This is a genomic window from Lysobacter auxotrophicus (assembly GCF_027924565.1).
Taxonomy (GTDB): domain Bacteria; phylum Pseudomonadota; class Gammaproteobacteria; order Xanthomonadales; family Xanthomonadaceae; genus Lysobacter_J; species Lysobacter_J auxotrophicus.
This window is the reverse complement of sequence record NZ_AP027041.1, coordinates 851,185-907,769: the sequence shown is the minus strand read 5'-3', so window position 1 is coordinate 907,769 and position 56,585 is coordinate 851,185. Positions and strand designations below refer to the sequence as shown.

Below are 56,585 nucleotides of genomic sequence, written 5' to 3'. Positions count from 1 at the left end.
TCCAGCAGCACCAGCGCCTGCGCGTGCACGAAGGTGCAGCGCCCGTCGGCGGCGACGTCGATGACGCCGATGCCGGTGCGCTGGGAGCCGGGATCGATGCCCAGGATGCGGATCACGTTGTCAGCCTATACCCGGACGCAAGGTCAGGCGTAGGCGCCCTCGTCGAGATCGGCGTTGGAATAGACGTTCTGCACGTCGTCCATGTCTTCCAGCCAGCGCAGCAGCTTCACGACCTGCTGCGCGGTTTCGCCCGCGACGGCGATGTCGTTGTCGGCGCGCATCGTCACCTCGGCGATGTCGGCCGTCATCCCGGCCGCTTCCATCGCCGACTTCACGCCGGCGAAGGCGTCCGGCGCGGTCACCACGTCGATGGCGCCGTCGTCGTAGACCACCACGTCGTCGGCGCCGGCCTCGATGGCGATCTCGGTGATCTTCTCTTCGTTCGCGCCAGCGGCGAAGGACAGCACGCCCAGGTTCTTGAACATGAACGACACCGAGCCGTCGGTGCCCAGGTTGCCGCCGAACTTGCCGAACGCGTGGCGCACGTCGGCGACGGTACGGACCTTGTTGTCGGTGAGGCAGTCCACGATCACCGCGACGCCCCCGGGCGCGTAGCCCTCGTAGCGGATCTCCTCGTACTCCACGCCTTCCAGTTCGCCGGTGGCCTTCTTGATGGCGCGCTCGATCACGTCCTTGGACATGTTGACCGACAACGCCTTGTCGACCGCCGCGCGCAGGCGCGGGTTGCCGTTCGGATCGCCGCCGCCGCTGCGCGCGGCCACGCCGATCTCCCGGATGATCTTGGTGAAGATCTTGCCGCGTTGCGCGTCGACCGCGTTCTTGCGCGCCTCGATGGAGGGACCTCTGCCCATGGAACCGTCCAGCCTGAATCGTTCGAAGCGGGGAATTTTACTCGATCGGACCGGCGCTGCCGCGCGCGGGGAAACGCCCGTCGCGGAAGAACCCCACGGCCAACCGGGCCGCATCGGGCGAGAACAGCAGGCCGGTATGGCTGGTCGGGATCACGACGTGGTCGGCGAGTCCCGGCAGGCGGGTTTCCTCGACCGAGACCGTGCCGTCGTTGTCGCCGTCGAAGCGCCCGAAATAGCGCCCCAGCCCCAGAGGCGTGCTGCCCGCGACCACGCCGACGTCGGCCTGGCCGCGCCACGGCTGGCATCCGCTGCGAAGCAGGCGGGCGCTGCGGCCGAGATAGGGCCGGCTCCAGGCCTGTTGTGCCAGCGTCTGCGCGGCGGCGCTTCCGCGCAGGGGCGAGCCAAGGCAGACCACGCGGCGGACCGGCAGGTCCGGTTCGAATTCGAGTGCGCTCAGCGTCACCAGGCCGCCGAGACTGTGGGCGAGCACGTGGCCGGGGCGATCGCGCAGCCGTTTGGCGAGGATCGGCAGCGCGGCCCCGGGCCCGCCGGCGATGGTCGGGTAGCCGAACAGTTCCGTCGCGAACCCCGCCTCGCGCAGGCGCCCGGCCAGCCAGAGCATCGACAGCTTCGGCATCCACAGGCCGTGGATAAGAAGGACCCGGGCGTCGGCGCGTTCGGTCATGGAGACGTGGGTGTGGGCGTCGCGCCGGAAATCAAACCGTAGCCGTCCCGCTGCCGCCCGGCGTTCCGACGCGGGACAGCCGCCGCTACGCCTTCCTTCGCAGGATGAACTCATGGTCGCGCGTGTTGCCGACCACGAAGTCGTAATCCCCCACGCGTTCGAACCCGTGCCGCGCGTAGAACCGCTGCGCGCCGTGGTTCTCGCTCCACACGCCGATCCACAGCGTGCGCGGCCCCTCGCGCAGCAGCCAGTCCATCGCCGCGTCGAACAGGCGCGAGCCCCGCCCGCCGCCCTGGTGTTCCTGCAGGACGTACAGGCGCTTGAGTTCGCCGTCGCCCGGCGCGATGTCCGCGTGCGGGAGCGTGCACGCGCCGGCTGTGGCATAGCCGATGGCGACGCCGTCCAGCTCCAGCAGCCACGTCGCGTACGCCGGATCGGAAAGCAACGAGGCCCACGCCGTCGCGGCGTAGGCCTCGTCGAGGAAGTGCGACAGATCCTCCGGCGGATACAGGTGGCCGAAGGTCTGGGTGAAGCACGCAGACGACAGCGCCGACAGCGCCTGGGCGTCGGTTGCGGTGGCGCGGCGCAGCTCCATCGTTACTGGTCGTCCTCTTCTTCCTCGTCGGACTCCTCGTCCTCGTCTTCCTCGTCTTCCTCGGCGTCTTCGTCTTCCTCGTACTCGTCGCCGAAATCCTCACCGTCCCAGCGGAACTGGTCGTCCGGAACGAACGCCAGCGACACGACGCCGGCGCCGACGCGCGTGCGCACCAGCCAGCCGCCGAACACCTGCGCGCGCTCGGTCACCAGACCCGCGCCTGCCGCCGAACCGGCTTCGCCGAGGGCTTCCCACTCAAGATCAAACGGAACTTCGCTCATCGTTACTTCCCTTCCTTCTTTTCACGAATCTGGATGTGCACTTCCGCCAGCTGCGCGTCCGGCACCGGCGACGGCGCACCGGTCATCAGGCACTGCGCGGTGGTGGTCTTGGGGAACGCGATCACGTCGCGGATCGACTCGGTGCCGGCCATGAGCGCGGCGATGCGGTCGATGCCGAACGCGATGCCGCCGTGCGGCGGCGCGCCGAACTTCAGCGCGTCCAGCAGGAAGCCGAACTTGCCCTCGGCCTCTTCGGCGCCGATGCCCAGCAGTTCGAACACCGCGCTCTGCATCTGCGGGCGGTGGATACGGATCGAACCGCCGCCGATCTCGTTACCGTTGAGCACCATGTCGTAACCGCGCGACACGGCGGTCTTCGCGTTCGCGCGCAGGTCGTCGATCGAATCGACCGCCGGCGCGGTGAACGGATGGTGGAGCGCAACGTAGCGGTTCTCTTCGTCGTCCCACTCGAACATCGGGAAGTCGGTGACCCACAGCGGCGCCCAGCCTTCGGCGACGAGGCCGAGGTCCTTGCCGAGCTTGAGCCGCAGCGCGCCCATGAAGTCCGACGCCGACTTGTACGTCGCCGCGCCGAAGAAGATCGCGTCGCCCGTCGCCGCGCCGGTGGCCTGCACGATGGCGGCGAGCGTGGCGTCGTCGAGGAACTTCGCGATGGGCGAGTTGATGCCTTCGCGGCCCTTCGACGCGTCTTCCACCTTCATCCACGCCAGCCCCTTGGCGCCGTACTTGCCGGCGTAGGCGGCGTAGTCGTCGATCTGCTTGCGGCTCAGCGTGGCGGCGCCCGGCACGCGCAGCGCGATCACGCGGCCGTCCTCATGGCTCGCCCAGTCGGTGAAGACCTTGAACTCGCACGACTTCACCAGCTCGGCCACGTCGGTCAATTCCAGCGCGATGCGCAGATCCGGCTTGTCCGAACCGTAGCGGCGCATCGCCTCGGCGTAGGTCATGCGCGGGAACTGCGCCGCGAGTTCGACGTTCATCACCTCGCGGAACACGACGCGGATCATCTCCTCCACCATGTCCTGCACGTCGCGCTCGGACACCCACGCGAATTCCATGTCGAGCTGGGTGAATTCCAGCTGGCGGTCGGCACGCAGCGCTTCGTCGCGGAAGCAGCGGGCGATCTGATAGTAGCGGTCGAAACCGGCCATCATCAGGATCTGCTTGAACAGCTGCGGCGACTGCGGCAGCGCGTAGAACTCGCCCGGGTGCATGCGCGCCGGCACGAGGAAGTCGCGCGCGCCTTCCGGCGTGGCCTTGGTCAGGATCGGCGTTTCGATGTCCTGGAAACCGCGCTCGTCGAGGTAGCGGCGCAGCGCCTGCACCAGCTTGATGCGCGTGCGCATCATCTTCTGCATCTCGGGACGGCGCAGGTCGAGATAGCGGTACTTCAGGCGGATGTCCTCGCCCGCGTTCTCGTGCGCGTGGAACGGCAGCGGCTCGGCCTTGTTCAGCACTTCGATCCGGGTCGCGACGACTTCGACCTGGCCGGTTCTGATCTTGTTGTTCACCGATTCGCGCTTGCGCACGACGCCGGTGACGCGCAGGCAGTCCTCGTAACCGACGTTCGCGGCGGTGGCGATGACGGCCGCGTTGGCCTCGCCCGCACCCAGCGCCGCGTCCGTGGTCGGCTCGGCCACGATCTGCACGATGCCCTCGTGGTCGCGCAGGTCGATGAAGCACAGGCCGCCAAGGTTACGGGCGACATCGGCCCAGCCGCACAAGGTGACGGTCTGGCCGATCAGGGCCTCATCGACGAGGCCGCAGAAATGGGTACGCATGGGGGCTCCAGGTTTCGCGATCCGGCCGCGTGGCCGGAGAACTGCGCATTTTAGCGGCAGCGGCGCACCTTGGAGCGAGGCCGGCGATGGCGCGGCCTCCGCGACCTCAGCTGGCGGGCTTCGAGGCGGGGGCGTCCGCCTTCTTCTCCGCCGGCTTGTTCTCGGCGGGCTTGGCCTCGGACTTGGAGGCCGAGCCGGCATCGCCGGCCAGGTTGCGCTTCTTGTCGCCGTCCTTCTTGAAGTCGGTCTCGTACCAGCCGCCACCGGCGAGGCGGAACTGCGGCGCGGTCAGCTGCCGGCGCACCTGGGGCTCGCCACAGGACGGGCATTCGACGGGGTCGGCGTCGGACATCTTCTGCAGGCGGTCGAAGGAGTGGCCGCAGGCGGCGCATTCGAAGGCATAGATCGGCATGGCACGACGGGCGTTGCGAGGTCAGGCGGGCATTCTGGCGGCGAATGCGCAGGTTTCAAGGCTTTGGGGCGCTTGAGGGGCCTTCGGGGGGTGAAAACGGCCGGGCGTGACGACCCCCGGGTGCGCTTCGCTTACCCGGGCTACAAGGGCCGGCTCACGAAAATTGGGCGGCGATGCGCTCTGGGCGTAGCCCTAGACTGGCCCACCCCATCCAAGGAACACGGAATGTCCCCGCTGCGCATCTACCGGATCGACGCCTTCACCACCGTCCGCGGCGAGGGCAATCCCGCCGGCGTGGTCACCGACGCGCGCGGGTTGAGCGCGGCCCAGATGCAGGCGATCGCCGCCGAACTCGGGCATTCGGAAACCGCCTTCGTCCTGCCGCCGCGCGGCGACGACCACGACGTGCACGTGCGGTTCTTCTCGCCGACCACCGAAGTGCCCGTCTGCGGCCATGCCACGGTCGGCGCGCACTTCGCGCTGGCGCTGGAAGGCGGCGCGCGCGGCATGCGGCGCCAGCTCACCGGCGCGGGCGTGCAGCAGGTCGAAACGCGCGAGGACGCCGATGGCATCGTCGTGCGCATCCGGCAGAACGCGCCGACCTTCGACGCCCCGCTGGGCGACGAACTCGTGCGCGAACTCGCCGACGCGCTCGGCCTCGCCTTCGACGAACTGGATCCGCGCGGGCCGGTGCAGTTCGTCAGCACCGGGCACGGCAAGCTGATGGTGCCGATCCGCAGCCGCGAGCGCCTGCTCGCGCTGCGCCCCGACATGACGCGACTGGCCGCGCTCGGCGAACGCAGCGGTGGCCGGGGCTATTTCGTGTTCACGCTCGATGCGCAGGCCGGCGACGACGCACTGACGCATGGCCGCATGTTCGCGCCGGGCATCGGCATCGAGGAAGACCCGGTGACCGGCAACGCGAACGGCCCGATGGGCGCGTGGCTGGTGAAGCATGGCCTGCTGGCGGCGCGCGATGCTGAAGCGCGCTTCCGCGCCCGGCAACGCAACGGCGCGGGGCGCGGCGGGTTCGTCGACGTCGCGGTAACCGTGGAGGATGGCGAGCCGACCGCGGTGGCGATCGAGGGGCGCGCGGTGCTGGGGGAGAGGGTCGAGCGCTGATGGGGAACGCGATCCGCCCAGAAGGCGCGTCAATCGCGAGACAACGTCATCCCGGCGGAGGCCGGGACCCAGGCCGTCACGCCGGCCGCAGCCGATGCGTTGCAACCGATACACCGTCATTCCAGCGAAAGCTGGAACCCAATTTGATCTTGCCGGGGTGGCCCCATCCAGCGTGACGCGCCGGACGGATGGATTCCCGCCTTCGCGGGAATGACAGCTGAGAAGGCCGCTAGCGACGGCTACAAGAAGTTACGCGTCGTAAAACCCCAGCAACGCCTCTTCCGCCGCGGCCAGTTCGGCCGCCACCTGGTCGCGCTGCTTCGCCAATGCAGCCGCGTCGGTGCCGCCACCGGCGTAGCGATCCGGATCGGCGAGGTCCAGGTCCAGCGTATGCAGCTTCGATTCCAGCTCCGCCACGCGCGCCTCGGCCTGGGCGAGCTTGTGCGCGTTCACCTTCGGGCCCTTCGACGCGGTCTTCGGTGCGGGCGCGGCGGCGATCGGCGCCTTGGGCTTTTCCGCAGCGGAATCGCGCGTGCGCAGCCACACGGCGTAGGCGTCGAGGTCGCCGTCGAACGGCTGCGCGACGCCGTCGGCCACGCGCCAGAACGTCTCGCACACCAGACCGATGAGGTGACGATCGTGCGACACCAGCACGATCGCGCCGTCGAAACCCGCCAGCGCTTCAGCCAGCGCTTCGCGCATGTCGAGGTCGAGATGGTTGGTCGGTTCGTCCAGCAGCAGCACGTTCGGCCGGCGCCACGCGATCAGCGCCAACGCCAGTCGCGCGCGCTCGCCGCCGGAGAATCCATCGACCGATTCGAACGCGCGATCGCCCGGGAAATTCCACTTGCCCAGGAAGTCGCGCAGCTGCTGCGTCGACACGCCCGGCGCGATCTCGCCGAGGTGATCGATCGGGCTGGTGCCCTCGCGCAGCGATTCCACCGTGTGCTGCGCGAAGTAACCGATGCGCAGGTCCGGATGGCCGCCGCGCTCGCCCGACAGCAGCGGGATCTCGCCGACCAGCGACTTCACCAGCGTCGACTTGCCCGCGCCGTTCGGGCCCAGCAGCGCGACGCGGTCGCCGGCTTCGAGCACGAAACGGATGTTGTCGAGCACGACGTGGTTGCCGTACCCGCAATCGGCATCGGAAATGCGCAGCAATGCGTGCGGGAGCTTCGCCGGTGCCGGAAACTCGATGCGCAACGCGCGCTCCACGCGCACCGCTTCGGTGTTCTGCATCTTCGCCAGGCGCTTGACGCGCGACTGCGCCTGCTTGGCCTTCGCCGCGCTCGCGCTGAAGCGGTCGATGAAGCTCTGCAGGTGCGCGCGTTCGGCCTGCACCTTCTCGTGCGTGATCTGCTGCAGGCGCAGGTGTTCGGCGCGCTGGCGTTCGAACGCGGTGTAGTCGCCGGTGTAGAGCTTGCCCTTGCCGTCGTGCAGGTGGAGCGTGTGCGTGGTGACCTCGTCGAGGAACTCGCGATCGTGCGAGATCAGCAGCAGCGTGCCGGGATATTTCAGCAGCCACTGCTCCAGCCACAGCACCGCGTCGAGATCGAGGTGGTTGGTCGGTTCGTCGAGCAGCAGCAGGTCCGACGGCGTCATCAGCGCGCGCGCGAGGTTCAGGCGCACGCGCCAGCCGCCGGAGAACTCCTTCACCGCGCGCTCGTGCGTGTCGGGCGTGAAGCCCAGCCCGTGCAGCAGCTTGCCGGCGCGCGCGGTGGCGTCGTAGCCGCCGAGCTCTTCCAGCTTGTGATGCGCCTCGGCGACCGCTTCCCAGTCCTCGCGCGCCATCGCGTCGCGCTCCATCGCGATGGCCGCGTAGACGGCCGAATCGCCGGACAGCACGAAATCCAGCGCCGGATCGTCCAGCGCCGGCGTTTCCTGCGCGACGCTGGCGATGCGCACGCGCGCGGGGATGTCGATGTCGCCCTGGTCGGCCTCGACCTCGCCCTGCAGCGCGGCGAACAGCGACGACTTGCCGGTGCCGTTGCGGCCGATCACGCCCACGCGCCAGCCGGCGTGCATGGACAGGTCGACGTTGGACAGCAGCAGGCGCTCGCCCCGGCGAAGGGCGAAATTGCGGAAGGAAATCACGGGCGGGCTGACGCGGGATCGGATGCAATCCGGGCCGCGTAGTCTAAAGGCTCGGCCCGCTGCCCGTGCGCCGCCCTGCCCCGACGACCCACGATTGACGCGTCTTGACGCAATCTGCTGGCTCGGTGACGGCGTGCGGAATCGCGGGTTGCATCGACCCGGTCCCACCTACATCCTGAACGGGATCCCTCATCGGAGAGCCGATGCACCACACGTCCCTCATTGCGATCCTCGTGGCCGGCTTCGTGCTGGCGTTCGTTTTCGGCGCGGTGGCGCAGAAACTGCGCCTGTCGCCGCTGGTCGGTTACCTGCTCGCCGGTGTCGTCGCCGGCCCGTTCACGCCCGGCTTCGTCGGCGACCAGACGCTGGCGCCGCAGCTGGCCGAGATCGGCGTGATCCTGCTGATGTTCGGCGTGGGGCTGCATTTCTCGCTGCGCGACCTGCTCGACGTGAAGGCGATCGCGCTGCCCGGCGCGCTGGCGCAGATCGCGCTGGCCACGGGCCTGGGCTGGGGCATGGCCCTGCTGCTGGGCTGGTCGCACGGCGCGGGACTGGTGTTCGGCCTGTCGCTGTCGGTCGCAAGCACCGTGGTGCTGCTGCGTGCGCTGGAAGAACGACGCCTGGTCGAAACCAGCCGCGGCCGCATCGCGGTGGGCTGGCTGATCGTCGAGGACCTGGCGATGGTGCTGGCGCTGGTGCTGCTTCCCGCGCTCGCGGGCCTGCTCAAGGGCGGCGCGGAAACCAGCGCCGCCGACGTGTGGGAAGCGCTGTTCAAGACGCTCGCCAAAGTCGGCGGCTTCATCGCGGTGATGCTCATCGTCGGCCGGCGCGTGATTCCGTGGGTGCTCGAACGCGTCGCCGGCACCGGCTCGCGCGAGCTGTTCACGCTGTGCGTGCTCGCCATCGCGCTCGGCGTAGCGTTCGGCTCGGCCGGCTTGTTTGGCGTGTCCTTCGCGCTGGGCGCGTTCTTCGCCGGCATGGTGCTCAACGAATCCGAATTCAGCCACCAGGCCGCCAACGAAACGCTGCCGCTGCGCGATGCATTCGCAGTGCTGTTCTTCGTGTCGGTCGGCATGCTGTTCGACCCGATGATCCTGATCGACCGGCCGCTGCAGGTGCTGGCGACGTTCCTGATCATCGTCGTCGGCAAGTCCATCGCGGCGTATGCGATCGTCCGCGCCTTCGGCAAGCCCAATGGCACCGCGCTGCTGATTTCCACCAGCCTGGCGCAGATCGGCGAGTTCTCCTTCATCCTCGCGGGCCTCGGCCTGCAGCTGGAAGTGCTGCCGAAGGAGGGCCAGGACCTCATCCTCGCCGGCGCGCTGCTGTCGATCATCGTCAACCCGATCCTGTTCACCTGGCTCGACCGCCGCGAAGCACGCGAGGAAGCGTTGCGCGAGGCCGTGGTCGAGGAGCATGTCTATCCGCCGATCCCGCCCGATCTGCACGACCACGTGATCCAGATCGGCTACGGCCGCGTCGGCAGCGAACTGGGGCGCCTGCTGACCGACCAGGGCGTCGGGCTCGTCGTCATCGACGGCGAGCAGGATCTTGTCGAACGCGCCCGCGCGGCCGGCATTCCCGCGATTCGCGGCAACGCGGCGAACGAACGCGTGCTGCGCGAGGCCGCGCCCGAACGCGCGCATACGGTGATGGTCGCGATTCCCAACGCGCTGGAAGCGGGCGAGATCATCGCGCGACTTCGGGAGATCAATCCGGCGCTGACCATCGTCGCGCGCGCGCACAGCGATGCGGAAGTGAAACACCTGCTCCAGCACGGCGCCGACGGCGCGGTGATGGCCGAACGCGAGCTCGCGCACAGCCTGGCCGAGATGGTGATGGCCACTCCGCTCTATCGCGGCTCGCGCCACCTGCCGCCGGCCACGGCCTGAGGAATTCCACATGAGTGAAGAAACCGCACCGCTGTTGTCGCCCGTCGACGCCCGCATCCTCGCATCGCTGTTCGAGAAGGAGGCGACGACGCCCGACGCGTATCCGCTCACGCTCAACGCGATCGTGCTCGCCTGCAACCAGAAGACCGCGCGCGAGCCGGTGATGGAGCTGGAACCGGGCGACGTCGCCAACGCGCTGCGCCGGCTGGAAACGCGCGCATTCGTGAAATCGCAGCACACCGCACGCGCGGAGCGCTACGCGCACCGGCTCGAAGCCGTGCTCAGCCTGACGAAACCGCAGACGGCGCTGCTCGCGTTGTTGATGCTGCGCGGCCCGCAGACCGCGCACGAACTGCTCTCGCGCACCGATCGCCTCGCGCGCTTCGAAGGCATCGAGGACGTGCAGCACGCGCTCGAACGCCTGTCGCGCCGCACGCCGGCACTCGTGGTCGCGTTGCCGAGGCAGTCTGGCCAGCGTGGCGAGCGTTACGCGCACTTGCTGTGCGGCGAGCCCGATGCGAGCGCGATGGCGGTGTCGGCTGCGAACGCCGGTGCGTCGTCGCCGATGTCCGAACGCGTCGCGGAACTGGAGCAACGCGTGGCCGAACTCGAAGCGCGGCTGGCCGCACTCGAAGGCGCACGCGCCGCGGGCTGAACTCAGGCGGGCGGAAACAGCGCCACGCCCACCAGCACCGCCGTTTCGACCAGTTCCACCAAAGCGCCGGCGGTGTCGCCGGTGATACCCCCGAGCCGGCGCATGCATGCGCGCCGCCATAGCAGGAAAACGATCGCCGCGATCGCCACCGCCACCGCGCCACGCGCACCGGCCCACGCACACGCGGCGACGCCGAGCGACAACGCGATCGTGCAGGCGATGCGCGATGCGCCCGCAATCTCGGTGCCAAGGCCGCCGGCGCGCACGTAAGGCGTGCCGACGAACGCCGTGGTCGCGGCCATCCTCGCCAGCAACGGCGGCAGCCACAGCCATCGCCACGCATCGGGACCGAGGCTCGCCAGCGCGGCGAACTTCGCCAGCAACACCAGCACGAGCGCGGTGACGCCGGCCGGCCCGCAGCGCGGATCCTTCATGATGTCCAGCGTGCGCGTGCGGCGTTCGTCCCAGCTGCCGCCCATGCCACCGACCCACGCATCGGCGCTGTCGGCGAGACCGTCCAGGTGCAGCGCGCCGGTAATCGACACCCACGCGACCAGCGGCATCGCCGCAACGAGCAACGGCTTGTCGCCCGGTGCGAGCCACAGCAACGCGCACAACATCGCACCGATCAACGCGCCGACCAACGGATACCACGCAAGCGATTGCGATCGCGCCCGCGCGTCGGCATACACGCACGACGGCACCGGAATGCGCGTGAGGAAACCGACCGCCACGAGCAGGCCGCGCATCACGCGGCCGGCCAGCGGATGCGATGCAGCGACGCGTGCGGCACGTCGATGCCGGCCATATCGCCGAAGCCGCGCGCCTCGGCGATGCAGCGCAGCAGCCGGATCGCGCCGCCGTGCGTGACCACCAGGACGCGGCCGCGTCCCGCACTGGCCGCGACATCGTCCATCGCCGCGCAAAGGCGCGCGCGGAACTGCGCGAACGTCTCGCCGCCCGGCGGTGGATGCGCCACCGGGTCCGCCCAGAACCGGCCGAGCGCCTCGCCCTGTTCTTCCGCCAGCGTTTCGATCGGCACGCCTTGCCAATGGCCGAAGTGGTACTCGGCCAGGCGCGCGTCCAGATGCAGCGGTACGCCTCGCGTACTCGCCAACTCATGCGCGAATCGCGCGCAACGCTGCAACGTCGAGGACACGATCATCGACCATTCCTGCCCGACCACCGCGCCACGAAGCTGCGACCAGCCCAGCTCGCTGAGTGCATCGTCGAGTTGCCCGCGGTAGCTGCGCTGACCGGTGTCGCCATGTCGCAGCAGATCGATCGTCGCCGTCGTCATGCGCGCGTAACGCCGGCCTGTTCGAACGTCGCCATCTCCCGATGCAGCGCGCATGCCAGCCGCAGCAGCGGAACAGCGACGGCGGCGCCGCTTGCTTCGCCCAGGCGCATGCGCAGGTCCAGCAATGGCTGCGCCTGCAATGCATCGAGCACGCGCGCATGCCCGCGCTCGTTCGAGCGGTGCGCGAAGCACAGCCATTCGCGCGCGCTGGCGTTCAATCGCACCGCGGCGAGCGCGGCGACGGTGGTGATGAAACCATCCACCAGCACGGGCATCCGCGATTGCGCGGCGGCGATGTATGCGCCGGTCAGCGCGGCGATCTCGAAACCGCCGAGGCGCCGCAGGCGTTCGAGCGGATCGCGCGCGTCGGCGTGACGATCGAGCGCGCGCTGCACGACGTCCCGCTTGCGCGCCATGCCGGCCGAATCCAGGCCGGTTCCCGCACCGACCAGCGCGTCGGGCGACTCGTCCAGCAACGCGCACGCCAGCGCCGTTGCGGACGTCGTATTGCCGATGCCCATCTCGCCGCCGATGAACAGGTCCGCATCGTGATCGAGCGCGAGCGCCGCGCGATCGGCACCGGCTTGCATCGCGGTGCGCAGTTGTACCGGCGTCATCGCCGCGGCATCGCAGAAGTTCGCCGTGGCCGGCGCGATCGTCGCGCGGTGCACGCCCGGTACCTCGCCGGGATCGTTCACCGTGCCCAGGTTCACCACGTCGAGCCGCGCGCCAAGCTGCCGCGCGAGTACCGCGATCGCGGCGCCGCCGGTCGCGAAGTTGCGCACCATCTCGCCGGTCACCGCCTGCGGAAACGCCGACACGCCTTCCGCCGCCACGCCATGGTCGGCGGCGAACACGCTGATCCACACGCGTTCGATTCCCGGACGATCCGTGCCCTGCCGCGCCGCGCACCACACGGCGAGATCCTCCAATGCGCCCAGCGAACCGGGCGGTTTCGTCAGCATGCCCTGCCGCGCGAGCGCGATCCGCTCGACGTCGATATCCGGCGCGTCGCACGGCCTGCACCACCATGCCTCGTTCATCCGTACGTCCCCTTCAGTGCGAGCGGCAGCCCCGCCGCGACGAACAGCACGCGATCGCAGCGGCGTGCGAGCTCCTGGTGCAGGCGCCCCGCCTCGTCGACGAAGCGCCGCGTGAGCGCGCCCATCGGCACCACGCCCAACCCGGTCTCGTTGCTTACGATGAGGATCTGACCCGGCAAGGTCGGCAGCACGTCGAGCAGCGCGCCGCGTTCGCGTTCGAAGCGCGGCGCATCCTGCTCCGCCAGCAGGTTGGCGAGCCACAACGTCAGGCAATCCACGAGCACGCAGCGATCATGTCGCGCGCGGTCGCGCAGGGCGGTAGCGAGCGCCAGGTGTTCTTCGACGGACTCCCAGTGCGAGGGGCGCCGTTCACGATGATGCGCGATGCGTTCGTGCATCTCGGCATCGCCCGCGCGCGCGGTGGCGATGTAGACGACATCGCGACCGGACTCGATCGCGATGCGCTCGGCCAGCGCGCTCTTTCCCGAACGCGCACCGCCAAGGATCAAGGTTCGCATGCAGCCTCCTGCCCGAGGAGCCGGAGCACGGCATCGGTGTCGAGGTGCGCTTCGATCGCGTCCGCCAGGCGCTCCAGCGAGGCCTCGCGCAACGCATGGATGTCGAGTCGCTGCGCTTCATGCAGGCCGGCCCACCGCAACAGCGCGGCCAGCGCATCGGGATGGTCGAACACGCCGTGCACGTAGGTGCCGATGATGCTTCCATCCTCCGACATCGCGCCGTCTGCGCGCCCCTCGTCGAGCGTGCACGCGGGACGCGACAACGCCGGCCCTTCGCTCGTTCCGCAGTGGATCTCGTATCCGCGCAGCGCCGCGTTGTCGAACGCAAGACGGCCGGTGACGTTGCGCAAGTGCTTGTGCGACGCGAGCGTGGTTTCAAGCTCCAGCCAGCCCAGGCCCTCGCTGGACCCCGCATCGCCCTCGATGCCGTGGGGATCGTGCACGGCACGCCCGAGCATCTGCAGCCCGCCGCAGATGCCGAGCACCTTGCCGCCGTAGCGCAGGTGGCGCGCGATGGCGTCCGCCCATCCGTTCGCGCGCAGCCACGCCAGATCGGCGCGCGTGGACTTGCTGCCCGGCAGCACGATGAGATCGCACGGCGGCGGCGTTTGTCCTGCGCCGACGAATCGCAGGTCCACCTGCGGATGCGCGCGCAATGCATCGAAATCGGTGTGATTGCTGATGCGCGGCAGCACCGGCACGACGACGCGCAACTGCGCGCCGGGCGTCTCGCGCGGCATCGGCACCGCGTCTTCGGCCTCGATGTGCAGCCCGTGCAGGTACGGCAGCACGCCGAGCACGGGCTTTCCGGTCTCGCGCGTGAGCCATTCGAGCCCGGGCTCCAGCAGCGCGATGTCGCCGCGAAAGCGGTTGATGACAATGCCCTGCACGCGGGCGCGCTCGCTTTCGCTGAGCAACGCGAGCGTTCCCACGAGGTGCGCGAACACGCCGCCGCGGTCGATGTCGGCGATCAGGATCACCGGGCAATCCACCGCTTCGGCGTAGCCCATGTTGGCGATGTCGTTCGCGCGCAGGTTGATTTCCGCCGGACTGCCCGCGCCTTCGACGATCACCGCATCGAAACGCTCGCACAGTCGCGCGTGCGAGGCGAGCACCGCTTCGCGCGCGATGCGCTTGTAATCGTGATAGCCGCGCGCATCCAGATTCGCCGCGACGCGGCCGTGCACGATGACCTGCGCACCGGTGTCGCTGTTGGGCTTGAGCAGCACCGGATTGAACTCCGTGTGCGGCGCGAGGCCGCACGCCTGGGCCTGCACCGCCTGCGCGCGGCCGATCTCGCCGCCGTCCTCGGTCACCGCCGAGTTGAGCGCCATGTTCTGCGGCTTGAACGGCGCCACGCGCACACCGCGCCGATGCAGCCATCGACACAGCGCCGCGACGAGCGTGCTCTTGCCGGCATCGGACGTACATCCCTGCACCATCAGCACGTGCGCGCTCATGCGTCGATCTCCGTCAATGCTGCGCGGACGCCCTCGTGCAGTCGCTCGAACGCGAGGCCGTCCGGCGGCAAGCCGAAACGGATGCTCGCGGGCTCGTCGAACCGGCGCGTCAGGATGCCGCGCCGCGCAATCGCTTCGTGCATCGCGGCCGCGCGCGGATCGCGCTTCCACTGGAAGAACGCGCAACCGGCGTCCGGCGCGAATCCGGCGGCGGCCAGCGTTTCGCGCAGGCGCGCGCCGAACGCGGCCAGTCGTTCACGCTGCATGGCATGCCACTCGCGATCTTGCAGCGCGCAGCGCACCACGTAGCGGCTGGGACCGGTGAGCGTCCACGGCCCCAGCATGTCGCGCAGCGATGCAAGCCGCGCCGCACTCGCGCAGACGAAGCCTGCCCTCGCTCCGGCAAGGCCGAAGAACTTGCCGACCGACCGCAGCACGATGAGCCCGTCGCGATCGCCTGCATCGCACAGGCTCGCCTCGGGCGTCGCATCCATGAAGGCTTCGTCGACGACGAGCCACCCGCCTCGCTGCGCGAGCGTTGCATGCAGTTCGAGCAGTCGCTCGCGATCGAAGCGTTCACCGCCCGGGTTGTTCGGGTGGATCAACACGATGACGTCGAAGCGCCCGTGTTGTGCCAGCAACATATCGGCGGGAAGCGTTTCGACCGCATGCCCGGCAGCGCGCCACGCATGCGCGTGCTCCGCGTACCCGGGGGCGATCACGCCGACGCGCGAATGCGGGCGCAGACGCGGAAGGGCCTGGATCGCGGCCTGCGAGCCGGCGACCGCGAGCAGCGAAGGCGCGCCGTAATAATCGCGCGCAGCCGCTTCCAGCCCGTCATTGTCCTCCGGCAGGCGGTGCCATGCGGACGCCGGGATGGGCGGCACCGGCCACGCGAACGGGCTGATCCCGGTCGACAGGTCGAGCCAGCGCTCTGGCGCGATGCCGTAGGTGCGCGCGGCGCGCAGCAATCGGCCGCCGTGTTCAAGCATGCAGACCTCCAGGCACTATCGCGATGAACGCCACCGCGAGCCACAACCAGACGCCGCGACGGACCAGGCGCAACGCGGCCGATATCGAATCGGCGTCCGGCGCCTCACCTTCGCCGAGCAGCGGGCGCGCTTCCCACACACCGTGATACGGCGCCGCGCCGCCGAGGCGCACGCGCAGCGCACCGGCGCCGGCGGCCATCACCGGCCCCGCATTCGGGCTGTCCCATTGCGGCGCCTGCGTACGCCAGCAGTGCAGCGCCGTTCGTGCATGGCCGAGTAGTGCGTACGTCAGCGCGGTCAGGCGCGCGGGGACGATATTCAGCACATCGTCGATGCGCGCCGCCGCCCAGCCGAAGCGCAGCAGGCGCGGCGTCCGGTAGCCCCACATCGCGTCCAGCGTGTTGGCGAGGCGATACAGCACGGCGCCGGGCGCACCAAGCAACGCGAACCAGAACAGCGCCCCGAACACCGCGTCGCTGCCGTTTTCGAGCACCGATTCCGTCGCCGCGGCGGCGACCTGCGAGGTGTCGAGCGCGCCGGTGTCGCGGCTCACCATGCGACCCACCGCCGCGCGTGCGGCGTCGAGGTCGTCCGCACGCAGTGCGATTTCCACCGCGCGGGCGTGCTCGGCCAGGCTGCGATGCCCGATCGCCAGGTACAGCACCAACGCCGCGAGGATCGACGACGCCCACGGCCATCGCCCCACGAGATGCGACACCCCTGCGACGGCAAGCACCAGCGGCGCGACGGCGAGCATCCACGCGAACACGCCGGCCGCGCGACGGTCGCGGTGCCATCGCCGTTCGATCCACGCTGCATACCGGCCGAACGCGACCAGCGGGTGCGCGCGCCGCGGCTCGCCCAGCATCGCGTCGAGCGCCACGGCGGCGAGCATGGCGAGTGCGACGTTCACGGCGCGAAGAGCCTCGTCGCTGCGTGCGGGTTGGACGGGAAATAGACGTGTACGAAGCTCGCCGTCATGCGCCCTTCGCGATACACCGCCTCGGCGCTCGGACCGTCGTTCGGATTCACGGCGACCGCGATCGGCACCGCGTCCACGCTCGCCTTCGCGTAATGGAACGTGTGGCCGCGCAGCGTGCCTTCCGGAAGCGCGACCGACTGCAGTCCAAGCGCCGCCATTCGCGACTGCATCGCCGCCGAGCCCCGCAGCAGCCCGGCCATCGGCGCACGCGCGCCGTCGCGATCGGCCAGCGAATCCAGCGCGAACAACAAGCCGCCGCATTCGGCGAGCAGCGGCTTGCCGGCGTCGCGATGCGCGCGCAATGCGATGTGCAGGTCGGTGCGCTGCGACAGTGCATGCAGATGCAATTCGGGATACCCGCCCGGAAGCCACACGGCGTCGCACTCGGGAAGCGGATCGCCCGCGAGCGGCGAGAAGTAGCGCAACTGCGCGCCGGCATCGCGGAGGAGATCCAGGTTGGCGGGATAGAGAAAGCAGAACGCCGCGTCGCGCGCGATCGCGATCCGCACGCCTTGCAGCAATCCACGCACGGACGGCGTATCCGACGCGACGAACGCCACGCGCGGCGGAAGCGCGGTCGAGGCGTGCTGCTGCCATGCATCCGCGAGCGCATCCACGCGCGCATCGAGATCGTGCAACTCGCCGGCGGACACCAGGCCGAGATGACGTTCCGGCAACGCCAGCGCTGCATTGCGCGGCAACGCACCGACCCAGTGCAGCTCTGGCGGCACGCTCTCGCGCAGCAGTCGCGCATGGTGCGCGCTTCCGATGCGGTTCGCGGCGACGCCGTGCACGACGAGGCCGGCGCGATAGCGCGCAAGCCCGGTCGCCAGCGCGCCGAAGGTCTGTGCCATCGCCGAGCCGTCGATCACCGCGAGCACCGGCAGGCCGAACGCCTGCGCCAGGTCCGCACTCGAAGGCGAGCCATCGAACAGGCCCATCACGCCTTCCACGAGGATGAGATCGGCGTCGCGCGCGGCGGCGTTCAATCGCGCGCGCACGTCGGCTTCGCCGTTCATCCACAGGTCGAGCTGGTAAGCCGGCGCGCCACTCGCGCGTTCGAGCACCGTCGGATCGAGGAAATCCGGCCCGGTCTTGAACACACGCACGCGGCGCCCCTGGCGCGCATGCCATCGGGCGAGCGCGGCGGTGACGCTGGTCTTGCCCTGCCCGGACGCGGGCGCGGAAACCAGCAGCGCGGGGCAATGGCGAAGGTCCATGGTCACAGCTCGATGCCGTGCTGCGCCTTGATGCCGGCCTTGAACGCGTGCTTCACCACGCGCATCTCGGTGACGGTGTCGGCGGCGTCGACCAGCGCGTCGGGCGCGCCGCGACCGGTGATCACGACGTGCTGCTTAGGCGGCCGCGCCGCCAGCGCGGCGAGCACGTCCTCCAGCGCGATGTAGTCCTTCGTCAACGCGATGTTGAGTTCATCCAGCAGCACGAAGTCGTACGCGGGATCGGCCAACATGCGCGCGGCCACATCCCACGCCGCAGCGGCCGCGGTGACGTCGCGAGGGCGATCCTGCGTCTCCCACGTGTAGCCCTCGCCCATCACGCGGTAAGCGACGAGATCGTCGAAACGACGGAAGAACGCTTCCTCGCCCGTGGTGAAACTTCCCTTGATAAACTGCACCACGCCGCAGCGGAAGCCATGCCCGAGCGATCGCGCGAGCATGCCGAAGCCGGACGAGCTCTTGCCCTTGCCGTTGCCCGTGTTCACCACGACGACGCCGCGGTCGATCGTCGCGCGTGCGATGCGTCGATCGATCAGTTCCTTCTTGCGCTGCGCGCGTTCGCGGTGATGTTCGTCGGGGGAAAGCCCGCGTCGTTCGGACCCGGCGCTCATGCGTGCGCGCTCCGTGCGTGCCGTCGCGCGAAGCCGAGCGTGATGGCGCGCAACGCGAACGCGAGGCCCACGTAACCGGCGAGCGTGCCGAGCGAGCGCGGGTAGTACTGCGGGATGCGTGCGAGGAAACCGGCCAGCGTCGCGTCGGGATAGCGGCCCGAAAAGAAATAGAAGCCGCCCTTCGAGATCAGGTACGCGACGCTCGCCGAAACCCCCAGCACCAGCGCCAGTCGCGGCACCGCGCTCCAGGCATCCCGATGGCCGCGCGCATACCACGTGCCGCCCAGCCACAGCGTCGCGTAGGCGAGCGCGACCGCCCAGTACGCGGGCGACAGGCACCAGTCGGTGATCGTGCCGGTGGCCAGGCTGGCGAAATCCAGCAGCGACGACAGCACGAAGAACGCCGGCAGCGCCCACATCGGCCGCAACAGTGCACCCGCAAGGAAGAACACCGCCCACGACGCGCTCGGCAGTGCGTTCACGCTGGCGAAGTGCTGACCGCGCGTGGCGATCATGAGCGCGGCGAGCGCGCCGGCGACGAGGATCTGCGTGCGCGTGGACGCGATCGGAAGCGCGCGTTCGGAAAGTGCGGGCATGGCGGACATGGCGTGGTCTCCGTTCATCGATTCGGGGAACTGCGGTCGGCGCGGATCGAAAGGGCCGACGCCGCGATCCAGTGCACCGCCAGCGCGACGAACACGTAGGCGATCGTCGTGCGGACGAACAGCGGTCCCCACTGCCACGCGCGCGCGAGGTATTGCGCGACGTTCGGGTCTTCGTAGCGGCCGCCGAGCCAATAGAACGCGCCGTTCGAAATGGCGAAGGACACCGTGGCGGCAACGAACGCCAGGCCGCAGGCCGTGATGATCGAGCGCCAGTGCGTGCCCATACGATCGGCGTAGAGGCGTCCGCCGTACCAGAGCACGCCGTACGCGGGCAGCAGGAACGAGTACGCCGGCGTCACGCAGAAATCGCTGACGCCGGCGCGTTCGATCGCGATCCGGTCGATCGCCACCGCAAGCACGACGAAAGCCGCGAACTGCCAGTGCCTGCGCAGGTACAGGCCGCCGAGGAAGAACAGCGACATCGACGCGTCCGGCAGGTGCAGCACGTCGCCGAAATGATGGAAGCGCGTGGCGACCATCAACGCCGCGAATGCGGCGAACAGGCCCAGGTTGGCGTTGCGTGGAAGGGATTTCATCGACGACCTCGCAGCAGTGATGCCCGTCAGCGCGCGGCGGGCTGGTAGCGCACCGTCACCAGCCACGTGCGTCCGGGCTGGTTGTAGAGCGCGGCGGTTTCGTAGCGTTTGTCGAACGCGTTGTTGAGCGAGGCCTGCACGCTCCACGCTTCGGTGAAGGCGAAGCCGGCGCGCAGATCCGTAAGGCCGTAGCCGGCCAGGCGCGTGGTGTTGGTGAGGTTGTCGTAGCGCTCGCCCGCGCCGGTGACGCTCGCGCCGACGCTGAAACGTCCGAAGCGGCGATCGGCATCGACGCGCCCCGACTGCTTCGCACGACGCGGCAGCACGTTGCCGTGGCTGGCGTTGTCGCCGTCGTTCACCGGGTCGAGCCAGGTCAGGCTCGCGCGCAGGTTCCAGTCCAGCCACGTCGTGCCGGCAACGGCTTCGACACCGCGAATCCGGGCGCGATCGATGTTGTTCGGTCCGCCCGTGTCGCCCAGCGACGAGTCGAACGCGATCAGGTCGTCGATCTTCGTTTCGAACGCGTTGAGCGACCACGTGCCCCAGCCGTGTTCGCCGCGCAGGCTCAGCTCGACGCTGCGCGAGGTTTCCGGCCCGAGCGCCGGATTGCCGTAGCCCGGGAAGTAGAGTTCGTTGAACGTCGGCGCCTTGAATGCGGTGCCGTAGCTCGCGCCGAGGCGCAGCGCGTCGGTGACGTCCCAACCCCACAGCACGCTGCCGGTGGTCTCGCCGCCGAACTGGCTGTCGTCGTCGCGACGCACGCTGGCCTGCACCGACTGCGCGCCGAACGCCTGCTGCCACTGGCCGAACACGCCGCGGTTGATGCGACGATCGCGCGCGTAATCGGTATTGCTTTGCACCTTGTCGCCGAGCCAGTCGAAACCGAGCGTGAGCAGGCCCGTCGCGATGCCGATATCGGCCTGCAACGAACCCAATTCGCGGCGCGTGTCGAACGTCGAGGAATACACGCCGTCGAGGAAGTTCTCGCTGAGGTCCGCGCTCGTGCCGAGGCCCGCCGTCAGTTTCACGCGCGCGCCTGGCACGTAGCGCACGCGGCCGCCGACGACCTGCTGCACCGTGTCGGCTTCGTTGTTGACGCTGCCGTCGTACTCGTTGCGACCTTCGGCGCGGAACGCGCGCAGATCGGCGTCCCACCGCTCGCTGAAGCGGTAGCCGCCCTGCACGGTCAGCGAGTCGTTTCGATAGCCGTCCTTGTCCGGATCGAAGTTGCGCGTGCCGCGATACGCGTTGATGCCGTCGGTGTTCTCATGCGCGGCGTTGACGACGTACCAGCCGCGCGAATCCGCGGCGCTGCCACTCACGCCCGCGGCGACGCGCTGCGTATTCTCGCTCCCGATGGCGGCGCTGGCGTTCGGCGAGAACGCGCCGGCCGGACGTCGCGTGAACACCTGGATCACACCGCCGATCGCCTCCGAACCGTAAAGGCTGGAGAACGGACCGCGCACGATTTCGACGCGCTCGATCTGTTCGACCGGAATGTCCTGCAGCGACGCACCACCGCTCGTCGCCGAACCGATCTTCACGCCATCGACCAGCACCAGCACGTGATCGGATTCCGTGCCGCGCAGGAACAGCGACGTGGACTTGCCGACGCCGCCGTTGTTGGCGATCGAGATGCCCGCGCGCCCGGTGAGGAGCGCCGGCAACGAGGCGGGCTGGAGGCGCTCGATTTCCGCGCGGTCGATCACGGTGATCGCGGCGAGCGCCTGGTCCTGCGTCTGCGCGGTGCGCGTGGCGGTAACGACGATCTGGTCCAGATCGGTGGCGGCGTCGTCGGCGAACGCCGGGGCCGCGGAAAACACGCAAGAAAACAGGGAAACCGCCAGCGCACGGCGGCGGAACAACCGGTGATGCGGATGCACGAACACACTCCTTGACCGCGCCTGCCCGCGCGGGAACGTTGGAAAGGACAGGCGGAAGGAGGGAGTGATGGCGGCGCACGAAAGGCCCTGCGCCGCATGACATCGCCCACCGCATGTCACGTCGCACCATGGCCGGTCTCCGGGCTCGCGAGTGAAGGCAGGAATTCCTGCGCTTCCGGTCCGCGCCTTCCCATGCGTGAGCACAGTGGCTGTGTGCGGAACCTTGTCTCGCCTACCGTTGCGGGGGCAGCTCCGGAATTGCCGCGCGTGACGAGCACGAAGGGCGCACCGGATTCCCGTTTCAACCACCGGACACGCCGGCGGTCACCTTGGGCGGGGGCATCTTAACAGCAGCGCGGCGAAGCGGAAGGGCGTCCGATCATGGCCATTGGCCATAAGCGCGACGGCCATGACCCGATCCAGGTCATGGCCGTCGCCATCCGCATGTGTTGAAGCGTTGCCGGCGAACCGGCACGCGGGTCGAGGCTTACGCCTTGCGGAACACCAGCTGCCCGCCCTGCGCTTCCACGTGCACCGTATCGCCGCTGGCGAATTCGCCGGCGAGGATCTTCGATGCGAGCGGGTTTTCCAGCTGTTGCTGGATCGCGCGCTTGAGCGGACGCGCGCCGTACACCGGATCGAAGCCGACGTTGCCCAGCAGTGCGAGCGCGTCATCCGACAGCACGAGTTTCAGCCCGCGCTCGGACAGGCGCTTCTCCAGCCCGTTGAGCTGGATGCGCGCGATCTGGCGGATCTGCTGCTTGTCCAGCGGATGGAACACGACGATGTCGTCGAGGCGATTGATGAACTCCGGACGGAAATGCGCCTGCACCACGCCCATCACCGCCGCCTTCATCTGCATGTACGCCTGCGGCGAATCGTCGCCGGACATCTCCTGGATCTGATGCGAGCCCAGGTTCGACGTCATCACGATGACGGTGTTGCGGAAGTCGACCGTGCGTCCCTGGCCGTCGGTGAGGCGTCCGTCGTCCAGCACCTGCAGCAGGATGTTGAACACGTCCGGATGCGCCTTTTCGACTTCGTCCAGCAGGATCACGCTGTACGGACGACGGCGCACGGCTTCCGTGAGGTAACCACCTTCCTCATAGCCGACGTAGCCCGGAGGCGCGCCGACGAGACGGCTCACCGAGTGCTTCTCCATGAACTCGCTCATGTCGATGCGCACCATCGCGTCGGACGAATCGAACAGGAATTCCGCGAGCGCCTTGCACAGCTCGGTCTTGCCCACGCCCGTGGGGCCGAGGAACAGGAACGAGCCCGACGGCCGGTTCGGATCGGACAGGCCCGCGCGCGAACGACGCACCGCATCGGACACGACCTTGATCGCCTCTTCCTGGCCGACCACGCGCGTGTGCAGCTGCTCTTCCATGCGAAGCAGCTTCTCGCGCTCGCCTTCAAGCATCTTGCTGACCGGAATGCCCGTCCAGCGCGCGACGACCTCGGCGATTTCCTCCGCCGTGACCTTGTCCTGGAGCAGCGTGAAGCCCCTGGTTTCGGCCTCCTGCGCGGCGCGCAACTGCTTGTCGAGTTCGGGCAGCGTGCCGTACTGGATCTCGCTCATCTTCGCGAAATCCTGCCGGCGTTGCGCGGATTCCAGCTCGAGCTTGGCCTGCTCGATCTGCTCCTTGATCTTCGTCGCGCCCTGCAACGTGGCCTTTTCGGCCTTCCACACTTCCTCCAGGTCGTTGAACTCGCGCTCCAGGCGCGCGATCTCTTCTTCCAGATCGGCCAGGCGCTGTTTCGACTCGGCGTCCTTCTCCTTCTTCAGCGCCTCGCGCTGGATCTTGAGCTGGATCAGCCGGCGCTCCTTGCGGTCGAGTTCCTCCGGCTTGGAGTCGATCTCCATGCGGATGCGCGAAGCGGCCTCGTCCATCAGGTCGATGGCCTTGTCGGGCAACTGGCGATCGCTGATGTAGCGGTTCGACAGCGTGGCGGCGGCGACGATGGCCGGATCGGTGATCTCCACGCCGTGGTGCACCGCGTACTTTTCCTTCAAACCGCGCAGGATCGCGATGGTGTCCTCCACGCTCGGCTCGCCGACGAACACCTTCTGGAAGCGGCGCTCCAGCGCGGCATCCTTCTCGATGTACTGGCGGTATTCGTCCAGCGTCGTCGCGCCGATGCAGTGCAATTCGCCGCGCGCGAGCGCCGGCTTGAGCATGTTGCCGGCGTCCATCGCGCCCTCGGCCTTGCCCGCGCCGACCATCGTGTGCAGTTCGTCGATGAACAGGATGATCTGGCCTTCGTTCTTCGCCAGGTCGTTGAGCACCGCCTTCAGGCGCTCCTCGAATTCGCCGCGGAATTTCGCGCCCGCGATCAGCGCGCCCATGTCGAGCAAGAGCACGCGCTTGCCGCGAAGGCCTTCGGGCACTTCGCCGTTGATGATGCGCTGCGCGAGGCCTTCGACGATCGCCGTCTTGCCCACGCCGGGTTCGCCGATCAGCACGGGGTTGTTCTTGGTGCGACGCTGCAGCACCTGCACGGTGCGGCGGATCTCTTCATCGCGACCGATGACCGGATCGAGCTTGCCGCTTTCGGCACGCGCGGTGAGGTCGATGGTGTATTTCTCCAGCGCCTGGCGCTGGTCTTCGGCGTTTTCAGACTGCACGCTTTCGCCTCCGCGGACCTTGGCGATGGCCGCTTCGAGTTTGTCCTTGTTCGCGCCGGCGGCCTTGAGGGCGCGCCCGACTTCGCCGTTGTCGTCCAGCGCGGCGAGCACGAACAGCTCGCTGGCGATGAAGGCATCACCGCGCTGCTGGGCGAGCTTGTCGGTGACGTTGAGCAGGCGCGCGAGGTCGTTGCCGACGCTGATCTGCCCGGCCTGTCCGGTGACTTTCGGCAGTTTTTCCAGCGCTTCGCCGAGGCGTTCGCGCAGCAGCGGCACGTTCACGCCCGCCTGCGCGAGCAGCGGACGCGTGCTGCCGCCGCTCTGGTCGAGCAGCGCCGACATCAGGTGCACGGGTTCGATGACACTGTGGTCGCGGCCGATCGCCAGCGACTGCGCGTCCTGCAGTGCCTGCTGGAAGCGCGAGGTGAGTTTGTCCATTCGCATGGCAAGGTTCCCTGATTCATGGTGGCGGCCACCGTGAAGTAGCCGCGAATGTGCACCAGATGCGGGCTCGCGTTGCCCGATTCAACATCCGGGCCCATCGATGACAGCCATTACGGCGCGTCCACTTCATGCTGACATGCCCGTGTTCACAATGCGTGCATGTCCACGCCGTCCCCCACCCTGCCCGCCCCGCCCGCGGTGTCGTCCGAATGGGCGCTATTCCTCGACGTCGACGGCACGCTGCTGGATTTCGCCGATGTTCCCGGCGACGTGCTGGTCGATCCGGGCCTGATCGACGTCCTCGCCGTGCTGCACGGCCGCCTCGACGGCGCGCTCGCGCTGGTGAGCGGTCGGCGGCTCGCGCAGCTGGACGCGCTGTTCGCGCCGCTGAAGCTGCCCGCCGTCGGCCTGCACGGGCTGGAGCGACGCGAGGACGGACACCAGGAGCGCCATCCGCGCCCCGTCGCGCTGGACACCGCCGTGGCCTGGGGCCAGGCGCTGGCGCAGCGGTACCCGGGCGCGCGCGTGGAGGACAAGGGCACCACCATCGCCCTGCACTGGCGCGCCGCGCCCGACGCCGAGGACCTGCTGCGCCAGTACGCGGACTCGATCCTGATCGAACTGCCCGGCTATCACCTGCAATACGGAAACATGGTGGTGGAGCTGCGGCCCGATGGCGCGCACAAGGGCAGCGCCGTCGTGGACCTGCTCGCCCACCCGCCCTTCCACGGCCGCCGCCCGGTGTTCGTCGGCGACGACCTCACCGACGAGCACGCCTTCCAGGCCGTAGGCAGCCACGGCGGCTTCGGCGTCCTGGTGGGTTCGCGACAGCCCAGCGCCGCGCGCTACGGACTGCACGATCCCGCCGCGGTGCGCGCCTGGCTGGAGGAAGGCCTCTCGCTCGCCTGACCACGTCGCCGCACGCGCGCGACCACCGAACCGGAGTACGGATGACCTCGACCGACGCCCTCCCTTCCAGTCTCGAGCTTGGCCTGATCGGCAATTGCAGCATCGCCGCGCTGGTCGACCAGCACGCGCGCATCGTCTGGGGCTGCGTGCCGGCCTTCGACGGCGATCCCGCGTTCTGCAGTCTGCTCTCGCCGCGCGAACACGAGGGCGGCGACTGGGCGATCGAGCTGGAAGGCTTCGTTTCCGCAGAGCAGTCGTACATCAGCAACACCGCGATGCTGCGCACCGTGCTGCGCGATGCGAGCGGCGGCGCGGTGGAGATCGTCGACTTCGCCCCGCGCTGGCACCAGAACGACCGCTTCTACCGCCCGGTGATGCTGATGCGCCGCCTGCGCCCGCTGTCGGGCACGCCGCGCATCCGCGTGCACCTGCGGCCGCTGGCCGACTACGGTGCGGTGAAGCCCGAGACCACGTGGGGCAGCAACCACATCCGCTACCTGATTCCCGACTTCACGCTGCGCATGACCAGCGACGTCCCCGTGCGCCTGGTGCGCGACGGCCTGCCGTTCGTGCTCGATCGCGATGCGCATTTCGTGCTCGGCCCGGATGAAACGCTGACGCAGTCGGTGTCGGGATTCGTGCGCATGGCCGAGGAGCAGACGCTCAATTACTGGCGCAACTGGGTGCGCAACCTGTCGATTCCGCTGGAATGGCAGGAAGCGGTGATCCGCAGCGCGATCACCCTCAAGCTGTGCCAGTACGACGAAACCGGCGCGATCGTCGCCGCGATGACCACCTCGATCCCCGAAGCGGCGAACACCGTGCGCAACTGGGATTACCGCTATTGCTGGCTGCGCGATTCGGCCTTCGTCGTGCGCGCGCTCAACCGCCTCGGCGCCACGCGCACGATGGAGGAATACCTGCGCTACCTGGCGAACATCGCCTCCGACGACGGCGAACTGCAACCGCTGTACGGCATCGGCTACGAACGCCAGCTGGCCGAATCGGAAGTCGAATCGCTCGCCGGCTACCGCGGCATGGGGCCGGTGCGGCGCGGCAACCTCGCGTGGCTGCAGAAGCAGCACGATGTGTACGGCAGCGTGGTGCTCGCCTCCACGCAGCTGTTCTTCGACACGCGCCTGGCCCGCGTGGGCGACGCGTCGGTGTTCGCCAGGCTCGAACCCGTCGGCGAACTCGCCTATGCGCTGCACGATCGACCCGATGCGGGGCTGTGGGAATTCCGCGGCCGCGAGGAGGTGCACACGTATTCCAGCGTGATGTGCTGGGCCGCGTGCGATCGGCTCGCGCGCATCGCGGTGCACCTGAAGCTCGCGCCGCAGGTGCAGCTGTGGCGCCAGCGTGCGGACGAGATGCACGCACGCATCGTCGCGCACGCCTATAACGAGGAACTCGGCCATTTCGTCGAATCGCTCGACGGCAACCGGCTCGATGCCTCGCTGCTGCTGCTCGCCGACCTCGGCTTCGTCAAGCCCGACGACCCGCGTTTCGTGCGCACGGTGGAGGCGATCGGCAAGGGGCTCAAGCGCGGCGACGCGCTGTTCCGCTACGTGATGCCGGACGATTTCGGCGCGCCGGAAACGAGCTTCACCATCTGCACGTTCTGGTACATCGACGCGCTCGCGTCGATCGGCAGGCAGGAGGAAGCGAGGTCGCTGTTCGAGCGCATCCTCGCGCGGCGCAACCACCTCGGCCTGCTGTCGGAAGACCTGGAATTCGACGGCGGCGAGGCGTGGGGCAATTTCCCGCAGACGTACTCGCACGTCGGCCTGATCAACGCCGCCATGCGCCTGTCGCGGCCCTGGCAGGATGCGGCATGAGTCGTCTGGTCGTCGTTTCCAATCGTGTGGCGGTACCCGGAGTCAGCAGTGCCGGCGGGCTTGCGGTGGCGTTGCAGGCAGCGCTGGAGGAAACCGGCGGCATGTGGTTCGGCTGGAGCGGCCGCATCGACCCGAACGATTCGGGCGAAGTGCACGAGCACGACGCGGGCAACATCCGTTACGTCACCGTCGATCTGTCCAAGCGCGACCACGACGACTACTACAACGGTTTCGCCAACCGCACGCTGTGGCCGCTGCTGCATTTCCGCGTCGACCTGGTGGATTACAGCCGCATTACCTACGCCGCATACCGCCGCGTCAACGCGTTGTTCGCCGAGAAACTCGCGCCGCTGCTGCGCGACGACGACATCGTCTGGATCCACGATTACCACCTGATCCCGATGGCGAAGCTGCTGCGCGAACTGGGCGTGACGTGCCGGCTGGGCTTCTTCCTGCACGTGCCGATGCCCTCCTCCGACCTGCTCGCCGCGCTGCCGCAGCACGAGCGCCTGTTCGAAGGGCTGTCGTCGTACGACCTCATCGGCTTCCAGACCGAACGCGACCTGGAGCGTTTCCAGGACTACGTGCGCCTGTTCGGACGCGGCCGCGTGATCTCGCATGGCGTGCTCGAAACGCACAAGGGCAAGCGCCTGCGCGCGGGTGCGTTCCCGATCAGCATCGATACCGCGCAGATCGAGGAACAGGCGCGCGCGGCGGCGAGCAAGGCCGGCGTGCGGCGCCTGGCGACGAGCCTGTCGGGTCGCGAACTCGCCATCGGCGTGGACCGGCTGGATTATTCGAAAGGGCTGCCGGAGCGCTTCCGGTCGTTCGGGCGCTTCCTCAAGCGTCATCCGGAACACCGCGGCAAGCTGACGTTGCTGCAGATCGCGCCGGTGTCGCGTGGCGAAGTGCTCGAATACCAGAAGCTTCGCAGCGAGCTGGAGCAGTTGTCCGGCCACATCAACGGCGCGCACGCCGAGCCCGACTGGACGCCGGTGCGCTACGTCAACCGCAATTACCCGCATCCGACGCTGACCGGCTTCTACCGGCTCTCGCGCGTGGGCCTGGTCACGCCGTTGCGCGACGGCATGAACCTGGTCGCGAAGGAGTACGTCGCCGCGCAAGACCCGAAGAATCCGGGCGTGCTGGTGCTGTCCACGTTCGCCGGCGCGGCGCGCGAACTCGACGGCGCGCTGCTGGTGAATCCCTACGACATGGACGGCGTGGCCGATGCGATCGCCGCGGCGATGGAAATGCCGCTGGAGGAACGCCGCGACCGCTGGGACACGATGATGGCCGTGCTGCGCGAGAACGACATCACGGCGTGGCGTCGCAAGTACCTGGCAGCGTTGCGCGAGCCGATCTAGCAGGTCGTCGCGGCGTTATGGGATACGCCGGCTCATACGCGAAACGCCCCGGGTGCTCTTCGCTTACCCGGGCTACCACCGCGCTGCTTTTTAGCCCGGGTAAGGCCGAAAGCCGCACCCGGGGAGCGCCCCCGCCGAAGTCGCGTTCACACCCGCGCGGTCGGCTGCAGGATTTCCACCCAGTAACCGTCCGGATCCTTGATGAAGGCGATGTCCTTCATGCGACCGTCGGTGAGCCGCTTCTGGAACGCGACGCCGAGCTGCTCGAATCGCGTGCAGGCCGCTTCCACGTCGGGCACCGACACGCAGATGTGGCCGAAGCCGCGCGGCTCGCTGTTGCCGTCGTGGTAGCGGAAACCTTCATCGGACTCGGTGCCGTGGTTGTGCGTGAGTTCCAGCACGCCGCGCTGGCTCAGCAGCCACTGCCCGCGGGCCGGTTCTTCCGCGGGAATCTGCGCCGGATCGTCCACCAGCACCAGGAAGTAGAGGCTGAACTTCGCCTCGTCGAAATCGCGACGGCGCACCAGCGTGAAGCCGAGCACGCGCGTGTAGAAATCCAGCGAGGCCTGGATGTCCTTGACCCGCAGCATGGTGTGATTGAACACGAAGCCGTGCGTGGCCGCGTCGCGCGCGGCGACGCCGGGAATGGCGTTGAGATCGTCTTGCAGGGACATGGGTCGGGTTCGCGTGGGGTCGGATTGATCTAGATAAGGCCGGGTCGCGGCGCAATCAATGTGCGGGATCCGTCGTTTCCGGCGCGGACTGGCGTTGCAGCGACAGCAGGCCCAGCAGCACCGCGAGCGCGACGTAGGCGCCGGCGAACTGCCAGGCGATCGCGCGACGCAGGCCATCGAGCATCCATGGCCAGTAGATGCTGCCGCGCGAATCGACCGAATGGATGAAGCCGAACAGCGTCAGCACGGCGCCGATCAGCAGCACGACCGCGGCGCGACGGAAACGATGGTCGATCATCGCCACCAGCGCGGTGGACCAGATCATCGCGGTGATGATGAAGCCGTTGCCGAGCGTGACGATCGTGGCCAGGTCCGGCAGGCCATGGCCGTCCACGCCTTCGTACAGCGCGGCGAAGCGGTCCGGCGCGATCCACGCCGGATTGCCGAGCTTGATGACCAGCAGGTACGCCACCGACGGCAGGAAGGCGAGCGCGACGGCAAGCGCGTGGCGACGCGGGCTGTCGTGGAAGGCCTGCACGGTGATGTCCATGCCGACGTACACGATGATCGGCGCGAGCACCGCGATCGGCAGCCACTGCACCAGGCCGGACACGTAACCGAAGATGCCGCCCAGGCCGATGAACAGCCCGGTGAGCAGCGTGTAGCCCATGCGCGCGCCCATGTGCTTGTACGCGGGCTGGCCGATGTACGGCGTGGTCTGCGCGACGCCGCCGCAGAAACCCGCCACCAGCGTCGCGACCGCTTCGGCGAGCAGCACGTCGCGCGTGCGGTAATCGTCGCCGGCGGCACGCGCGCTTTCGCTCACGTTGATGCCGCCGACCACCATCAGCAGGCCGAACGGCAGCAGCAGCGGCAGGTACGGCACGGTGTACTGCAGGCCGCCGATGAACTGCAGCGTCGGCAATGGCAGCGTGAAGCGCAGCGGGGCGGCGTCGGGCAGCTTGAAGCCCGGCGTGCCCAGTCCCGCGAGGCCGAGCCCGTAATACAGCACGGTGCCGACGATGAAGGCGAGCAGCACGCCGGGCATGCGGATCGGCAGCTTGCCCTTCGCCACCAGCACGTACATCAGCAGGCCGAAGGTGACGAAGCCGACGACCGGCGAGCGCAGCGTTTCGATCAGCGGCAGGAAACCGAGCAGCGCGAGCGCCGCGCCGCCGATGGAGCCCAGCAGCGCCGCGCGCGGCACCGCGCGGGTGATCGCATCGCCGAAGAACGACAGCACCAGCTTCAGCGCGCCCATCACGATCAGCGAGGCCATGCCGAGCTGCCATGTCGCGGTAGCCGCCGCGGCCTCGTCCATGCCCTGCTGCTTGAACGCGACGAACGCCGGGCCCAGCACGAGCAGCGCCATGCCGATGCTGGTCGGTGCGTCGAGCCCGAGCGGCATCGCGGTGACGTCGCTGCGTCCGCTTTCGCGCGCGAGGCGGTGCGCCATCCAGGTGTAGATCAGGTTGCCGACCAGCACGCCGAACGCGGTGCCGGGGAACATGCGGGTGAACACGACGTCGGCCGGGAAGCCGAAGATCCCGATCAGCGCGGCCGAGATGAAGCCGAGGATCGACAGGTTGTCGACGACGAGGCCGAAGAATCCGTTGAGGTCGCCGGCGACGAACCAGCGGCGTGGGGTGGAGGGCGGCATGGAGGGCTCGCGGCGTGGGATGGGCGAATCGTAGCGGCTTTGGTCCGGCGGACACCGGAAGGATTGGAATGGGCACATGGCGCCGGGCGATGCAGCGGCCCGGCGAGCGCGAAACGGCATGCGCCTAGAAGGAGACCTCGACCGCCGAGCGCGCCCACAGCACCGACTCGTGCCCGGTCATGCGTTTCCACGCCAGCCGGATCGCCTCGATGTCCTCGCGCGGCTTCGCTCCGCCCTCGTGCAGCACCACGAGCACCTTGGCGCGCTGGCGCACCAGCCGGCCGTCCTGCTGGAACCGCCACTGGCCGTAGCCGTCGAGCACCGTCAACCCGTCGGGGAAACGCGGCGTGACTTCCGCATCGAGGAATGAGCGCCACTGCGCATCGTCGATCACGCCCGTGCCGTCCTCGTTGCCGACCGCGAAGTACAGCTCGCTGCGGATCCACTCCGACGATTGCGCCGGTCGTGCGGCGTCACCGTGCATCGCGGCGGTCGTCGGTGCGGTCGTCGTGCAGCCGGTCAGGGCCATCGCCGTGAGCACGGCCGACAGCACGAAGCGATGAAGCGTCATGGCAGGAACCTCGCGGCCTGTTCCGGTGTCGGGATCATGCAACGTTCGTGACGGCCGAACATCCGGTAGCGGTTGCGCGCAAGCGTGCGATACAGGCGATCGCGCAGGCCCCGCGGCACGACGCGCACGACGGTCGCAAGTCGCCATACGCCGCCAAGGCCCGACAGCACGCGCACGATCGCCTCCGAGTCGGTCCACGCCGCGTTCCCCTCGACCAGCAGGAACGACAGCGGATCGTCGGCGTCGAGGCCGTGCGCGGCAAGCAGCGCGCGACCGCTTTCGCCCTGCATGGCCGCGAAGCGATAGCGCCCGCGGCGATCGTGTCGCGACAGGAAACGAACCCAGCCGTTGCACAGCACGCAGACGCCATCGAACACGATGACGGCGCCGTCGCGTCGGTGCTCAGTCGACATCCAGCCACCCCCGGTAATGGACGAGACGGCCGACCCACGGCAGCGTCGCGTACACGTCGAACCGGTAGCGGCGATCGCGTTCGTACTCGCGCGCGCCCACGCCTTCGAACCAGCGGCGGGGCAGCGGCACGCCCATCGCGCGCACCTTCGCCACGTGCCACACAACGGCATGACCGGCGCCAAGCGGCGCGACCTCCAGACGAAAGGCAAACGTGACCAGGCCGAGGCGTTCGCACAGCAGCGCTTCGTTCGCCCACAGGCGCGAGCGCATCGCGCGGCCGGCGAACAGGCGCGACCAGCGCTCGCCGTGCGCGGCGCTGTCGATCTCCACGTCGATGGTGCCGCGGCCGTGCGCCGGAAGCCGCGTCGCCCAGGCGCACAGTCGCGACAGCGCGCCGTCGCCGCGCTCGACTTCGACCTTGCCGCGATACCGGTGGAAACCGACGCGTTCGTGCAACGTGCGCACGGTGGGCGGCAGATCGTCGAAACGCGCCGACAGCAGCTGACGGTACAGCGGCGTCGGCGGCGTCGCGCTCATCCGCGTGGTTCGATCCAGACCAGCGATGCCATGCGTCCGCCGCGCTGGTCGCGACGGTGCGAGAAGAAGCGCTGCGGCTCGGAGATCGTGCACAGCCCGCCGCCATGGATGCGTTCCGGGCGCACGCCTGCCGCCTGGAGCCGGCGTCGCGCGAGCGCATACAGGTCGACGCGCCAATGGCCCGGGCGCGTGGCGAGGAAGGCGGTTCGTGCGCCGGCATCGTCGGAAACGAATGCGTCGAAGACGTCCTGACCGATCTCGTAGGCCTGCGGGCCGGCCGCCGGGCCGAGCCAGGCGTGCACGCGATCCGGCGCGGTGCGCATCACGGCGAGCGTGTTCTCGAGCACGCCACCGGCCAGGCCGCGCCAGCCCGCGTGCGCGCCACCGACCTCGCTGCCGTCGTCGGCGCAGAACAGCACGGGAAGGCAATCGGCGGTGAGGATCGCAAGCACGACGCCGGGTTCGGAGGTTACCGACGCATCGGCCTCGACTTCGCTCGTCGAAGGCGCATCGAAACGATGCACCTGCGTGCCGTGCACCTGTCGCAGCCAGCACGGCGCCGATGGCAGGCGCGCGTGTTCGATCAGCAGCGCGCGATTGCGCTCGACCGCTTCGGCGTCATCGCCCGCGCGAAGGCCGAGGTTGAAATGATCGAACGGCGGCGCCGAAACGCCGAGACCGTGGCGCAGCGTAGTGAATCCATGCACGCGCGCCGGCGCGGGCCACTGCGCGTCGATCCACGCGGCGGCCACGATTCAGCGGTCCTTTTCGGCCGCAGCCGCCGTGTCGGCGCGCAGCACGCGCACCAGCTGCGTGAGGTCGTCCGGCACCGGCGCGGTGGTGCGCACGGGTTCGCCGGTGACCGGATGCGCGAACTCCAGCGTCTCGGCGTGCAGCGCCTGGCGCTTGAAACCGCGCAGCGTCGCGACGAGGTCCTCGGTCGCGCCGCGCGGCAGCTTCAGCGGTCCGCCGTACAGCGGATCGCCGACGATCGGATGCTTCAGGTGCGCCATGTGCACGCGGATCTGGTGCGTGCGGCCGGTTTCCAGGCGGCATTCCAGCAGCGTGTGCGCGCGGAAGCGTTCGCGAAGGCGGTAGTGCGTGACGGCGTCGCGGCCGTCCTCGCGCACGGCCATGCGGATGCGATCGCGCGGATGCCGGTCGATCGGCGCATTGGCCGTGCCGCCGGACACCAGCGAACCGACGACGACCGCCAGGTACTGGCGATGGACCTCGCGCGAGGACAGTTGCTCGATGAGCGCCGTGTGCGCCGGCAGCGTGCGCGCGACGACCATGACGCCGGAGGTGTCCTTGTCGAGCCGGTGCACGATGCCCGCGCGCGGCAGCACGTTGAGCGACGGGTCGCGATGCAGCAGCGCGTTGACCAGCGTGCCGGCCGGATTGCCCGCGCCCGGGTGCACGACCAGGCCCGCCGGCTTGTTGATCACGAAGACGTGCTCGTCCTCGTAGAGCACGTCAAGCGCGATGTCCTCGGGTTCGGAATGGGTCTGGACGTCGAGCTGCGCGTGCAGCGTCACCGTCTCGCCGCCGCGTACCGGATCGCGCGGTCGGACCTCGCGGCCGTCGAGGCGGGCATCGCCGGACTTGATCCATGCGGCGAGGCGGGAGCGGGAGAAATCCGGGAACAGCTCGGCCAGGACCGCGTCGAAACGACGGCCGGCGGCGGCGTCCGGGACGGTCGCCTGCAGGGGGGCGGCGGGCGCGGGGGAAGGGGCAGTCATCGGACGGGCAGGATTCAGGGCAGGCAGGTGTGGACTGCTATTATCCGGTCTTCGTACCTTCGGCGCCCGTCGAGATCCCATGAGCCTACGTTCCGCCCCTTCGCGCCTGCTGGCCCTGCTGCTGATCGTTGCCTTCGCCGGCGTGGGCTGCAGCAAATTCAAAGACAAGGATGCGGACGAGGGCGTCCCGGTCGAGCAGCTGTACGAAAAGGCCCACAAGTCGATGACCAACGGCAACTGGGCGGCCGCCGAGACCACCTTCAAGCGCCTGGTCGCGCAGTACCCGTACGGGCCGTACACCGAGCAGGCGCTGGTCGAAACCGCCTACGCGCAGTACAAGGCCGGCAAGCACGATGACGCGATCAGCAGCATCGACCGCTTCATCCGCACCTACCCGACGCACAAGAACATCGCGTACATGTACTACCTGCGCGGCCTGTCGAACTCCAGCCGCGACACGGTGTTCCTGCAGAAGGTGTGGACGCTGGACGCCAGCCGCCGCGACCTCGCCACCCCGCTGCAGGCGTTCAACGATTTCTCGATCGTCGCCGACCGCTACCCGAACAGCCGCTACGCCGCCGACGCGCGCCAGCGCATGATGGGCCTGCGCGACATGTTCGCCCGCCACGAGCTCGATACGGCCCTCTACTACCTGCGCCGCACGGCGTACGTCGCGGCCGCCGAGCGCGCGAAGTTCCTGCTGGAAACCTACCCGCAGAGCTCGTACCAGAACGATGCCGTCGCGACCCTGGCCGCCGCGTACGAAGGACTGGGCAACGAAGCGCTCGCCGCCGACGCCCGCCGCGTGCTGCAGCTCAACGACCCGAGCCACCCGTTCCTCGCCGGCAAGTGGCCGGATTACCCGAGCAACTGGCGCAAGCTCAACCCGTTCGCGGGCGAGAAGTCGGCGCTCGACAACGACTGATCGGGCTTTGTCGGTGCAATGAAAACGCCGCCTTCGGGCGGCGTTTTTGTTTGCGCAACCGCTGGAGCCGAAGCCGGTGGTTGTCGCCTTTGTAGCCCGGGTGAGCGAAGCGCACCCGGGGAGGCGTGTCGGGCGTGGCCGACCCACGGCCGTGATTCCTGCGAAGGCGGAATCCACCTGTGACTGCATCACGCCGTCGTCGGACGTGACGGATCGGATGCCTGGATCCCCGCCTTCGCGGGAATGACGATAGCAACCGGTGTAGCTCGGAGAAGCGCGGCGTGTCCGGAGCCGAGAGCGCGTCGGCGCCCCGGATGCGCTTCGCTTAGCCGGGCTACCAAGGCCTGCGCGGTGACAGGGTGCGGGCCTGGGTCCCGGCTTTCGCCGGGATGACGATGGGGGCGGGATGACGATGCGGCGGAACAACCCGTGCGTGCAGTCGCCGACGTCCGGGTCCGTACGTCAGTGTCCGTAGCCGGGCGTCAGTGCCCGTACCCGTTCGTGATCGGATACCGCCGCTCGCGCCCGAAGGCACGACGCGACACCTTGGGGCCGGGCGCGGCCTGGTGGCGCTTCCATTCGCTGATGCGCACCAGCCGCAGCACGCGATCGACCGTCGCCTGGTCGAAACCGGCGCCGATGATGTCCTCGCGCGACTGCTCCTGGTCCACGTAGCGCAGCAGGATGGCGTCGAGCACATCGTACGGCGGCAGCGAATCCTGGTCCTTCTGGTTCTCGCGCAGCTCGGCCGACGGCGGACGGTCGATCACCGCCTGCGGGATCACGCGGTCGCCAACGGTGTTGCGCCAGCGCGCGAGCGCGAAGACCTCGGTCTTGTAGATGTCCTTGAGCGGCGCGTAGCCGCCGGCCATGTCGCCGTAGATCGTCGCGTAGCCGACCGCGTACTCGCTTTTGTTGCCGGTGGTCAGCAGCAGGCCGCCGAACTTGTTGCTCATCGCCATCAGCAGCGCGCCGCGGATGCGCGACTGCAGGTTTTCCTCGGTGGTGTCGACCGGGCGTCCGGCGAAGGTGTCCGACAGCGCGTCGAGGAACCCCTGGAAGGGTTTCTCGATCGGCAACGACAGCAGGCGCACGCCCTGCATGCGGCACTGCTCCTCGGCCAGATCGTTCGACATGCCGGCCGTGTAGCGCGACGGCATGCGCACGGCGGTGACGTTGTCCGCGCCCAGCGCATCGACGGCGATCGCCAGCACCAGCGAGGAGTCGATGCCGCCGGACAATCCCAGCCACGCATGCTTGAAGCCGTTCTTGGCGAAGTAGTCGCGCGTGCCGCGCACCACCGCGCGCCACGCGAGCGCGTCGCGGCTTTCGTCGCCGTCTTCCATCCACTGCACCGGCGCGAAGCGGCGCGAGTCGGGATCGAAATCGACCACCAGCCACTGGTCGGTGAAAGCCGCCGCGGCGGGATGCACGGTGCCGTCGCCGTCGGCCACGACCGATCCGCCATCGAACACCACCGCATCCTGTCCGCCGACGGTGTTCACGTAGACCAGGCCGACGCCGGTTTCCTGCACGCGCTGCGCGAGCAATGCGTCGCGGTCGGCGTGCTTGTCGCGTTCGAACGGCGATGCGTTCGGAATGAGCACGATTTCCGCGCCCTTCGCCACCGTGCTGGCGAGCGGTTCGGGGAACCACAGGTCCTCGCAGATCAGCAGCCCCACCTGCACGCCGTCGACATCGAACACGCAGTCGTCGCGATCGGGATCGACGTCGAAGTAGCGGCGCTCGTCGAATACGGCGTAGTTGGGCAGTTCGCGCTTTCGATACGTATGCGAGACGTGTCCGTCGCGCAGCACGCTGGCGGCGTTGTAGACGACGCTGCCGGCGGCCTGCGGCCAACCGACGACCGCCACGATGCCGCGCACGCCGGCGGCGATGCGTTCGATCTCGGCCTGGCAATCGGCGAGGAACGACGGCCGCAGCAGCAGATCCTCCGGCGGGTAGCCGCTGAGCGCGAGTTCCGGGAAGAGGACGACGTCGGCGCCGTATTGGTCGCGCGCCTGCCCGATCATTTCCGCGATGCGCTCGGCATTTCGCTGGACGGCGCCGACCGGGAAGTCGAACTGGGCAAGGGCGATGCGTAGGGGGTTGGGCATATCGATGCTTCGGCTATCGCTGGGCCCCTCTCCCGCTTGCGGGAAAGGGGTGGGGTGAGGGCCAACCGCCAGCGCTTCGTGAATGGCACCCAGCACCGCTTCGACCCGCGTCAGGACATCATTGTTCCAGAATCTGGCGACACGATAGCCTGCGCGCCGTAGATGGGCTGTCCTCGCGTTGTCGGTGACCACGGCCGCAGTGTGCTGGCCGCCATCGAGCTCGACGATCAATCTCGCTTCGATGCAGGCGAAATCGGCAATGTAGGGGCCGATGGGAACCTGCCGGCGGAACTTGCAGGCCATGAGCGCGCGGTTGCGGAGGAAGAACCACAGGTGGCGCTCCGCATCGGTCATCGTGCTCCGAAGATGGCGGGCGAAGTCGCGTTTCTGACCTTTGCGCATCGAACGGCTCCATGAGCTTCTTCCGCTACGTTGCCGGTGAATGACAGACGCCCGGTATCGGAGAACGCCCCGCTTGCCCTCACCCCAACCCCTCTCCCGCATGCGGGAGAGGGGCTACCTCACGCGTCGGAAAACCCTTGTGGGCATTGCGCGCGATAGCCCCTCTCCCGCGCGCGGGAGAGGGGTTGGGGTGAGGGAAACAAAGCTCTCGCCCCGTCAGAAAAAGCGCCCCACGAAAAAGGCCGCCCGGAGGCGGCCCTTTCGATACCAGATCGCGAAGCGCTTACTTCGCCAGGCGCTTGGCGATGGCCGCGCCGAGGTCGCCGGGCGACTTCACCGTGGTGACGCCGGCCTTTTCCATCGCGGCGAACTTGCCTTCCGCCGTGCCCGAGCCGCCCGAGGCGATCGCGCCCGCGTGGCCCATGCGCTTGCCCTTCGGGGCGGACGCGCCGGCGATGAAGCCCACCACCGGCTTGGTCACGTGCTTGGCGATGAACTCCGCCGCTTCTTCTTCGGCCGAACCGCCGATCTCGCCGACCATGATGATGCCTTCGGTCTGCGGGTCTTCCTGGAACAGCTTCAGCGCGTCGATGAAGTTGGTGCCGTTGATCGGGTCGCCGCCGATGCCGATGCAGGTCGACTGGCCGAGGCCGACGTCGGTGGTCTGCTTCACGGCTTCATAGGTCAGCGTGCCCGAGCGCGACACGATGCCGATCTTGCCCGGCATGTGGATGTGGCCCGGCATGATGCCGATCTTGCACTCGCCCGGCGTGATCACGCCCGGGCAGTTCGGGCCGACCAGCACGGTGTCGGGGTAGCCCTTCAGCGCGTTCTTCGCACGCAGCATGTCCAGCACCGGGATGCCCTCGGTGATGCACACGATGACCTTGATGCCGGCAGCGGCCGCTTCCATGATCGCGTCGGCCGCGAACGGCGGCGGGACGTAGATGACGGACGCGTCGGCGCCGGTGGTCTTCACGGCTTCGGCGACGGTGTTGAACACCGGCAGGCCGAGGTGCTGCGTGCCGCCCTTGCCCGGCGTGACGCCGCCGACGACCTGGGTGCCGTATTCCAGCATCTGCTGGGCGTGGAAGGTGCCCTGCGAGCCGGTGAAGCCCTGGACGATCACCTTCGTGTTCTTGTTGATCAATACGCTCATGGTGTCGTCAGTCCTTACTTGCCGGCGACGGCCGCAACCGCCTTCTTCGCGCCGTCGTTGATGTCGTCGGCCGGCGTGATCGCCAGGCCCGAGTTCTTCAGCAGTTCCTTGCCGGCTTCGACGTTGGTGCCTTCCAGGCGAACGATCACCGGGACCTTGACGTCGACTTCCTTCACCGCGGCGATGATGCCTTCGGCGATCATGTCGCAGCGGACGATGCCGCCGAAGATGTTCACGAAGATCGCCTTCACCTTGTCGCTCGACAGGATCAGCTTGAAGGCCTCGGTTACGCGCTCCTTGGTGGCGCCGCCGCCGACGTCGAGGAAGTTCGCCGGCTCGCCGCCGTTGAGCTTGATGACGTCCATCGTCGCCATCGCCAGGCCGGCGCCGTTGACCATGCAGCCGATGTTGCCGTCCATCGTGACGTAGTTGAGGTCATGCTGGCTGGCCAGCACCTCGGTCTCGTCTTCCTGGCGGATGTCGCGCATCGCCACCAGTTCCGGATGACGGAACGAGGCGTTGTCGTCGGAGTCGACCTTGCCGTCGAGCACGGCGAGGTCGCCGTTGGTGAGGATCGCCAGCGGGTTCAGTTCGACCAGCGCCAGGTCCTTTTCGTTGAACAGCTTGTACAGGCCCAGCATGATCTTGGTCAGCTGGTTCACCTGCTTGGCGTTCAGGCCCATCGCGAAGCCGAGGTCGCGGCACTCGTAGGGCTGCAGGCCCTGTACGTAGTTCACGTGCAGCGCGTGGATCGCTTCGGGCTTCTCGGCGGCCACCTGTTCGATGTCCATGCCGCCCTCGGCCGAGGCGATGAAGGTGACCGACTTGGTGGAGCGGTCGACCAGCACCGACAGGTACAGCTCCTTGGCGATGTCGGTGCCTTCGGAGATCAGGACCGCATCGATCGGCAGCTCGACGCCCGCCGTCTGGTAGGTCGCCATCTTCGTGCCGAGCATCGCGGCGGCGTACTGCTTCACCTCATCGAACGACTTGGCGAGCTTGACGCCGCCCGCCTTGCCGCGGCCACCGGCGTGGATCTGCGCCTTGACGACCCACAGGTCGCCCGGGATGGCCTTGGCGGCCGCGACGGCTTCGTCCGGAGTGCGCGCGACGCGCCCGGTCGGCACCGCGATGCCGTAGTCGGCAAACAGCTGCTTTGCCTGATATTCGTGAAAATTCATGCGTCACCGAGGGGAGAGAAAAGAATCCCCGCGGCCGGCACCGCTCCGGTGGCCCGAGGAAGCACGGGACCGCCGTTACGTCGAGCGCGAGGGGGCGGTATTGTCGCCCATCCACGCGGCCCGGGCAAAACCGCCCGGCGGTCGGCCCGCCGTGCTGGCGGTCCGAACGCGCCGCCAGCCATACTCGGCACATCGTTTTCGCACGGAAGGAATGCCGCTTGTCGATCGCCTCCGCCCGGCCGCCCGTCGCCGCCGACGCCGACAGCGCGCTTCGCCGCGAGCTGTATTTCTTCACGCTCTACCGCCTGTTCGAGGCGGCGCTGCTGGTGTTTTTCCTGTTCGGCCCGGCTACGGGGCTGGTGGAGCCCCTGCGCAATGCGCTGGGTGCCCGCTCGATCGCCCTGTCCTACCTTTTCATCGCCGCGCTGCTGTTCGCCTTCGGCCGGCGCGGGGAATTGCGCGCGCAGACGCTGACGGGCATCGGCGCGGACCTGTTCTTCGGCCTGCTGGCGATGCACGCGATGCCCGCCGCCGGCACCGGCATCGCGCTGATGCTGCTGTTCAACGTCGGCGCGGCCGCCTTGCTGCTGCCGGCGCGGTACGGCCTGGGCGCGGCGGTGGTGGCGGTGATCGGCCTGTTCGGCGAGTGGATCTGGACCCGGTTCGACACCGAAGCCGGCGGCCGTACCCTGGCCGAACCGATGATGTTCGCCGTGGGTTACATGGCGATCGCCACGCTGACCAGCATCCTCGGCCGGCAGATGCGCGAGAGCTACGACCTGGCCGAACGCCGCGGCGCCGAGGCCGCGCACCTGGGCGAGATCAACGAACTGATCATCCGCCGCCTGCGCACCGGCGTGCTGCTGGTGGATCGCGGCGATCGCATCCGCCTGGCGAACGAAGCGGCGATGCTGCTGCTCGGCGACGCCGGCGAAAGCACCGACCTGCACGGGCAGCGCAGCCTCGCCGTGGCGGCACCGGAACTCGCGCGACGCCTCGAACGCTGGCGCCAGGACGGCAGCCACAACGACAGCCCGCTGCAGCTCGCGCCGGATCTTCCCGAAGTCGTGCCGCGCTTCACCCGGCTGCTCGCCGGCAGCGAACAGGTCCTGGTCTTCCTCGACGACACCTCGCTGCTATCGCGCCACGCCGAATCGATGACGCTTGCGACGCTCGGCCGTTTTTCCGCGAGCCTCGCGCACGAAATCCGCAACCCACTGGCGGCGATCAACTACGCCGTGCAGCTGCTGGAGGAGTCCGACGACATCCCCACCGCCGAGCGCCGCCTGCTGGAAATCATCCGCCAGCAGGGCATTCGCATGAACGGCATCGTCGAGAACGTGCTGGGCATGGCCCGCCGCGAACCGGCCAAGCCCGAACACGTCGAGCTGGTCGCGTTCGCCAAGCTCTTCGTCGAGGAATACCTGGCGAGCCATCCGCTGGACTTGGACACGCTGCGCAGCACCTCGCAGATCCCGCGCCTGCCGGTGCTGATCGACCCGCGCCATCTGCATCAGGTGCTCACGGTGCTGGTGTCGAACGCGCTGAGCTACGGCCGCATGCCGGGCGAGCCGGCGCGCGTCACCGTCAGTGTGTATCCCGACGATGCCGGCCTGCCCTGCATCGACGTGCTCGATCGTGGCCCGGGCATCCCCGAATCGGTAGCGTCGCGGCTGTTCCGGCCGTTCTTCACCACGTCCAGCCACGGCACGGGCCTGGGCCTCTATATCGCGCGCGAGCTGTGCCGGGCGAACCAGGCAACGCTGGATTACGTCGCCATGCCGGGCGGCGGGGGATGCTTCCGGGTGCGCCTGATCGGCAGCCACACGCTGCTGTCTTCGTGACCTGCGTTCCTGAACAGGGCGATCCATGCCGTCGCGCTTGGCGCCCCGCACGACCTTAAGTTATCGTGAAGGCCGGAGGAAAAATGGCCGAAACACGTAGTGCATTGGTGGTCGACGACGAACGCGACATCCGCGAACTGCTCGTCATGACCTTGGGCCGCATGGGCCTTCGATGCGACACCGCCTCCACGCTCGGCGAAGCCCGCGGCCAGCTCGCGCGCAATCGCTATGACCTGTGCCTGACGGACATGCGCCTGCCCGACGGCTCGGGCATGGACCTGGTGGCCGAGATCAGCCAGAAGCATCCGGAAACGCCGGTCGCGATGATCACCGCCTTCGGCAACGTCGAAGCCGCGGTGGAAGCGCTGAAGGCCGGCGCCTTCGACTTCGTCGCCAAACCCGTGGACCTGGCCGTGCTGCGCGATCTCGTGCGCCACGCACTGGACCTCAACGAACGCCGCAAGAGCGCGCCGCCGGCCGACGCCGTGGCCGCGCGCCTGTACGGCCAGTCGCCGGCGATGGCACAGCTTCGCGGCACCATCGCGAAGGTCGCCCGCAGCCAGGCGCCGGTGTACATCGTCGGCGAGTCGGGCGTGGGCAAGGAGCTCGTCGCCCGCACCATCCATGCCGAAGGCGCGCGATCGACCGGGCCGTTCGTGCCGGTGAACTGCGGCGCGATCCCCGCCGAGCTGATGGAAAGCGAGTTCTTCGGCCACAAGAAGGGCAGCTTCACCGGCGCGCATGCCGACAAGCCGGGCCTGTTCCAGAGCGCCGACGGCGGCACGCTGTTCCTCGACGAAATCGCCGAGCTTCCGCTGGCGATGCAGGTCAAGCTGCTGCGCGCGATCCAGGAAAAGTCGATCCGCCCGGTCGGCGCGAATGCCGAAGTGCCGGTGGACGTGCGCATCCTCTCGGCCACGCACAAGGACCTCGCAGCGCTGGTCGCCGACGGCCGCTTCCGCCAGGACCTTTACTACCGCATCAACGTGATCGAACTGCGCGTGCCGCCGCTGCGCGAACGCCAGGACGATCTGCCGGGACTCGCCGAGAAGGTGCTCGCGCGCCTCTCGCTCGCGCAGGGTCGTGTGTTCCCGCCGACGCTCAGCGCGGACGCGCTCGACACGCTGCGCGCGTACGCCTTCCCGGGCAACGTGCGCGAGCTGGAGAACATCCTCGAACGCGCGCTCGCCCTTGCGGAAGGCGACAGCCTGACCGCCGAGGACCTGCGCCTGCCGAAGCCGGCGAACGCGCCCGCCGTACCATCGAATGGCCACACGGGTGCGGCCACCGCACCGGCGAATCCTGCATCGCCGCCGCTGGTGGTGCCCGGTCAGCCGACGCAGGCGATCGATCCGCGCACGCTCAACCCGCGTGACACCGCCAGCAGCCCCCTGCCCTCGTACATCGAGGAAATCGAACGCGCGGCGATCCAGCAGGCGCTGCAGGAAAACCGCTACAACAAGACGCGCACCGCGGCGGCACTGGGCATCACCTTCCGTGCGTTGCGGTACAAGCTGAAGAAGCTGGGCATCGATTGAGGTTGTCGCGCGGACTCCACGCGCGATGCGCATTGCATCGCGCTGATCGTTCAACGCATTGGTGACGGCGTCGCGTCGCTTGAACTTCGCATCGATGTTTCGCTGCATGCGTGGACGCGGCAGTCGTCTCGCATGTTTCGCGGCACGGGATGCACGCCACTTCGGGCTCGCTCGCAGGTAGGCAGCCGCCCTACTTTCCAGCCGTACGCACCCGTACCGGCATGTGGGGGAACCCCGGACGAGCTGACGTAAATGGTCAGCTCGCGGCCAGCATGACAATCTGCGTCACCCGGCCTTCGGCGGGTTCTGACATTTAGCGTGACCTCATCTCCAGTTCAGCGCGCCCGTGCACGGAAAAGCTTGTTGGCACGGCTTATGCGTGTACCTTTGCGGCACGTGCAGTGAGCACGGCTGCCCGAGGACCGGAAACGCCGGCCCACAGGCACGTGATGTCAAAACACTCCTAGGGGAAATCGTATGAAGAAGCAGCAGGGCTTTACCCTCATCGAACTGATGATCGTCGTCGCGATCGTCGCCATCCTGGCCGCCATCGCGCTGCCGGCTTACCAGGACTACATGAAGCGTTCGAAGGTCTCCGAAGCCGTCGCCACCGCCGGCGCGTGCAAGACCTCGGTCGCCGAGTACGCGGCTGCCACCAGCAAGCTGCCGGCCGACATCAACGCGGCCGGTTGCAGCAACGTCGCCAGCCAGTACGTCTCTGCCGTTAACGTCACCAAGGGCGTCATCGACGTGACCCTGCAGGGCGTTGGCACCGGCGTCGACGGCAAGAAGCTGACGCTGACCCCGACCAAGGACGCCGCTGGCGCCACCGCCGGTGACGGCGACAACATCGTCGGCTGGAAGTGCAGCACGGACGCCGAAAAGAAGTTCGTGCCGGGCTCCTGCCGCGGCTAATCGCTGTACGCGACACGCTGTTGAAAAAGGGGAGCGCATGCTCCCCTTTTTCTTTGGTTCGCGCGGTAGCATCGGCAGTACCGCTTGGGGAAGTGGAAATGAACGTCAATACGCAACGGCACGGGGCAGCACTGCTCTGGATCTTCATCGCGTCCGGATTCGCCGGACTGATCTACCAGTCCATCTGGACGTCGTACCTCGGCTTGTTCCTCGGCCATTCCGCCTACGCGCAATCGCTCGTGCTCATCCTGTTCATGGGTGGCATGGCGCTGGGCGCGTGGCTGGTGAGCCGTCGCAGCGAGACCCTGCGTCGACCGTTGCTCTGGTACGCAGCGATCGAGCTGGTGATCGGCGTGCTGGGCCTGACGTTCAATCAGGTGTACGGATGGTCCACCGGGCTGGCCTATGACGTGTTGTTCCCCGGGGCGGGCAGCCTCGCGTCGGTCAATGCGATTCGCTGGACGCTCTCGGTCCTGCTCGTACTGCCGCAGTGCATCCTGCTCGGCGCCACCTTCCCGCTGATGAGCGCCGGCTTCCTGCGCCTGCGTCCAGACGCGGACGGCAAGGTCATCGCAGGCCTCTATTTCACCAACAGCATCGGCGCCGCCGCAGGCGCGCTGGCTGCAACGTACCTGCTGGTTCCGCGCGTCGGGCTGCCCGGCACCGTGCTCACGGCCGGTATCCTCAACATCCTCGTCGCGTTCGCCGTTTATCCGATCAGCAAGCACGAGCCCGCAGCCACGGTCGCCACGCCCGGACCGAAGCCCGGCGCCGACAGCGCAACGCCGACCCTCATCCTCGTCGCGGCCGCGATCACCGGCCTGACTTCGTTTGTCTATGAAATCACCTGGGTGCGCATGCTTTCGCTGGCGCTCGGGACCACGATCCATGCGTTCGAGCTGATGCTGGCGGCTTTCATCGCGGGCATCGCCTTCGGTGGCCTGTGGCTCAGTCGCAACGCCGATCGCATCCGATCCCCGCTGAAAATGGTCGGTTGGGTGCAGATCTGGATGGGCGTTGCGGCACTGGTTTCGATGTTCGTCTACGCCAACGCCTTCGAGTGGGTCGGCTGGCTGATGCGGGTGATCACGCGGACCAGCGAAGGTTATTCGCTGTACAACGTGTCCAGCGGGTTGATCGCCCTGCTAGTCATGTTCCCCGCGGCGTTCTTCGCCGGCATGACGCTCCCGCTCCTCACCGTGATCCTGCTGCGAAACGGGGCCGGCGAGCGTGCTATCGGGCGTGTCTATGCGGCAAACACGCTGGGTGCGATCGTCGGCGTCTTGCTCGCGGTGCATATCCTGCTGCCCTACATCGGCCTCAAGATGGCGCTCTGGGTGGCCGCTGCCGGCGATCTGGTCCTCGGCATCGTGCTGCTGCGGCGTTTTGCATCCCGACGCTTCCTCGCACAGGCGCCGGTCATGGCGGGCGCGGCGGCCGTGATCGCGCTGGCTGCAAGTCTGCTGCTCGTGCGGTTCGACCCGGCCGTGCTCGCTTCCTCCGTGTACCGCACCGGTGCCACCACGCTGGGCGACACGACGAAGATGCTGTTCTATCGGGACGGCAAGACCGCCAGCGTTGCGGTGTACGAGTCGTTCAACCAAGGTAAGCGGAACTGGGCGATCGCGACCAACGGCAAGGTGGACGCCGGTCTCTCGCCCTCCCTAAAGGACGAACCACGCTCCGACGAGTCGACGATGGCGCTTCTTGCCGCCTTGCCGCTGTCGTTGAAGGACAAGCTCGACGAGGTGGGCGTCATCGGGTTCGGCTCGGGCATGACCACGCACACGCTGCTGGGTAGCAAGCGCGTCGGCCGCATCGACACCGTCGACATCGAGCCGATGATGGTGGAAGGCGCCAAGGTGCTCGGCCCACGCGTGCACCGCGCCTACGAGGACCCCCGTTCCCATATCATCATCGACGATGCGAAATCGTACTTCTCTTCGTCGCGCAGACAGTACGACGTGATCATCTCGGAGCCCTCCAATCCGTGGATGGGCGGCACCGCATCGCTGTTCTCGTCGGAGTTCTACCGCTTCATTCCGCGTCACCTGAAACGTGACGGGCTCTTCGTACAGTGGCTGCAGCTGTACGAAATCGACCAGACGCTCGTCAGCTCCGTCCTGAACGCGATGCTGCCCGAGTTCAACGACGTCCAGGCGTATCTCGCGAATTCCGGCGACCTGATCCTCGTTGCCTCGCCGCACGGCAAGGTTCCTCCGCTGCGGGATCTCGTCTCGCGGGACGCCGCGCTTCGTGAGGAATTGGCGCGCGTGGGTTTCGGGACGCTCCGGGACCTGCAGGACACCTATGCGCTGAATCGACAGGGCCTCACCGCGTTCGCCAGCATCTTCCCTTCCCAGGCGAACTCGGATTACTTCCCCGTTTTGCAGCTCAAAGCGCCGGAGTCTCGCTTCAAGCGCGACATGGTGTGGGACATCGGCACTCTGTTGAGTGCACCTTGGCCAATTACCGCGACACTGGCCGATCTGCCGGTGCGTCCGCTCGACTCGACGCTGCCGAACAAGAAGCGGGAGATTGCGAGCGATGTAAAGCTCCGTGCGGCACGCGAACTGCGGACCGCCCTGGTCGATGGCCGCCCCATCGACGGAGCCTACGCGCGCCAGGGCGACGCGATGCAGTTGGAAGCCCTCCGGGGTCTTGCCAAGTCGTGCATGCTCGATCAGGCACCGGCGCAGAGCGCGCAGATCATGATCTCGCTGGCCATCGAAACCATCCCCTTCCTCGATGAGGCCGCAAACCAGGATCTGTGGGTGAAGCCAGTCTGGCTGGGCAACTGCCAGCCATCGAACCCGCTGGTCGTGGATACGCTCAAGCTACTGGCGGCGACCTCGCAACATCGACACGCCGACGTCATCGCTGCGGGACGACACCTGCTGAGCGGTCCGGAGTCCGGAGCCATCCTGGTGAACCAGACCTCGACCTATTACGTGTGGGGCGCGATGCAATTGGCCGCGTTCAGCCTGGACGACCCGTCGGTCGCTCGTGAACTGCACGCGCAGTACGCCGACAAGCTTCCCGCCTCGGTCGTCGGACAAACCCCGGTTCGCATGTTGAGTGCGCTGGCAACCTCCGGACGGAGCGAGGGCAAGGACGCGAAGCAGGCCGCCGGGAGCCGTTGAGCCCCGGCTCGCGGCTTCACGCGAATTACGTGAAACACGTGCCGTCCCCGGCCAAAGGATTGATGTACATTCCCCGGTGGGGAAGTACCTGGGGACCACCATGAACGCAGCCGCCACCGCCAATCTGGTGGGGATAACCGGCATCGCCCGGCGCCTCGTCCTGGACGGAGCGCTGGACGATTCGGCCGCTCGTCAGGCGCTGAGCGCCGCGACCGCCGCCAAGCAGCCGATCACCGCCTACCTGGCCGAAAAGCGCCTCGTGACGCCGGCGCAGCTGGCGGCCGCCAACTCGATCGAATTCGGCGTGCCGCTGTTCGACGCGACGACGCTGGATCCGGCGCAGACGGCCATCAAGCTGGTCAACGAGGCGCTGGTCCGCAAGCATCAGGTGCTGCCGCTCTACCGGCGCGGCAACCGCTTGTTCGTCGGCGTTTCGGATCCGACCAACACGCAGGCGCTGGACGAGATCAAGTTCCAGAGCAACCTCGCGATCGAGCCGATCCTCATCAGCGAGGACCAGATCCAGCGCTGCATCGACAAGTGGCTCGAGGCCAGCGATGCCCTCGCCGATACGGTCGGCAGCGACGAGGGCCTGGAGAATCTTGATATCTCCGGCGGCGAAGAGGTCTCCAGCGACAGCACCGTCGATGTCAAGACCGACGACACGCCGGTCGTGAAGTTCGTCAACAAGGTGCTGGTGGATGCGATTCGTCGCGGCGCCTCGGACATCCACTTCGAGCCGTACGAAACCGAATACCGCGTGCGCCTGCGCATCGATGGCCTGCTCAAGCAGGTCACGAAGGTGCCGACCAACCTCGCCGGTCGAATCGCCGCGCGCCTTAAGGTCATGTCGCAGCTCGACATCGCCGAAAAGCGCGTGCCGCAGGACGGCCGCATCAAGCTCAACATTTCCAAGACCAAGCAGGTCGACTTCCGCGTCAGCACGCTGCCCACGCTGTTCGGCGAGAAGGTGGTGCTGCGTATCCTCGACGGCAGTGCGGCCAAGCTGGGCATCGACAAGCTCGGTTACGAGGACGACCAGCGCGCGCTCTATGAAGCCGCGCTGGCGAAGCCCTACGGCATGGTGCTGGTCACCGGCCCGACCGGCTCGGGTAAGACGGTGTCGCTCTACACCGGCCTGAACATCCTCAACGAGGAAGAGCGCAACATCTCCACCGTTGAAGACCCGGTCGAAATCCGCGTGCCGGGCATCAACCAGGTGCAGATGAACGTCAAGCGCGGCATGACCTTCGCCGCCGCGTTGCGCAGCTTCCTGCGACAGGACCCGGACGTGGTGATGGTCGGCGAAATCCGCGACCTGGAAACGGCGGAGATCGCGGTCAAGGCCGCACAGACGGGCCACCTGGTGCTCTCCACGCTGCATACCAACGACGCCCCGCAGACCGTCTCGCGCCTGATGAACATGGGCATCGCGCCCTACAACATCACCTCGTCGGTGACGTTGATCATCGCGCAGCGACTCGCCCGCCGCCTGCACGACTGCAAGCGCGAAGTGCCGTTGCCGGACCACGCGTTGCTGGCCGAAGGCTTCACCCAGCAGGAAGTGGATGCCGGCCTGAAGATCTACGAAGCCGTCGGCTGCCCCGACTGCACCGAAGGCTACAAGGGCCGAACCGGCATCTACCAGGTCATGCCGATGACCGAGAAGATCCAGGCGATCGTGCTCCAGGGCGGAAACGCGCTGGACATCGCCGAAGCGTCCAAGCAATCCGGCGTCCGCGACCTGCGTCAGTCGGCGCTGCTGAAAGTGAAGAACGGCGTGACCAGCCTCGCCGAAATCAACCGTGTAACCAAGGACTAACCCATGTCCGCGACCCGTACCGCGACTCGCACCGCGACCAAAACCGCCCCCGCCGCCCGTCGTCCCAACGGGATGGACACCTTCGTCTGGCAAGGCACCGACAAGCGCGGCAAGGTGATGAAGGGCGAGCAGCCGGCGAAGAACGCCAACTCGCTGCGCGCCGAACTTCGCAAGCAGGGCATCACGCCGCGCACGGTGAAGGTGAAGGGCAAGCCGTTGATGGGTGGCGCCGGGCGTCGCATCACGCCGCTCGACATCGCCATCTTCAGCCGCCAGCTTGCGACGATGATGAAGTCGGGCGTGCCGATCGTCGGCGCGATCGAGATCATCGCCAACGGCAACAAGAACCCGAAGATGACCACGCTCCTCAACACGATCCGCTCGGACATCGAGAGCGGCTCGTCGTTGTACGAGGCGTTGAGCAAGCATCCGGTCCAGTTCGACGAGTTGTACCGCAACCTGGTCAAGGCCGGTGAAGGCGCGGGTGTGCTGGAAACGGTGCTCGACACCATCGCCACCTACAAGGAAAACATCGAAGCCCTGAAGGGCAAGATCAAGAAGGCGATGTTCTACCCCGCCGCGGTCGTTGCGGTGGCCCTGATCGTGTCGGCGATCCTGCTGGTGTTCGTGGTGCCGCAGTTCGAGAGCGTGTTCAAGAGCTTCGGCGCGGACCTGCCGGCGTTCACCAAGCTCGTCATCGCGATGAGCGATTTCATGGTGGCCTACTGGTGGCTGGTGGGCGCGATCGTGGGCGGCGCCATCGTCGCCTTCATCATGGCGCAGAAGCGCTCGGTCGCATTCTCAAGATTCCTCGACCGAACCATGCTGAAGCTGCCGGTCATCGGCCAGATCCTGCACAACTCCGCGATCGCACGCTTCTCGCGCACGCTGGCAGTGACGTTCAAGGCGGGTGTGCCGCTGGTGGAAGCGCTCGACATCGTGGCCGGCGCGACCGGCAACTGCGTCTACGAAGACGCGGTACGCAACATCCGCGACGACGTGTCCGTCGGTTACCCCGTCAACATGGCGATGAAGCAGGTCAACGTCTTTCCGCACATGGTCGTGCAGATGACGGCGATCGGCGAAGAAGCCGGCGCGCTCGACACGATGCTGTTCAAGGTCGCCGAGTTCTACGAGCAGGAAGTGAACAACGCGGTCGACGCGCTCTCCAGCCTGCTGGAACCCATGATCATGGTGTTCCTGGGCGTGGTTGTCGGCGGCATGGTCGTGGCGATGTACCTGCCGATCTTCAAGCTCGGCGCGGTCGTGGGCTAAGCGCCCGCGATCACGCCGGACGGAACTTCGGGCACAATCCCGCGCATGGCATTTCTCGATCAAAACCCCGCCATCGGATTCCCGCTGACGGCCGGGCTCGGCCTGCTGGTCGGCAGCTTCCTCAACGTGGTGATCCTGCGCCTGCCCAAGCGGCTGGAATGGCAGTGGCGCCGCGACAGCCGTGAAGTCCTCGGCGAACCGGACACCTACGATCCGCCGCCTCCCGGCATCGTGATCGAGCGCTCGCACTGTCCGCATTGCAAGCACCAGCTGTCGTGGTACGAGAACATCCCGGTGTTCAGCTACCTCGCGCTGCGCGGCAAATGCCGCAACTGCAAGGCACCGATCTCGCCGCAGTACCCACTCGTCGAACTGCTGACCATGCTGCTCGTGATCGCGAGCGTGTGGCGCTTCGGCTTCGGCTGGCAGGGCTTCGGCGCGATCGTCTTCACGTGCTTCCTGATCGTGCTCTCCGGCATCGACCTGCGCACGCAGTTGTTGCCCGACCAGCTCACCTTGCCGTTGATGTGGCTGGGCCTGATCGCGGCGTCGGACAACCTCTACTTCCCGGCCAAGCCCGCGCTGCTCGGCGCGGTCGCGGGCTATCTCAGCCTGTGGATCGTCTGGTGGCTGTTCAAACAGCTCACGGGCAAGGAAGGCATGGGGCATGGCGACTTCAAGCTGCTGGCCGCCATCGGCGCCTGGGCCGGGTTGAAGGGCATCCTGCCGACCATCCTTCTCTCCTCGGTCATCGGTGCGGTGATCGGTTCGATCTGGCTCGCCATGAAGGGCCGCGATCGGGCGACACCGATTCCGTTCGGCCCGTATCTCGCCATCGCCGGCTGGATCACCTTCTTCTGGGGCGACCAGATGGTCGGTACCTACATGCAGTTCGCCGGCCTGAAATAGGCGATCGCAGCCCGCCGGTTTACCCTGACCGCTCCCACGCGACGCGCAGGCCCATGAGCGAGTTCATCGTAGCCGTCACCGGAGGCGTCGCGTCCGGTAAGAGCGAAGTGACGCGCCACTTCGAGGCGCTCGGCATCGTGGTGGCCGATGCGGACGTGGCGGCTCGCATCGCCGTCGAACGCGGCTCGGCGGGATTGGCGGAAGTCGTCGCCGCCTTCGGTGACGAAGTCCTCGCGCCCGACGGCAGCCTCGATCGCGCCGCGATGCGGCGTTACGTATTCGGCGACGAAACCGCGCGCCGCCGGCTGGAAGCGATCGTCCATCCCCGCGTTCGCGCGAGTCTGCGCGATGCCTGCCTCGCAGCGCCGGGGCCGTACGCGGTCGCCGCGATTCCGCTGCTCGCCGAAGGCGGCGGGAGGGAGGCGTATCCGTGGTTGTCGCGCATCCTTGTGGTCGACGTACCCGTCGAGGTGCAGCGGGCGCGCGTGATGGCGCGCGATCGCGTCGACGCGGAACTGGCGCAGCGGATGATTGCGGCGCAGGCCACGCGCGACCAGCGCCTGGCGATCGCGGACGACATCATCGTGAATGACGGCCCCGTCGAGCTGCTCGCCTCGCACGTGGCCGCGCTGGATCGGCGGTACCGCGCATTGGCGGCAGCGCGCGGTTAGCGACACCCGATTACGGTCGGATCAGGTCGACGGCCACAACCCGCGGATCGCGGCGATGCCCTGCGCGCCGTGCGCACGTGCTTCGTCCACGTCGCCCGGACCGAGCCCGCCGATGGCGTAGATCGGCAGCGACACGCGTTCGCGCATCCCGGCGAAACCGCCCCAACCGATCCCCTCGACGCCGGGATGGCTTGGCGTCGGCTTCAACGTGCCCAGCACCGCGAAATCGCACGCCAATGCCTCGGCGGCAAGCAGGTCGTCGACGTCATGGCACGACGCGGCCAGCGACACGCCCGGAGGCACCGGACGCTCGGACAACCCGTGAAGCATGCGCGCCGGCAGATGCAGTCCGATGCCCAGTTCCAGCGCCAGCGCGCTATCGCCATTCACCAGCACGTCCGCGCCGGCGTGGCGGCACAGGGCCGCGGCTTGCGAAGCCAATGAATGCCAACGCTGCGTATCCAGTCCCGGCGCGCGCAACTGCACGCGTCGCACGCCGTTCGCGAGTGCGCGCTCCAGCCGCGCCAGCCATCCCGCGTCGCCCTCCTGAGGTGGCGGCGTGACGAGGTAGTGCGCCGGCTGCAGCAAGGCGGCGACGACCGGGCGATCCGCCGGCGGCATCGCATAACTGCCCAGCTTCTGGGGCGGCACCCACACCAGCGCCTGCCCTTCCAGCCCACGCGCGTGACCGCGCCAGGCGGCGATGCTGCGCACGTCCAGGCGAAGGCGCTTGTCGGGATAACGCTGGGGCACGTTGATCAGGGGCGCGCCGATGTCGACGTCGATCCCCAGTTCTTCGTGGAGCTCACGCGCCAGGGCCCCTTCGGCGGACTCGCCGGGCTCGTGCTTGCCGCCGGGGAATTCCCATAGACCCGCAAGGTCGCGGCCTTCGGTGCGCCGGGCGAGCAGCACGCGCCCGCGCGCGTCACGAATGACGCCGGCGACGACTTCGACATGGCGCAACGAGCCGCTGACCGCTTCGGGGGCGACCGCGCGCGCGACGTCCGTGGGAGAAGAGGTGCTCACCTGCTTACCGGGGCGGAGAACGCGTCCCGGGCGCCACCCTCCCCCGCTCGCGGGAGAGGGCGTCTGGAGCCGCTGCCGTCAGGCGATCTGCCCATGGCAATGCTTGTACTTCTTGCCGCTGCCGCACGGGCAGGGATCGTTGCGACCGACATTGGCGAACACGTCGCCACCCGCTGCAGCCTGCTGCGCCTGCGCGGCTTCCTCGTCGGCGCCGTAGCCGCCGGCGGACGCGTGCTGGAACTGCATCTGGCGCGCCTGCGCTTCGGCGGCCGCGCGCTCCTGCGCTTCCAGCGCGGCGACTTCGTCCTCGCTGCGGATGCGCACGCGCGCCAGCAGCGTCACGACTTCGCGCTTCACCTTCTCCAGCATTTCGGAGAACAGCTCGAACGCTTCCTTCTTGTATTCCTGCTTCGGCTGCTTCTGCGCGTAACCGCGCAGGTGGATGCCCTGGCGCAGGTAGTCCATGCGCGCCAGGTGCTCCTTCCAGTTCTGGTCGAGCACGTTGAGCATGATGTGCTTTTCCAGCAGGCGCATCGTCTCGCCGCCGAGCTGCGCTTCGCGCTGCGTGAAGTGGCCTTCGACGGCCTCCTGCACCAGGCGCTCGATCGTCTCGGCGTCGACTTCCTCGCTCTTGCCAACGAACTCGCCCAGCGACATCTGCACGCCGAACTCGGACGCGAGCGTCGCTTCCAGGCCCGGCAGGTCCCACTGGTCGTCCACCGAGTTCGGCGGCACGAAGCGCGCCACCATGTCGGCCACGACGTCGCCGCGGATCCCTTCGACGTTTTCCTGCACGCTGTCGGCTTCCAGCAGCTCGTCGCGCTGGCTGTAGATGACCTTGCGCTGGTCGTTGTTGACGTCGTCGAAGTCGAGCAGGTTCTTGCGGATGTCGAAGTTGTGGGCCTCGACCTTGCGCTGCGCGTTGGCGATCTGCTTGGTCACCAGCGGGCTTTCGATGATGTCGTCTTCCTTCAGGCCCATGCGCGCCATCACGCGCTGCACCCAGTCGGCCGCGAAGATGCGCATCAGGTTGTCTTCGAGCGACAGGTAGAAGCGCGAGGAACCCGGGTCGCCCTGGCGACCGGCGCGGCCGCGCAGCTGGTTGTCGATGCGGCGGCTCTCGTGGCGCTCGGTGCCCACGATGTGCAGGCCGCCAGCGGCCTTCACCGCTTCATGGCGCGCCTGCCATTCGGACTTCAGGCGGGCCTTGGTGACCTCGTCGATGTGGCCGTCGTTCTTGGCCTCGAGCTCGGCGATCTCGTTCTCGAGCGAACCGCCCAGCACGATGTCGGTACCGCGACCGGCCATGTTGGTGGCGATGGTGATCGCGCCCGGACGACCGGCCTGCGCGACGATCTGCGCCTCGCGCTCATGCTGCTTGGCGTTGAGGACTTCGTGGTGGATGCCGGCGTCGCGCAGCTGCTGGCTGAGCATTTCCGACACTTCGATCGACGTCGTGCCGACCAGCACCGGCTGCTTGCGCGCGTTGGCGTCCTTGATCTCGTTGAGCACCGCGCGGTACTTGCCGTTGCGGTTGAGGAACACCGCATCGGGGTGGTCCTTTCGCTGGATCGGCTTGTGCGTCGGGATCACGATGACTTCCAGGCCGTAGATGCTCTGGAATTCGTACGCCTCGGTGTCCGCCGTACCGGTCATGCCGGACAGCTTCTTGTACATGCGGAACAGGTTCTGGAAGGTGATGCTCGCCAGCGTCTGGTTCTCGCGCTGGACCGGCACGCCTTCCTTCGCTTCCACCGCCTGGTGCAGGCCGTCGGACCAGCGACGACCCGCGAGCGTGCGGCCGGTGAACTCGTCGACGATCACCACCTCGCCGTCGCGGACGATGTAATCCACGTCGCGCTGGTAGATGGCGTGCGCACGCATGGCGGCGTTGAGGTGGTGCACGACGCTGAGGTTCTGCGCGCCGTACAGCGTGTCGTCCTCGCCCTGCAGAATGCCGGCCTGGCGCAGCAGGTGCTCGGCGCGTTCCTGGCCTGCTTCCGACAGGTGCACCTGCTTGCCCTTCTCGTCGACCCAGTAATCGCCTTCGCTGTCTTCCGTCGCCTGGCGCGACAGCTGCGGGACGATGCGGTTGACCTTGATGTACAGCTCCGGCGACTCGTCTGCCGGGCCGGAAATGATCAGCGGCGTGCGCGCCTCGTCGATCAGGATCGAGTCGACCTCGTCGACGATCGCGTAATGCAGGCTGCGCTGGAAACGGTCTTCCTTCGACAGCGCCATGTTGTCGCGCAGGTAGTCGAAGCCGAATTCGTTGTTGGTGCCGTAGGTGATGTCGGCGGCGTACGCGGCGTGCTTGTCGCTGTGCGGCATGCCCGGGTAGACCACGCCGACGCTGAGGCCCAGCCAGTTGTACAGGCGGCCCATCCACGCCGAGTCGCGGCGGGCGAGGTAGTCGTTCACGGTGACGACGTGGACGCCCTTGCCTTCCAGCGCGTTGAGGTACACCGGCAGTGTGGCGACCAGGGTCTTGCCCTCGCCGGTGCGCATTTCGGCGATCTTGCCCAGGTGCAGGACCATGCCGCCGATCAGCTGGACGTCGTAGTGGCGCATGCCGAGCACGCGCTTGGACGCCTCGCGGCAGACGGCGAACGCCTCGGGCAGGATCTTGTCGAGCGACTCGCCATCGGCGATGCGCTTCTGGAACTCCGCCGTCTTGGCCTGCAATTGCTCATCGGAGAGCTTCTGCATCTCCGGCTCAAGCACGTTGATCTTGGCGACGGAGCGTTGCAGTTGGCGCAGCAGGCGATCGTTGCGGCTGCCGAAAACGCGGGTAAGCAGGCTGTTGAGCATGGAGTGCGACTGGGTCCGTTGTAGCGGAACAGGGATACCGGCGGGGCGGACGCAATCAGAGTCCGTGTCCGCCGGCGAGTTCCCCGAAGGAAGGCTCTGGCCGGCTCAAATGAAATCGGGGCGCCGCGCGCCCCGAAAGTCTCGAGCCTGAACTGTGGCCACGCCGATTGTAGCGTGTGGGCGAGCCGGGGTGCTTGCAAGCCATCGGCTTGCGCCCCGGCGAGCGCCCGGAGCGTGCCGCGAAGGGCCGGATCGAGGAGCGATGCTCGCAAGGCACCGCCTTGCATCGCTCCGGGCGCCCGGAGCGTACCGGAAGCCAGTCGAAGCGGCGTCGGTACCCCGCGACCGGCTCAGCCGGCCCTCGCGCGGTGCCTCAGCCCTTGATCTCCATCTTGAGCGGCGACTGCTGGCTGAGGAATTTGCG

49 protein-coding genes, 1 pseudogene and 1 riboswitch (2 of these 51 only partly in view) are annotated in these 56,585 nt (G+C 68.0%); of the genes and pseudogenes, 15 read left to right on the top strand and 35 right to left on the bottom strand.

The features are described 5' to 3' along the window. The 7 genes from ruvC to LA521A_RS03990 form a co-directional block, all read right to left on the bottom strand. A protein-coding gene (ruvC, locus tag LA521A_RS04020; protein ID WP_281781082.1) for a crossover junction endodeoxyribonuclease RuvC crosses the window boundary here: on the bottom strand, positions 1 to 116 show its start. The gene continues 412 nt to the left of window position 1, outside the view; the window shows 116 of its 528 coding nt (coding positions 1–116); the start codon lies at positions 114 to 116; the stop codon falls past the left edge of the window. Between the two features lie 27 nt (positions 117 to 143). Continuing rightward, complete coding sequence (locus tag LA521A_RS04015) at positions 144 to 872, bottom strand: YebC/PmpR family DNA-binding transcriptional regulator (protein WP_281781081.1); 729 nt, start codon at positions 870 to 872, stop codon at positions 144 to 146. A gap of 37 nt (positions 873 to 909) precedes the next feature. Further along, entirely contained in the window at positions 910 to 1,557 is a 648-nt protein-coding gene (locus tag LA521A_RS04010; RefSeq protein WP_281781080.1) for an esterase/lipase family protein, read from the bottom strand. Positions 1,558 to 1,642: 85 nt separating this feature from the next. Beyond that, positions 1,643 to 2,152, bottom strand: coding sequence for a GNAT family N-acetyltransferase (locus LA521A_RS04005; RefSeq protein WP_281781079.1), 510 nt, complete (start codon positions 2,150 to 2,152; stop codon positions 1,643 to 1,645). A gap of 2 nt (positions 2,153 to 2,154) precedes the next feature. Next, positions 2,155 to 2,433 (bottom strand): DNA primase, encoded by a 279-nt coding sequence (locus tag LA521A_RS04000; protein ID WP_281781078.1) that lies wholly within the window; start codon positions 2,431 to 2,433, stop codon positions 2,155 to 2,157. Positions 2,434 to 2,435: 2 nt separating this feature from the next. Then, a complete protein-coding gene (gene aspS / locus LA521A_RS03995; protein WP_281781077.1) occupies positions 2,436 to 4,235 on the bottom strand; it encodes an aspartate--tRNA ligase in 1,800 nt (599 codons plus the stop codon). A 106-nt stretch (positions 4,236 to 4,341) separates the two neighbouring features. Beyond that, a complete protein-coding gene (locus LA521A_RS03990) occupies positions 4,342 to 4,647 on the bottom strand; it encodes an FmdB family zinc ribbon protein (protein WP_281781076.1) in 306 nt (101 codons plus the stop codon). 225 nt (positions 4,648 to 4,872) lie between these two features. Between LA521A_RS03990 and LA521A_RS03985 the strand changes: the two genes are divergently transcribed. Continuing rightward, positions 4,873 to 5,769 (top strand): PhzF family phenazine biosynthesis isomerase, encoded by an 897-nt coding sequence (locus LA521A_RS03985; RefSeq protein ID WP_281781075.1) that lies wholly within the window; start codon positions 4,873 to 4,875, stop codon positions 5,767 to 5,769. Positions 5,770 to 6,018: 249 nt separating this feature from the next. Here the strand turns inward: LA521A_RS03985 and LA521A_RS03980 are convergent, their stop codons facing one another. Next, positions 6,019 to 7,863 (bottom strand): ABC-F family ATP-binding cassette domain-containing protein, encoded by a 1,845-nt coding sequence (locus tag LA521A_RS03980; RefSeq protein ID WP_281781074.1) that lies wholly within the window; start codon positions 7,861 to 7,863, stop codon positions 6,019 to 6,021. Between the two features lie 203 nt (positions 7,864 to 8,066). Here LA521A_RS03980 and ybaL point away from each other — a divergent pair, with 203 nt between their 5' ends. Both ybaL and LA521A_RS03970 read left to right on the top strand, forming a co-directional pair. Further along, positions 8,067 to 9,755, top strand: a complete 1,689-nt coding sequence (ybaL, locus tag LA521A_RS03975; protein ID WP_281781073.1) for a YbaL family putative K(+) efflux transporter — start codon at positions 8,067 to 8,069, stop codon at positions 9,753 to 9,755. Between the two features lie 10 nt (positions 9,756 to 9,765). Beyond that, on the top strand, positions 9,766 to 10,410 hold the full coding sequence (locus LA521A_RS03970; RefSeq protein WP_281781072.1) for a YceH family protein: 645 nt from the start codon (positions 9,766 to 9,768) through the stop codon (positions 10,408 to 10,410). A 2-nt stretch (positions 10,411 to 10,412) separates the two neighbouring features. On the opposite strand, the gene LA521A_RS03965 is transcribed toward LA521A_RS03970, so the two are convergent. From LA521A_RS03965 to clpB, 13 genes are all read right to left on the bottom strand, one after another. Continuing rightward, entirely contained in the window at positions 10,413 to 11,162 is a 750-nt protein-coding gene (locus LA521A_RS03965) for an adenosylcobinamide-GDP ribazoletransferase (protein WP_281781071.1), read from the bottom strand. Continuing rightward, positions 11,159 to 11,710 carry a histidine phosphatase family protein gene (locus tag LA521A_RS03960; RefSeq protein ID WP_281781070.1) on the bottom strand — a complete coding sequence of 184 codons (552 nt, stop codon included), beginning with the start codon at positions 11,708 to 11,710 and terminating at the stop codon, positions 11,159 to 11,161. Before LA521A_RS03960 ends, LA521A_RS03965 begins: the two co-directional genes overlap by 4 nt. Next, positions 11,707 to 12,753: a nicotinate-nucleotide--dimethylbenzimidazole phosphoribosyltransferase gene (gene cobT, locus LA521A_RS03955; protein WP_281781069.1), complete on the bottom strand. Its 1,047-nt coding sequence runs from the start codon at positions 12,751 to 12,753 to the stop codon at positions 11,707 to 11,709. The genes LA521A_RS03960 and cobT overlap by 4 nt, the downstream gene beginning before the upstream one ends. Beyond that, the gene (gene cobU, locus LA521A_RS03950; protein ID WP_281781068.1) at positions 12,750 to 13,271 is read right to left on the bottom strand and encodes a bifunctional adenosylcobinamide kinase/adenosylcobinamide-phosphate guanylyltransferase; all 522 of its coding nucleotides are present in this window, start codon (positions 13,269 to 13,271) and stop codon (positions 12,750 to 12,752) included. The genes cobT and cobU overlap by 4 nt, the downstream gene beginning before the upstream one ends. Beyond that, a complete protein-coding gene (locus LA521A_RS03945; RefSeq protein ID WP_281781067.1) occupies positions 13,259 to 14,731 on the bottom strand; it encodes a cobyric acid synthase in 1,473 nt (490 codons plus the stop codon). The genes cobU and LA521A_RS03945 overlap by 13 nt, the downstream gene beginning before the upstream one ends. Then, entirely contained in the window at positions 14,728 to 15,723 is a 996-nt protein-coding gene (gene cobD / locus LA521A_RS03940) for a threonine-phosphate decarboxylase CobD (RefSeq protein ID WP_281781066.1), read from the bottom strand. The genes LA521A_RS03945 and cobD overlap by 4 nt, the downstream gene beginning before the upstream one ends. Next, positions 15,716 to 16,618 carry an adenosylcobinamide-phosphate synthase CbiB gene (cbiB, locus tag LA521A_RS03935; protein WP_281782005.1) on the bottom strand — a complete coding sequence of 301 codons (903 nt, stop codon included), beginning with the start codon at positions 16,616 to 16,618 and terminating at the stop codon, positions 15,716 to 15,718. The genes cobD and cbiB overlap by 8 nt, the downstream gene beginning before the upstream one ends. A 14-nt stretch (positions 16,619 to 16,632) precedes the next feature. Beyond that, positions 16,633 to 17,925, bottom strand: coding sequence for a cobyrinic acid a,c-diamide synthase CobB (locus LA521A_RS03930; protein WP_281781065.1), 1,293 nt, complete (start codon positions 17,923 to 17,925; stop codon positions 16,633 to 16,635). 2 nt (positions 17,926 to 17,927) lie between these two features. Next, positions 17,928 to 18,554: a cob(I)yrinic acid a,c-diamide adenosyltransferase gene (gene cobO, locus LA521A_RS03925; protein WP_281781064.1), complete on the bottom strand. Its 627-nt coding sequence runs from the start codon at positions 18,552 to 18,554 to the stop codon at positions 17,928 to 17,930. Beyond that, entirely contained in the window at positions 18,551 to 19,069 is a 519-nt protein-coding gene (locus LA521A_RS03920) for a hypothetical protein (protein ID WP_281782004.1), read from the bottom strand. Before LA521A_RS03920 ends, cobO begins: the two co-directional genes overlap by 4 nt. Before the next feature lie 104 nt (positions 19,070 to 19,173). After that, the gene (locus LA521A_RS03915) at positions 19,174 to 19,755 is read right to left on the bottom strand and encodes a hypothetical protein (protein WP_281781063.1); all 582 of its coding nucleotides are present in this window, start codon (positions 19,753 to 19,755) and stop codon (positions 19,174 to 19,176) included. 26 nt (positions 19,756 to 19,781) lie between these two features. Then, positions 19,782 to 21,638 carry a TonB-dependent vitamin B12 receptor gene (btuB, locus tag LA521A_RS03910; RefSeq protein WP_425494561.1) on the bottom strand — a complete coding sequence of 619 codons (1,857 nt, stop codon included), beginning with the start codon at positions 21,636 to 21,638 and terminating at the stop codon, positions 19,782 to 19,784. 113 nt (positions 21,639 to 21,751) lie between these two features. Next, positions 21,752 to 21,985, bottom strand: a riboswitch (cobalamin riboswitch). A gap of 140 nt (positions 21,986 to 22,125) precedes the next feature. Then, positions 22,126 to 24,711, bottom strand: coding sequence for an ATP-dependent chaperone ClpB (gene clpB, locus LA521A_RS03905; protein WP_281781062.1), 2,586 nt, complete (start codon positions 24,709 to 24,711; stop codon positions 22,126 to 22,128). Positions 24,712 to 24,870: 159 nt separating this feature from the next. Between clpB and otsB the strand changes: the two genes are divergently transcribed. The 3 genes from otsB to otsA are packed head-to-tail and all read left to right on the top strand — an operon-like array spanning position 24,871 to position 28,825. After that, positions 24,871 to 25,620, top strand: a complete 750-nt coding sequence (gene otsB / locus LA521A_RS03900; RefSeq protein ID WP_281781061.1) for a trehalose-phosphatase — start codon at positions 24,871 to 24,873, stop codon at positions 25,618 to 25,620. A gap of 41 nt (positions 25,621 to 25,661) precedes the next feature. After that, positions 25,662 to 27,458: a glycoside hydrolase family 15 protein gene (locus LA521A_RS03895; RefSeq protein WP_281781060.1), complete on the top strand. Its 1,797-nt coding sequence runs from the start codon at positions 25,662 to 25,664 to the stop codon at positions 27,456 to 27,458. Beyond that, on the top strand, positions 27,455 to 28,825 hold the full coding sequence (gene otsA / locus LA521A_RS03890) for an alpha,alpha-trehalose-phosphate synthase (UDP-forming) (protein ID WP_281781059.1): 1,371 nt from the start codon (positions 27,455 to 27,457) through the stop codon (positions 28,823 to 28,825). The genes LA521A_RS03895 and otsA overlap by 4 nt, the downstream gene beginning before the upstream one ends. A gap of 146 nt (positions 28,826 to 28,971) precedes the next feature. Here otsA and gloA read toward each other — a convergent pair whose 3' ends face one another. From gloA to rluD, 7 genes are all read right to left on the bottom strand, one after another. Next, positions 28,972 to 29,499 carry a lactoylglutathione lyase gene (gloA, locus tag LA521A_RS03885; protein WP_281781058.1) on the bottom strand — a complete coding sequence of 176 codons (528 nt, stop codon included), beginning with the start codon at positions 29,497 to 29,499 and terminating at the stop codon, positions 28,972 to 28,974. Between the two features lie 55 nt (positions 29,500 to 29,554). Then, positions 29,555 to 31,159, bottom strand: coding sequence for a SulP family inorganic anion transporter (locus tag LA521A_RS03880; protein WP_281781057.1), 1,605 nt, complete (start codon positions 31,157 to 31,159; stop codon positions 29,555 to 29,557). A 124-nt stretch (positions 31,160 to 31,283) separates the two neighbouring features. Further along, positions 31,284 to 31,730: a DUF3574 domain-containing protein gene (locus LA521A_RS03875; RefSeq protein WP_281781056.1), complete on the bottom strand. Its 447-nt coding sequence runs from the start codon at positions 31,728 to 31,730 to the stop codon at positions 31,284 to 31,286. Further along, positions 31,727 to 32,143: a thiol-disulfide oxidoreductase DCC family protein gene (locus tag LA521A_RS03870; RefSeq protein ID WP_281781055.1), complete on the bottom strand. Its 417-nt coding sequence runs from the start codon at positions 32,141 to 32,143 to the stop codon at positions 31,727 to 31,729. The genes LA521A_RS03875 and LA521A_RS03870 overlap by 4 nt, the downstream gene beginning before the upstream one ends. Next, positions 32,133 to 32,681: a DUF4166 domain-containing protein gene (locus tag LA521A_RS03865; protein ID WP_281781054.1), complete on the bottom strand. Its 549-nt coding sequence runs from the start codon at positions 32,679 to 32,681 to the stop codon at positions 32,133 to 32,135. The genes LA521A_RS03870 and LA521A_RS03865 overlap by 11 nt, the downstream gene beginning before the upstream one ends. Continuing rightward, positions 32,678 to 33,433 (bottom strand): peptidoglycan editing factor PgeF, encoded by a 756-nt coding sequence (pgeF, locus tag LA521A_RS03860; RefSeq protein ID WP_281781053.1) that lies wholly within the window; start codon positions 33,431 to 33,433, stop codon positions 32,678 to 32,680. Before pgeF ends, LA521A_RS03865 begins: the two co-directional genes overlap by 4 nt. A gap of 3 nt (positions 33,434 to 33,436) precedes the next feature. Further along, on the bottom strand, positions 33,437 to 34,423 hold the full coding sequence (gene rluD / locus LA521A_RS03855) for a 23S rRNA pseudouridine(1911/1915/1917) synthase RluD (RefSeq protein WP_281781052.1): 987 nt from the start codon (positions 34,421 to 34,423) through the stop codon (positions 33,437 to 33,439). 79 nt (positions 34,424 to 34,502) lie between these two features. On the opposite strand from rluD, the gene LA521A_RS03850 reads away from it, so the two are divergent. After that, entirely contained in the window at positions 34,503 to 35,348 is an 846-nt protein-coding gene (locus tag LA521A_RS03850) for an outer membrane protein assembly factor BamD (RefSeq protein ID WP_281781051.1), read from the top strand. 482 nt (positions 35,349 to 35,830) lie between these two features. Here the strand turns inward: LA521A_RS03850 and LA521A_RS03845 are convergent, their stop codons facing one another. The 4 genes and pseudogenes from LA521A_RS03845 to sucC form a co-directional block, all read right to left on the bottom strand. Then, positions 35,831 to 37,465: an NAD+ synthase gene (locus tag LA521A_RS03845; RefSeq protein ID WP_281782002.1), complete on the bottom strand. Its 1,635-nt coding sequence runs from the start codon at positions 37,463 to 37,465 to the stop codon at positions 35,831 to 35,833. A 45-nt stretch (positions 37,466 to 37,510) separates the two neighbouring features. Next, positions 37,511 to 37,867: pseudogene (locus tag LA521A_RS03840) on the bottom strand (endonuclease domain-containing protein); the annotation flags it as partial. Between the two features lie 283 nt (positions 37,868 to 38,150). Beyond that, positions 38,151 to 39,026 carry a succinate--CoA ligase subunit alpha gene (sucD, locus tag LA521A_RS03835; protein ID WP_115841436.1) on the bottom strand — a complete coding sequence of 292 codons (876 nt, stop codon included), beginning with the start codon at positions 39,024 to 39,026 and terminating at the stop codon, positions 38,151 to 38,153. 14 nt (positions 39,027 to 39,040) lie between these two features. Next, positions 39,041 to 40,207: an ADP-forming succinate--CoA ligase subunit beta gene (sucC, locus tag LA521A_RS03830; RefSeq protein WP_281781050.1), complete on the bottom strand. Its 1,167-nt coding sequence runs from the start codon at positions 40,205 to 40,207 to the stop codon at positions 39,041 to 39,043. A 218-nt stretch (positions 40,208 to 40,425) separates the two neighbouring features. Here sucC and LA521A_RS03825 point away from each other — a divergent pair, with 218 nt between their 5' ends. The 8 genes from LA521A_RS03825 (at position 40,426) to coaE (ending at position 52,324) form a co-directional block, all read left to right on the top strand. After that, complete coding sequence (locus LA521A_RS03825; RefSeq protein ID WP_281781049.1) at positions 40,426 to 42,051, top strand: sensor histidine kinase; 1,626 nt, start codon at positions 40,426 to 40,428, stop codon at positions 42,049 to 42,051. Between the two features lie 83 nt (positions 42,052 to 42,134). Further along, the gene (locus tag LA521A_RS03820; RefSeq protein WP_281781048.1) at positions 42,135 to 43,589 is read left to right on the top strand and encodes a sigma-54-dependent transcriptional regulator; all 1,455 of its coding nucleotides are present in this window, start codon (positions 42,135 to 42,137) and stop codon (positions 43,587 to 43,589) included. Between the two features lie 477 nt (positions 43,590 to 44,066). Further along, entirely contained in the window at positions 44,067 to 44,504 is a 438-nt protein-coding gene (locus LA521A_RS03815; protein WP_281781047.1) for a pilin, read from the top strand. Positions 44,505 to 44,602: 98 nt separating this feature from the next. Beyond that, positions 44,603 to 47,647, top strand: coding sequence for a fused MFS/spermidine synthase (locus tag LA521A_RS03810; protein ID WP_281781046.1), 3,045 nt, complete (start codon positions 44,603 to 44,605; stop codon positions 47,645 to 47,647). Positions 47,648 to 47,747: 100 nt separating this feature from the next. Beyond that, positions 47,748 to 49,469 carry a type IV-A pilus assembly ATPase PilB gene (gene pilB / locus LA521A_RS03805; protein WP_281781045.1) on the top strand — a complete coding sequence of 574 codons (1,722 nt, stop codon included), beginning with the start codon at positions 47,748 to 47,750 and terminating at the stop codon, positions 49,467 to 49,469. 3 nt (positions 49,470 to 49,472) lie between these two features. Beyond that, positions 49,473 to 50,744: a type II secretion system F family protein gene (locus tag LA521A_RS03800; protein ID WP_484503970.1), complete on the top strand. Its 1,272-nt coding sequence runs from the start codon at positions 49,473 to 49,475 to the stop codon at positions 50,742 to 50,744. A 45-nt stretch (positions 50,745 to 50,789) separates the two neighbouring features. Continuing rightward, on the top strand, positions 50,790 to 51,653 hold the full coding sequence (locus tag LA521A_RS03795) for a prepilin peptidase (protein ID WP_281781044.1): 864 nt from the start codon (positions 50,790 to 50,792) through the stop codon (positions 51,651 to 51,653). Between the two features lie 53 nt (positions 51,654 to 51,706). Further along, the gene (gene coaE / locus LA521A_RS03790; RefSeq protein WP_281781043.1) at positions 51,707 to 52,324 is read left to right on the top strand and encodes a dephospho-CoA kinase; all 618 of its coding nucleotides are present in this window, start codon (positions 51,707 to 51,709) and stop codon (positions 52,322 to 52,324) included. A 21-nt stretch (positions 52,325 to 52,345) separates the two neighbouring features. Here coaE and LA521A_RS03785 read toward each other — a convergent pair whose 3' ends face one another. The 3 genes from LA521A_RS03785 to LA521A_RS03775 form a co-directional block, all read right to left on the bottom strand. Next, positions 52,346 to 53,350: a Nudix family hydrolase gene (locus tag LA521A_RS03785; protein ID WP_281781042.1), complete on the bottom strand. Its 1,005-nt coding sequence runs from the start codon at positions 53,348 to 53,350 to the stop codon at positions 52,346 to 52,348. Between the two features lie 78 nt (positions 53,351 to 53,428). After that, positions 53,429 to 56,161: a preprotein translocase subunit SecA gene (gene secA, locus LA521A_RS03780; protein WP_281781041.1), complete on the bottom strand. Its 2,733-nt coding sequence runs from the start codon at positions 56,159 to 56,161 to the stop codon at positions 53,429 to 53,431. A gap of 373 nt (positions 56,162 to 56,534) precedes the next feature. After that, positions 56,535 to 56,585 carry the 3' portion of a M23 family metallopeptidase gene (locus tag LA521A_RS03775; RefSeq protein WP_281782000.1) on the bottom strand. It continues 777 nt past the right edge of the window, so the window shows 51 of its 828 coding nt (coding positions 778–828); the start codon falls outside the window, past its right edge; the stop codon is at positions 56,535 to 56,537.

What these genes read in the sequence shown, in the direction of transcription:
- sucC (WP_281781050.1), bottom strand. Translation starts at nt 40,207, where the DNA reads ATGAATTTTCACGAATATCAGGCAAAGCAGCTGTTTGCCGACTACGGC.
- LA521A_RS03870 (WP_281781055.1), bottom strand. Translation starts at nt 32,143, where the DNA reads ATGTCGACTGAGCACCGACGCGACGGCGCCGTCATCGTGTTCGATGGC.
- otsA (WP_281781059.1), top strand. Translation starts at nt 27,455, where the DNA reads ATGAGTCGTCTGGTCGTCGTTTCCAATCGTGTGGCGGTACCCGGAGTC.
- LA521A_RS04010 (WP_281781080.1), bottom strand. Translation starts at nt 1,557, where the DNA reads ATGACCGAACGCGCCGACGCCCGGGTCCTTCTTATCCACGGCCTGTGG.
- LA521A_RS03945 (WP_281781067.1), bottom strand. Translation starts at nt 14,731, where the DNA reads ATGAGCGCGCACGTGCTGATGGTGCAGGGATGTACGTCCGATGCCGGC.
- cobT (WP_281781069.1), bottom strand. Translation starts at nt 12,753, where the DNA reads ATGAACGAGGCATGGTGGTGCAGGCCGTGCGACGCGCCGGATATCGAC.
- LA521A_RS03960 (WP_281781070.1), bottom strand. Translation starts at nt 11,710, where the DNA reads ATGACGACGGCGACGATCGATCTGCTGCGACATGGCGACACCGGTCAG.
- LA521A_RS03820 (WP_281781048.1), top strand. Translation starts at nt 42,135, where the DNA reads ATGGCCGAAACACGTAGTGCATTGGTGGTCGACGACGAACGCGACATC.
- secA (WP_281781041.1), bottom strand. Translation starts at nt 56,161, where the DNA reads ATGCTCAACAGCCTGCTTACCCGCGTTTTCGGCAGCCGCAACGATCGC.
- pilB (WP_281781045.1), top strand. Translation starts at nt 47,748, where the DNA reads ATGAACGCAGCCGCCACCGCCAATCTGGTGGGGATAACCGGCATCGCC.
- LA521A_RS03985 (WP_281781075.1), top strand. Translation starts at nt 4,873, where the DNA reads ATGTCCCCGCTGCGCATCTACCGGATCGACGCCTTCACCACCGTCCGC.
- LA521A_RS03930 (WP_281781065.1), bottom strand. Translation starts at nt 17,925, where the DNA reads ATGGACCTTCGCCATTGCCCCGCGCTGCTGGTTTCCGCGCCCGCGTCC.
- LA521A_RS04015 (WP_281781081.1), bottom strand. Translation starts at nt 872, where the DNA reads ATGGGCAGAGGTCCCTCCATCGAGGCGCGCAAGAACGCGGTCGACGCG.
- LA521A_RS03800 (WP_484503970.1), top strand. Translation starts at nt 49,473, where the DNA reads ATGTCCGCGACCCGTACCGCGACTCGCACCGCGACCAAAACCGCCCCC.
- LA521A_RS03875 (WP_281781056.1), bottom strand. Translation starts at nt 31,730, where the DNA reads ATGACGCTTCATCGCTTCGTGCTGTCGGCCGTGCTCACGGCGATGGCC.
- LA521A_RS03915 (WP_281781063.1), bottom strand. Translation starts at nt 19,755, where the DNA reads ATGAAATCCCTTCCACGCAACGCCAACCTGGGCCTGTTCGCCGCATTC.
- otsB (WP_281781061.1), top strand. Translation starts at nt 24,871, where the DNA reads ATGTCCACGCCGTCCCCCACCCTGCCCGCCCCGCCCGCGGTGTCGTCC.
- LA521A_RS03815 (WP_281781047.1), top strand. Translation starts at nt 44,067, where the DNA reads ATGAAGAAGCAGCAGGGCTTTACCCTCATCGAACTGATGATCGTCGTC.
- LA521A_RS03895 (WP_281781060.1), top strand. Translation starts at nt 25,662, where the DNA reads ATGACCTCGACCGACGCCCTCCCTTCCAGTCTCGAGCTTGGCCTGATC.
- LA521A_RS04000 (WP_281781078.1), bottom strand. Translation starts at nt 2,433, where the DNA reads ATGAGCGAAGTTCCGTTTGATCTTGAGTGGGAAGCCCTCGGCGAAGCC.
- LA521A_RS03810 (WP_281781046.1), top strand. Translation starts at nt 44,603, where the DNA reads ATGAACGTCAATACGCAACGGCACGGGGCAGCACTGCTCTGGATCTTC.
- LA521A_RS03990 (WP_281781076.1), bottom strand. Translation starts at nt 4,647, where the DNA reads ATGCCGATCTATGCCTTCGAATGCGCCGCCTGCGGCCACTCCTTCGAC.
- aspS (WP_281781077.1), bottom strand. Translation starts at nt 4,235, where the DNA reads ATGCGTACCCATTTCTGCGGCCTCGTCGATGAGGCCCTGATCGGCCAG.
- cobU (WP_281781068.1), bottom strand. Translation starts at nt 13,271, where the DNA reads ATGCGAACCTTGATCCTTGGCGGTGCGCGTTCGGGAAAGAGCGCGCTG.
- rluD (WP_281781052.1), bottom strand. Translation starts at nt 34,423, where the DNA reads ATGACTGCCCCTTCCCCCGCGCCCGCCGCCCCCCTGCAGGCGACCGTC.
- LA521A_RS03795 (WP_281781044.1), top strand. Translation starts at nt 50,790, where the DNA reads ATGGCATTTCTCGATCAAAACCCCGCCATCGGATTCCCGCTGACGGCC.
- LA521A_RS03920 (WP_281782004.1), bottom strand. Translation starts at nt 19,069, where the DNA reads ATGATCGCCACGCGCGGTCAGCACTTCGCCAGCGTGAACGCACTGCCG.
- sucD (WP_115841436.1), bottom strand. Translation starts at nt 39,026, where the DNA reads ATGAGCGTATTGATCAACAAGAACACGAAGGTGATCGTCCAGGGCTTC.
- ybaL (WP_281781073.1), top strand. Translation starts at nt 8,067, where the DNA reads ATGCACCACACGTCCCTCATTGCGATCCTCGTGGCCGGCTTCGTGCTG.
- LA521A_RS03880 (WP_281781057.1), bottom strand. Translation starts at nt 31,159, where the DNA reads ATGCCGCCCTCCACCCCACGCCGCTGGTTCGTCGCCGGCGACCTCAAC.
- coaE (WP_281781043.1), top strand. Translation starts at nt 51,707, where the DNA reads ATGAGCGAGTTCATCGTAGCCGTCACCGGAGGCGTCGCGTCCGGTAAG.
- clpB (WP_281781062.1), bottom strand. Translation starts at nt 24,711, where the DNA reads ATGCGAATGGACAAACTCACCTCGCGCTTCCAGCAGGCACTGCAGGAC.
- LA521A_RS03970 (WP_281781072.1), top strand. Translation starts at nt 9,766, where the DNA reads ATGAGTGAAGAAACCGCACCGCTGTTGTCGCCCGTCGACGCCCGCATC.
- LA521A_RS04005 (WP_281781079.1), bottom strand. Translation starts at nt 2,152, where the DNA reads ATGGAGCTGCGCCGCGCCACCGCAACCGACGCCCAGGCGCTGTCGGCG.
- LA521A_RS03865 (WP_281781054.1), bottom strand. Translation starts at nt 32,681, where the DNA reads ATGAGCGCGACGCCGCCGACGCCGCTGTACCGTCAGCTGCTGTCGGCG.
- LA521A_RS03850 (WP_281781051.1), top strand. Translation starts at nt 34,503, where the DNA reads ATGAGCCTACGTTCCGCCCCTTCGCGCCTGCTGGCCCTGCTGCTGATC.
- LA521A_RS03845 (WP_281782002.1), bottom strand. Translation starts at nt 37,465, where the DNA reads ATGCCCAACCCCCTACGCATCGCCCTTGCCCAGTTCGACTTCCCGGTC.
- gloA (WP_281781058.1), bottom strand. Translation starts at nt 29,499, where the DNA reads ATGTCCCTGCAAGACGATCTCAACGCCATTCCCGGCGTCGCCGCGCGC.
- cobO (WP_281781064.1), bottom strand. Translation starts at nt 18,554, where the DNA reads ATGAGCGCCGGGTCCGAACGACGCGGGCTTTCCCCCGACGAACATCAC.
- cobD (WP_281781066.1), bottom strand. Translation starts at nt 15,723, where the DNA reads ATGCTTGAACACGGCGGCCGATTGCTGCGCGCCGCGCGCACCTACGGC.
- cbiB (WP_281782005.1), bottom strand. Translation starts at nt 16,618, where the DNA reads ATGCTCGCCGCCGTGGCGCTCGACGCGATGCTGGGCGAGCCGCGGCGC.